Source organism: Paracoccus ferrooxidans (assembly GCF_029909815.1).
GTDB classification, from domain to species: domain Bacteria; phylum Pseudomonadota; class Alphaproteobacteria; order Rhodobacterales; family Rhodobacteraceae; genus Paracoccus; species Paracoccus versutus.
The window spans coordinates 2,077,597-2,132,908 of the sequence record NZ_CP038198.1 but is presented as its reverse complement, the minus strand read 5'-3'; the positions used below and the strand labels follow the sequence as shown (position 1 = coordinate 2,132,908).

The window sequence follows — 55,312 nt, the reverse complement described above, 5'->3', positions numbered from 1 at the left end:
GCTGCGGCTGGTTCGACGCGGTGCTGGTGCGCCAGACCTGCGCCATTTCCGGCGTGGACGGGATCGCGCTGACCAAGCTCGACGTGCTGGACGGGTTCCAGACGCTCAAGATCTGCACCGGCTATCAGGTGGACGGCCAGCATTACGACCACCTGCCCACCGCCGCCTCGCTACAGGCCAGGGCGACCCCCGTCTACGAGGAGATGGAGGGCTGGCAGGAATCGACGCAGGGCGCGCGCAGCTGGGCCGACCTGCCCGCCAATGCGATCAAATACGTCCGCCGCATCGAAGAGCTGATCCAGTGCCCCGTCGCGCTGCTCTCGACCTCGCCCGAGCGCGACGATACCATCCTCGTGACCGACCCCTTCGCGGACTGACCCGGAGAGGACATGGACCTCAAGACGCGCAAACGCTGGTCGCTGGTGATCCTGCTGGTCGGGCTGCCGCTCTATATCGTGGTGGCGGTGAGCCTGGTGAACTGGATGGACCGCACCTGGGGCCGCCAGCCGATCCTGGTCGAGCTTGCGGTCTATGTCGCCCTGGGCATCCTCTGGGCCCTGCCCTTCCGCAAGGTCTTCACCGGCATCGGCAAGGGCGAATGAGGCTCAGCAGCGCCCGCCCGGTCACGCTGATCGGCGGGGCGCCGGTCGGCCGCGCCGACCTCGACCTGGCGCTGCGGCTCGCGCCGGTGGTGGCCGCCGCCGACAGCGGCGCCGATACCGCGCTCAGCCACGGGCTGATGCCGGCGGCAGTCTGGGGCGATTTCGACAGCATCTCGGCCCGCGCCCGGTCCGAGATCCCCCTGGCGAACCAGCACCCCATCGCCGAACAGGACAGCACCGATTTCGAGAAATGCCTGTCCAACCTCGACGTGCCCTTCGTCGTCGCGCTCGGCTTCTCTGGCGCGCGCCACGACCATTTCCTGTCGGCCCTCGGCGTTATCGCCCGACGCATCGGCCCGCCCTGCCTGCTGGTCGCCGGCGAGGACGTGATCACGCTCGCGCCCCCGCGCCTCGCGCTGGACCTCGCGCCCGGCACGCGGGTCTCGCTCTTCGCGATGGCCCCGGCCAGCGGCCGCTCCTCCGGGCTCAAATGGCCCCTCGACGGGCTCGCCTTCGCCCCCACCGGCCTCAGCGGCACCTCGAACGAGGCCACGGGCCCGGTCACGCTGGAATGCGAGGGCCCGATGCTGCTGATCCTGCCGCGCTCGGAACTGCCGACGCTCGCGCGCGCGCTCTGACGGCTTTCACCGTTTCCCAAATACCCGTTCACAGGCGCTAGGCGGGTGCTTCTCTGTTCCCCAAATACTCCTGCGACCGCGCCGTGAACGCCCCCGGATCCGCGGGTCCATGGCCTCGCGCAACCCGTCGCCGACAGGGGCCACCGCGCATCTGGGCCGCTTCGTCAAGACCAACAGCCGCCGGCAGGTCTTCAAGAACCCGCAGCACCCCCATAGCCGGCGGCTGATCGCGGCCCATCCCCTCGCCGATCCATCCCGCCGGACACCTGCCGCCGCCCCGGTCCATCGCGAGATGGAGCCATCTGGTGCCGGCCGGGCCGGCAACGCCTGGTTGAACGCCCTGTTGCGGGATTGTCACAAGCCGGCACAAGCCCTTGCCGGCCGCCGACTCTGCTTGATCGCCGGCCCTCGCGGCGGGAATAGCGGGCATATCAGCCAGCCATGCGCCAGTCAGCACCCGAACCCTATCGGATGGCTTGCCATGACACATCGACCCCTGATCCCCTTCGCCGCGCATGCGCGGCTGACGACGGCGCTTTCCGCCGGCATCCTGGCGCTTCTGGCCAGCCCGGCCATGGCGCAAGAGACCGAGGAAGGCACCGCCGGCACCGTCACCCTGGACGAGGTGACGATCACCGCCGCCCCCGGCACCCAGACCGAGGGCACCGAAAGCTGGACCACGGAATGGATGCGCTCGGCCACCGGCCTGGTGCTGAGCCAGAAGGAGACGCCGCAATCCACCAGCGTCATCACCGACGCGCAGATGAAGGACCGCAACATCACCACCGTCGCCGAGACGATGGACGCGGCGACCGGCATCACCGTGCAGGCGTTCGAAAGCGACCGCATCAACTACTATTCGCGCGGCTTCAATGTCGATGCCTATCAATATGACGGCGTGCCCATCCCGCGCGATGGTATCTGGCAGTTCGGCGACAACAATGCCGACATGGCGCTTTACGACCATGTCGAAATAGTGCGCGGCGCCACCGGGCTGATGCAGGGCGCGGGCGAGCCGGGCGCCGCGATCAACTTCATCCGCAAGCGCCCGACCGAGGCGTTCCAGAACCAGGCCGCCGTCTCGCTGGCCCATCCCAAGGGCGCGCGGGTTGAATCGGACGTGTCCGGGCCGCTGAACGAATTGGGCACGGTGCGCGGCCGGCTGGTCAGCGTGATAGACAGCCGCGACGGTTCGCTCGACCGCTACCACAAGGACAAATATGTCCTGTTCGGCGCGCTGGACGTCGATCTGGGCGACGACACCACCCTCAGCACCGGCATCAGCTACCAGAAGACCGAGGCCGACAACGTGACCTGGGGCGGATTGCAGCCCTTCTATGCCGATGGCGGTCTGATCGACTGGCCATGGGGGTCCAGCACCGGGCAGGACTGGAGCTATGTCGATACCGAGCGGACCGAGATCTTCGGCTCGCTGGAGCATGTGTTCCAGAACGGCTGGACCGGCCGGGTGGTCCTGACCCATGTCAAGAACGACATGGATTCGACGCTGGCCTGGATTCACCTGGGCCGGGATGCAGAGGGCAACTATGTCTTCCCGCCCGACCGCGAAACCGGCGACGGGCTGGAAGGCTACGGCACCCGCTATGCCGGCGGCTACAAGCAGACCAACCTGAATGCGGTGCTGAACGGCGATTTCCGGGCCTTCGGACGCGAACATCAGTTCGTGCTGGGCGCCATGGCCTCAAAAGGCGAAGGCCATTATTACGGTTATGGAACGGGCGAGGATTTCCCGGTCAACATCTACAGGCTGGACGGCCGCTATCCTGCGCCCACGCTGCTGAGCGAGCCGGACTACTTCTCGGACAGCGAGGCCCGGCAATATGCCGTCTACGGCACCGGCCAGTTCAGCGTGACCGACCGGTTCAAGGTGATCGCCGGGGCGCGGGTGAACTGGTGGGACGGGCAAGAGGGCGCAGGCGGCCCGCCCACGGCCAGCTACAAGTTCTCGGGCGAGGTAACGCCCTATCTGGGCTTCACCTATGACATTAACCCGACCTACACCGCCTATGGCAGCGTCACCAGCATCTACCAGCCGCAACTGGCGCAGGATGCCGACCGCCAGTATCTGCCGCCGACCTATGGCTGGAATTATGAACTGGGCGTCAAGGGCGACCTGATGAATGGCGCGCTTTACGCCTCGGCCGCGATCTTCCAGACCGACCAGAAGGATGTGGCCAGATACGTCACCTGGATTCCCGACGAAAACCGCAGCGTCTACGAAAGCATCGACGGCACCACCACCCGCGGCTTCGAGCTTGAGGCGGCGGGGGCGATCAACGACCGCTGGAACGTCTCGGCCGGCTATACCTTCCGCACCTCGAAGGACAAGGACGGCAACCGCTTCGCCGCCGACCAGCCCAAGCATACGCTGAAGCTGGCGACCGACTATCGGCTGGCGGGCATGTTCGACGACAAGCTGACGGTGGGCGGGGCGATGCGCTGGCAAAGCGGCACCGACAGCATGGATTTCGACACGGATGTCAACGTCAACGTGCATCAGGGTTCCTATGCCGTCTTCGACCTGAACGCCTCTTACCAGGTGACGGACAGGACCGAGCTGACGCTCAGCGTGAACAACATCCTCAACGAGAAATACTATGCCACGACCGGCTTCTACGACACCGTGGTCTATGGCGACGAACGCAGCGCCGAGCTGACGCTGCGGGCGAAGTTCTGAACGGGGCGGCCGGCTCTCCGGCCGTCACCCCCCGGATATGGCCGTCATGGCGAAAACCCCGGCAGGTGCCGGGGTTTTTTTTCGTTTCCTCCCCGGCGCGCGCGGGGCGCGGGCGCCCGCACGGCCTTGCGGCGCTTGGCGAAAGGCGTAACCTGCGGGCCGAAGGAGATCGTCCATGCCCGTCAAGAACCGCTTTGCCGAATTGCTGCCCGAGATCACCGCCTGGCGCCGCGACTTTCACCAGAACCCCGAACTCGACTACCAGGTCCACCGCACCGCCGGCCGCGTGGCCGAGCTGCTGCGCAGCTTCGGCCTGGACGAGGTCGCCGAGGGCGTCGGCCGCACCGGCGTGGTCGGCGTCATCCGGGGCCGCAGCAATGCCAGCGGCCGGGTGATCGGGCTGCGCGCCGACATGGACGCGCTGCCGATCAACGAGCAGACCGGGGCGGAATACGCCTCGAAGACGCCGGGGGTCATGCATGCCTGCGGCCATGACGGCCATACCGCCATGCTGCTGGGCGCGGCGAAATACCTGGCCGAGACGCGCAATTTCGACGGCACCGCCGTGGTGATCTTCCAGCCCGCCGAAGAGGGGGGCGCGGGCGGCCTCGCCATGGTCCGGGACGGGCTGGTCGAGCGCTGGGGCATCCAGGAATTCTACGGCATGCACAACATGCCCGGCTATCCGGTGGGCAGCTTCGCCATCCGCGAGGGCGCGATGATGGCGGCCGCCGACCAGTTCGACATCGTCATCACCGGCAAGGGCGGCCATGCCGCCAAGCCGCATGAGGCGGTCGACACCATGCTGGTCGCGGCGCAGGTCATCGTCTCGCTGCAGTCCGTCGTCGCGCGCAATGTCGATCCGCTGAAGAGCGGCGTCGTCTCGGTCTGCGTGGTCCAGAGCGATTCGACCGCGCATAACGTCATCCCGCAGGTGGTGAAGCTGAAGGGAACCGCCCGCAGCCTGGCGCCAGAGGTGCGCGACCAGTTGGAGGAGGGCATCAGGCGCGTCGCCACCCATACCGCCGCCGCCTTCGGCGCCATGGCCGAGGTCACCTATGAGCGCGGCTATCCGGTGACGATGAACCATCCCGAAGCGACGGGTTTCGCGGCCGAGGTCGCACGGCGGGTGGCGGGCGCGGTGGACATGGAAATGGAGCCGCTGATGGCCGGCGAGGATTTCAGCTACATGCTGAACGAACGCCCCGGCGCCTATATCTTCGTCGGCAACGGCGACACGGCGATGGTGCATCACCCGGCCTATGATTTCGACGACAATGCGATCCCGGCCGGGTCGAGCTGGTATGCCGGGATGATCGAGGCGCGGATGCCGCTGCCGGCGTGACCGTCGCGCCGGGGGTTTCACACCCCCGGACCCCCGTGGGATACTTGAGCACGAAAGAAGCAGGGGGCCGTGAGGCCCCCTTGCCGTTTCAGAAGTGGATGGCGCGGCCATAGGCCGAGAGCGTGGCCTCGTGCAGCATCTCCGACAGCGTCGGGTGCGGGAAGACCGTCTCCATCAACTCGGCCTCGGTGGTTTCCAGCGTGCGGCCGACGACATAGCCCTGGATCAGCTCGGTCACTTCCGCGCCGACCATGTGGGCGCCCAGCAACTCGCCGGTCTTGGCGTCGAAGACGGTCTTGATCAGGCCCTCGGGCTCGCCCAGAGCGATGGCCTTGCCATTGCCGATGAAGGGGAAGCGGCCGACCTTGACCTCATGGCCCGCGGCCTTGGCCTTTTCCTCGGTCAGGCCGACCGAGGCCACCTGCGGGTTGCAATAGGTGCAGCCGGGGATCGAGTTCGGCTTGATCGGATGCGGGTGCCCGCCGGCGATGAGTTCCGCCACCATCACGCCTTCGTGGCTGGCCTTGTGGGCGAGCCAGGGCGCGCCGGCCACGTCGCCGATGGCATAGAGCCCCTCGACGCCGGTGCGGCAATATTCGTCGGTGACGACATGGGTGCGGTCGATCTTGGCGCCCAGTTTTTCAAGGCCGAGGTTTTCCACGTTGCCGACGATGCCGACGGCCGAGATCACCGTGTCGAATTCATGCGTCTCGGTCTTGCCGCCGGTCTCGATATGGGCGGTGACCTTGCCCTTTGCGCGGTCGAGCTTCTTGACCGCCGCCTTTTCCAGGATCTTCATGCCCTGCTTGACGAATTGCTTCTTCGCCAGGGCCGAGATTTCCGCATCCTCGACCGGCAGCACGCGGTCCATGACCTCGACCACGGTGGTGTCGGCGCCCAGCGTATTGAAGAAGCTGGCGAATTCGATGCCGATGGCGCCCGAGCCGATGACCAGCAGCTTTTTCGGCATGCGCGGCGGCTGCAGGGCGTGCTTGTAGTTCCAGACCAGGTCGCCGTCGGGTTCCAGCCCCGGCAGTTCGCGGGCGCGGGCGCCGGTGGCCAGCACGATGGATTTCGCGGTCACTTCCTCGGCGCCCTTGTCGGTCTTGACGCTGATCTTGCCGGGGGCGATCAGGCTGGCCTCGCCCATGATGACGGTGACCTTGTTCTTTTTCAGCAGGTGGCCGACGCCGCCGGCGAGCTGCTTGGCCACGCCGCGCGAACGCTGCACCACGGCACTGAGGTCATAGCCGATCTTGTCGGCGGAAAGGCCGAATTCCTTGGCGCGGTGCATGAGGTGAAAGACCTCGGCCGAGCGCAACAGCGCCTTGGTCGGGATGCAGCCCCAGTTCAGGCAGATGCCGCCCAGATGCTCGCGCTCGATACAGGCCACCTTGAGGCCCAGTTGCGCGCCGCGGATGGCGCAGACATAGCCGCCAGGGCCGGAACCGATCACCACCATGTCGAAGCTTTGCGCCATGGGAATCCCCCTCTCAGAAAAGATAGTTCAGCGTTAAACCAATTTTCAGACGTCAGCAAGCGACAGCTTGCCCGCGACCAGCGCGCCATAGCCGCCGGCCTCCATGACGCGGATTTCCGCCGGGGTGGGCACGCGGTTCAGCGCCGCGTTGCGCCAGGGGAAGCGGCCGAATTTCGCGATGGTGTCGCGGTGCAGCTCGGCATGGCGCAGGTTCTCGCCCGGCATGAACTCGGCGAACAGGGCCACCGCGCGTTCCTGGTCGGCCGGATCCTCGGAATGTTCGAAAGGCAGGTAGACGAACTGCCGGGCAGGCGGTTCGATGCGCAGGTGCAGGCCGCTGTCGACCGCCTCGCGGGCCAGGCTGCGGGCCAGGGGATCGGTGGCGAAGGCGCGGGCGTCCTCGCGGAACATGTTGCGGGGGAACTGGTCGGTCAGGATCAGCCCGGCCAGCATCCCCTCGGGCATGGCGGCCCAGCCGGGCACCAGGTCGGCGGCGCGTTCCCAGGCCGGCTGGAAGCGCCGGCGGACGGTTTCGTCCAGCGCGTCCGAGCGCTCATACCAGCCCTTCTCGCCGACCTCCTCGAGCCAGAAGCGGTTGATCTCCTCGGGTGTCGCGGTGTCGGTCATGGCCTTGCCCTCCGTTTTGACCGATGGTCGCAGAGCCGGGGGCGGGTCGCAAGCCGTTCAGGCGGGTTTGTCGCCGTCGTCGGAACTGGCGGTTTCCAGCGCCGCCTCGACCGCGACGGGGGTGGCCGAGGGGGCGATGACGGCGAAGCTCTGGTCCAGGACCGGGGTCGGGCGGCGGGTGCGGCGCCAGCCGGCATAGAAGGCCAGCGTCGCCAGGAGCAGGCCGATATAGACCCAGAACCCATCCGGGCCCAGGAGCGACATCAGCCAGCCGGTGATCAGCGGCCCGGCCATGGCGCCGACGCCGTTGATGAACAGCAGGCCCGCCGATGCGGCGGCCATGTCGCTTTGGTCCAGGAAGTCGTTGGTATAGGCCAGAAGCAGCGAATAGACCGGATTGGCCACGCCGCCGATCAGCGCTGCGGCCAGCAGCAGGCCCCAGATCCCCGGTTGCAGCGTCACCGTGGCCAGGCTGACCACCGCGCCCAGCACCGACAGGCCCAGCACGATGAAGCGCCGGTCGCCGTGGTCCGAAAGCCAGCCGATCGGATATTGCAGCAAGAGCCCGCCGGCATAGATCGCCGCCACGAAGGCCGAGATCTCGCGCACCGAGAGCCCCTTGGTCGAGCCCCAGACCGAGGCCATGCCGAAGAGCGCCGAGAACACCCCGCCCATCAGGAAGATGCCGATGCAGCCCAGCGGCGAGGCGCGGAACAGGCTGCCGAAGCTCATCCGCTTCAGCGTCGAGAATTGCGGCGCGGGCTGGGTCGAAAGCAGGATCGGCAGGAAGGAGAAGCTGACCAGCACCGAGGGGATCACGAACAGCAGGTAGCCCGCCGGGTCGGCCGTGTTCATTAGGAACTGCGCCGTGATGATGCCCAGCATCTGCATGATCATATAGGCCGACATGGCCTGGCCGCGGTTCTCGTTGGTGGTGCCGGCGTTCAGCCAGCTTTCCGCGGTGATGTAGACCCCCGAGAAGCAGAAGCCGATCAGCAGCCGCATCAGCGCCCAGGCGATCCAGTGCGGCGCCGCGGCATAGAGGATCAGCACCGACGAGATCAGCGAGCCGAGCGCGGCGAAGACCCGGACATGGCCGACCTTGCGGATCAGTTCGGGCACCACGCGCGAACCCAGCAGGAAGCCGCCGAAATAGGCGGCCATCACCACCGACATCTGGGTGGTCGAGATGTTCTCGATCTTGCCGCGGATGCCCAGCAGCGTGCCCTGCATCCCGTTCCCGACCATCAAGAGCAGGATGCCCAGAAGCAGCGGCCAGGTGGTGCGCAGGACGGTCAGCATCACGGATCCTTCGGAATCAGCAGGGAGGCGTCGCCATAGCTGAAGAAGCGATAGCCCGATTCCACCGCGTGATGATAGATGCCGCGGATGCGGTCCTGGCCCATCAGGGCGCTGACCAGCATCAGCAGCGTCGATTTCGGCAAGTGGAAATTGGTCATCAGCGCATCCGTCACGCGAAAGCGATAGCCGGGATAGATGAAGATTTCGGTAACGCCCTGGAACGGATGCACGATTCCGTCCTGGTCGGCGGCCGATTCGATCAGCCGCAGCGCCGTGGTGCCGACCGGGATCACCCGCCCGCCCTGGGCGCGGGTGGCGTTGATCGCGGCGGCCGCCTCGGGCGTGACCTCGCCCCATTCGCCGTGCATCTTGTGCGTCGTCACGTCCTCGACCTTGACCGGCAGGAAGGTGCCGGCGCCGACATGCAGGGTGACATGGGCGAAGCGCACGCCGCGCGCCGCCAGCTGACCAAGCAGGGCGTCGTCGAAATGCAGGCTGGCGGTCGGCGCGGCAACGGCGCCCGAGCGCCGCGCCCAGACGGTCTGGTAATCCTGGCGGTCGGCATCGTCCGGGGCGCGCAGCGCGGCGATATAGGGCGGCAGCGGCATGGCGCCGACCTGGGCCAGCGCGGCGTCGAACGCCGCGCCCGTCGCGTCGAAGCGCAGGGTCAGCTCGCCTTCGGAAATCCCGGCCACCTCGGCCGACAGCGCCTCGCCAAAACGGATCACCTCGCCGGGCTTCAGCTTGCGCAGCGGCTTGGCCAGCGCCTTCCAGCCATCGGCCGCGGGCTCCAGCAGCGTGACCTCGACCTTCGCCACCGCCTCGCCCTGCGGGGTCGGGCGCGCGCGGGTTCCGGTCAGCCGCGCCGGGATGACCTTGGTGTCGTTCAGCACCAGCAGGTCGCCCGGCCCCAGCAGGTCGGCAAGGTCGCGCACGTGCAGGTCGCGAATCGAATCGCCCTGGGCCAGCAGCAGCCGCGCGGCGGTGCGCGGCCGCGCCGGGCGGGTCGCGATCAGCCCCTCGGGCAGGTGAAAGTCGAAATCGTCCAGCTTCATGGGCTTAGGTTCTGTCCGGGCCGCCGAGGGGCGTCAAGGCAGGCGGTCATCACAAAGTGAAAAACTCGGGCTTTACTTATCCGAGGGAATGAGTAAGTTTTGGCCAACCGAGGTGAGTAAATGATCGTCTGCCACTGCACCCAGATTTCCGACCACGACATCAAGGCCGCGATTGACTGGATGCGTGCCGCCGACCCCGAGACGATCATCACCCCTGGCAAGATCTACCACGCACTCGGCAAGCGGGCCGATTGCGGGGGCTGTATGCCATTGTTTCTGGACACCATGCGCGGATGCGATAATCTGGCTGTGCCCCCGATCCTGCGGGGGCTGAAAGCCAACCGCACAGGGGTAAGCCATGAAGGGCGACGCAAAGGTCATCGAGTATCTCAACGCAGCGCTACGGTCTGAACTCACCGCGGTCAGCCAGTACTGGTTGCATTATCGCCTGCAAGAGGACTGGGGTTACGGCAAGATCGCCGACAAGTCCCGCGGCGAATCCATCGAGGAAATGCATCATGCGGACCGCCTGATCCAGCGAATCATCTTCCTGGAAGGCCATCCGAACCTGCAAAAGCTGGATCCCCTGCGGATCGGCCAGAACCTCAAGGAAACGCTGGAATCCGACCTGGCGGCCGAATACGACGCCCGCACGCTTTACATCGAGGCGCGGGAATATTGCGACAAGGTCGGGGATTACGTCAGCAAGAACCTGTTCGATTCGCTGCTGACCGACGAAGAGGGGCATATCGACTTCCTCGAAACCCAGCTGGGCCTCTACGAAGAGATCGGCGCGCAGAACTACGGCCAACTCAACGCCAAATCCGCCGACGAGGCGGAATAGAGCCCTGGACCGGGGGGTCTTTGCAGCCCCCTTCGATCCCGGCTCAGCCCAGCCAATCGGCGGCCAGCCCCGGCAGGTCGTCGAAATGCGCCAGCATCGCCTCGGGCGCCAGCCGGCGCAGCGCCTCGCCCTCGGGGCCGAAGGCGACCAGGGCCACCCGCACGCCGGCGGCGGCGGCGGTCCTGCGGTCGGTCTCGGTGTCGCCGACCAGGAAGGATTGCGCCACCATGCCGCCCGCGGCCTCGACCGCTGCGGCATAGGGTCGCGGGTCGGGCTTGCGCACCGGCAGCGTGTCGGCGCCGATCATCGCGGCAAAGCGGTCGCGGATGCCCAGTTCGCGCAGCAATGTCTCGGCCAGGGCCTCGGGCTTGTTGGTGCAGACCGCAAGCCGGTGGCCGGCCGCGGCCAGCCGGTCCAGCGCCGCCTCGGCGCCGGGGTAAAGTCGGGTATGGATGGCGATCGCCTCGCCGTAATGGGCCAGCAGGCGCGGATAATCCTCGTCCTCGGCGCCGGGCGGCAGCAGCCTGTCGCCGGGCAGGCGGCCATAGCCGGCGCGCAGCATGGCCCGGCCGCCGTGGAAGGCGATCAGCGCATCCTCGACCGGGTCCAGCAGCGCGCCCAGGCCGCGCGCCGCAAAGCAGGCATTGGCCGCCGCGATCAGGTCGCCCGAGGTATCGGCCAGCGTGCCGTCCAGATCGAAGACCACCGTTCCCGCCATGCTGTAACCTTCCGTCAAGATGTTTGATCTGCCGGGGTCTTTCCCGGCTGCCGCCCTCTAGGTAGAACGCCCGGCAAGGATAAGGAACAGGCAAGAGGGCAGAGATGACCGAGAAACCCGTCGCGCTGATCGTGCTGGCCGCCGGACAGGGCAGCCGCATGCAGTCGGACCTGCCCAAGGTGCTGCACCGGCTGGGCGGCCTGCCGCTGGTCGCCCATGCGCTTGCCGCCGGCCGGACGCTGGAACCCGAGGCGGTGGTCGTCGTCGCCGGCCATGGCGCCGAGGCGGTGGCCAAGGCCGTGGCCAAGCTCGACCCCGAGGCGCAGATCGCCCTGCAGCAGGAACAGCTGGGCACCGCCCATGCCGTCAGCCAGGCCCTGCCGGCGCTGGAGGGCTTCGAGGGCCGGGTGATCGTGCTTTACGGCGACACCCCCTTCATCGGGCAGGAAACGCTGGCAAGCCTTGCCGCCCATCCCGCCGATGTGGTGGTGCTGGGCTTCGAGGCTGCCGACCCCGGCCGCTACGGCCGCCTCGTCACCGGCCCCGAGGGGCTGGAGCGGATCGTCGAATACAAGGATGCCGACGAGGCGACGCGGGCGATCCGCCTGGTCAATTCCGGCGTGCTGGCGGCGGATGCGGCCTTGCTGCGCGAATTCCTGCCCCGGATCGGCAACCGCAATGCGGCGGGCGAATATTACCTGACCGACATCCCCGGACTGGCCCGCGCCGCCGGCCACCGGGTCGAGGTCGTGACCTGCGACGAAGCCGAGACGCTGGGCATCAACACCCGCGCCGAACTGGCGCAGGCCGAGGCCGCCTTCCAGGCCCGCGCCCGCGCCCAGGCGCTGGAGGACGGCGTGACGCTGAGCGACCCCGCGACGGTCTGGTTCGCGCTGGACACCTGCATCGGCCGCGACGCGGTGATCGGGCAGAACGTGGTCTTCGGCCCCGGCGTGACCGTGGAAAGCGGCGCCGAGATCCTGCCCTTCTGCCACCTGGAGGGCTGCCATGTCAGCGCCGGCGCCACGGTCGGCCCCTTTGCCCGGCTGCGCCCCGGCGCGGAACTGGGCGGCGACGTGCATGTCGGCAATTTCGTCGAGATCAAGAATTCGGTGCTGGACGAAGGCGTCAAGGTCGGCCACCTGACCTATCTGGGCGATGCCCATGTCGGCGAGGCGACGAATATCGGCGCCGGCACCGTGACTTGCAATTACGACGGCGTCGGCAAGCATCGGACCGAGATCGGCGCCCATGCCTTCATCGGCTCGGACACCATGCTGGTGGCTCCGGTCCGGGTGGGGGCGCGGGCGATGACCGGCTCGGGCTCGGTCATCACCCAGGACGTGCCGGACGACGCGCTGGCGCTGGGACGCGCCAAGCAGGTGGTGAAGCCGGGCCTCGCCACGCGGCTGATGCAGGCCTTGCGCCAGAAAAAGGGGAACTGACATGTGCGGCATCATCGGAATCCTGGGCGATCACGAGGTTTCGCCCCAACTGGTCGAGGCGCTGAAACGGCTGGAATACCGCGGCTATGACAGCGCCGGCGTGGCGACCGTGGACGCCTCGGGGCGGCTGGACCGCCGCCGCGCCGTAGGCAAGCTGGTGAACCTGTCCGACCGGCTGGTGCATGAGCCGCTGACCGGGCATGCCGGCATCGGCCATACCCGCTGGGCCACCCATGGCGCCGCGACCGAGGCCAACGCCCATCCCCATCGCCGCGGCCCGGTCGCCGTGGTCCATAACGGCATCATCGAGAACTTCCGCGAGCTGCGCGACGAGGTCACGCGGCTGGGGATGCAGCCGGAATCGCAGACCGATACCGAGACCGTGGCGCTGCTGACCGCCTGGCACATGGACCAGGGCCTTGCGCCCGTCGAGGCGGCGCGGGCCACGCTGGCGCGCCTGCACGGCGCCTTTGCGCTGGCCTTCCTGTTCGAGGGCGAGCCCGACCTGATGATCGCCGCCCGCAAGGGCAGCCCGCTGGCAGTGGGCCATGGCACGGGCGAGATGTTCCTTGGCTCGGACGCGGTGGCGCTGGCGCCCTTCACCGACCGCATCACCTATCTGGAAGACGGCGACCACGCCATCATCCGCCGCGCGGGGGCCGAGATCTTCGACGCCGAAGGCCGCCCCGCCAATCGCGAGATCCAGCAGATCGACGTGGGCGCGACCCAGATCGACAAGGCCGGCTACCGGCATTTCATGGCCAAGGAGATCGCCGAGCAGCCGGTGGTGCTGGGCGACGCGCTGAACCACTACATCAAGGGTGACCGGATCGTGCTGCCCGAGGCGCTGGATTTCCGCGACGTGGACCGGCTGGTGCTGGTCGGCTGCGGCACCGCCTTCTATGCCGCCCATGTCGCCCGCTACTGGTTCGAGGGGCTGGCCGGCCTGCCCTGCGACCTCGACGTGGCCTCCGAGTTCCGCTATCGTGAGCCGCCGCTTTCGCCGAAAAGCTGGGCGCTCTTCGTCAGCCAGTCGGGCGAGACGGCGGACACCCTGGCCGCGCTGCATTACGCCCGCGACAAGGTGGCGCGCACGGTGGGGGTGGTGAACGTGGGCACCTCGGCCATCGCGCGCGATGCCGACATCGCCCTGCCGACGCTGGCCGGGATCGAGGTCGGCGTCGCCTCGTCCAAGGCCTTCACCTGCCAGCTTGCGGTGCTGGCGGTGCTGGCCTTGAAGGCGGCGCGGGATCGCGGCCGCATCTCGGAGGCCGAGCTGGCCGCGCATCTGGCGGACCTGCGCGCGCTGCCGGGGCTGCTGAACCAGGCGCTGGCGGTCAGCGACGAATGCCGCCGCCTGGCCGGCTGGCTCAGCGAGGCGCAGGACGTGCTGTATCTGGGCCGCGGCGCGCTTTACCCGGTGGCGCTGGAGGGGGCGCTGAAGCTCAAGGAACTCAGCTATATCCATGCCGAGGGCTATGCCTCGGGCGAGCTGAAGCACGGCCCGATCGCGCTGGTCGACCGCAACGTGCCGGTGGTGGTGCTGGCACCGCGCGACGCCCTGTTCGAAAAGACCGTCTCGAACATGCAGGAGGTGATGGCGCGCCACGGGCAGGTGCTGCTGATCTCGGATGCCGAGGGGCTGGAGACCGGCGGCCATGGCATGCGGGCCGGGCTGGCGATGCCCGCGGGCGGCGGGCTGTTCCAGCCCATCCTTTACGCGGTGCCGATGCAATATCTGGCCTATCATACCGCGGTGGCGAAGGGCACCGACGTAGATCAGCCCCGCAACCTGGCGAAATCGGTGACGGTGGAATAGGGCGGGTCGGCAGTCGGGGCATATGGGAAGTTACTTTTAGGTCAGGACCCATTGATCTGTCATAGCCAGAAGATGACGGTTGCAGCGAGGGCGATGGCTGAGAGAAATACCTTTGGAGATCCGTCGTATCGGATGGCGACCCTGCGCCAGTCTTTCAGGCGACCGAACATGATCTTGATGCGGTTGCGGCGTTTGTAGCGCGTAACCGATGCAAAGCTCCCCGAAATGCACCTTTCCCGAAAGTTTTTTTTGGCAGGCATCTTAAGCGGGAGCGCGTGATACGCCCCGGCAGGAGAACCGATTCGGCACGAGAGGTAGCTGCCCGGTGTGTTGTGCGGCACCCCAGGCGCGCGTACGGCGGTTTTCCTGCATGGCGGGCCGGGCGGCAGGGGCAATCCCGATCAGAGGCGCTTCTTCGATCCCGCGCGTTACGACCTGCTCCTGTTCGATGAGCGGGGCTGCCGCACATGTCGCCCCATCGCTTCCAGCGATTGTAGAGCCTTTCGGGAACTTACGCGGCCCCACTGGGGTCACCGTTTCCCTCAAGTCGGCGGTCCGTATTCCTTCGGTGCGTTCCGCCAACATAATCCATTGTGATTGATGAATATTATGCCGCTGACAACACTTGGGTCATCCACACATGGCCTGCCATGGCTCTTTGGAAAGAACGGCCGTAGCCGCGCCATCTGCGCATCCGTCAGCCAGAAAAGATTGCTCATCGATGAGTCTCCTTAACGAGGCTGAATCACGAGAAAACGGCAAAATCAATGGGTCCTGACCCTAGCGGCAACGCATCCGCGGGGATCGCCGCAGATAGCGCGAAAATGCGCAGCTCTTTCGAGAATACGGCCGTTGCCGGCAATACGCCGGGTTTCTATCAACTCGCGCAGATGGACGCCGCAGCCGATGCAAAAAGCACCCCTCAACGCCGCGGAGGCCAGCAAGTTCGCCTCGCGGCCAGTAGTGCGTGGCATGTGCGAGGCTGCTCGCCCTGCCCGACCAGCTGGCACAGATGAACGCTGGGAACATTCTCGTTGGCAGGCCAAGGCCAGGACCGGTGTGCCATGGCCCATGCCCTCCGAGCGCCCGAAAGGGCATGCGTCACCTGGCGGCAACGTGAGGGCCCAGAGGGCACGACGGGATCTCATGAAAGAGATCCCCGGACGCTGTGCCACGGGTGACGCCCAAGCCGTATGCTTCCGACCCTGCCGTTCGGCATCGGCCTGGCGCTTGCCGACTTTGCGCCCCCCGGTGCTGCGCAGGGGATCTCCTGCATGCCAATCGAGAAGATCGAAACCCGCGGCGCGAAATGCCTGCCTGCGTCCAGCATCAGACAGGCGGGCACCCTTTAAAGGGTAGCTGCCACGGCTTGGCGGAGTTCAACGGCACCCTATAGGGTCGTGACCGAACTCCATATCGAGGCTCTATCAAGGCGGGGGCTGATCACATCGCGCGTCTATCTGCCCGCATAGGACCGACGCAGCGGCATGTTGCAACTAGCCGCGGTCGAAGGCGGGATCGAAGCCGCGGGGTTTCGCAACTGTCAGGGCGTGAAGATGGCGCTGAGCGTCCTCACGCCGTGCGAATGCATCGGCAACCCCTGGAGGTCGGACCCACATGGATTCATCGGTGATCCGATCCACCAAATGCGGTGACTAAACCGGCTAAGCCGGGTTTTCCTCGATGATGACAAGATCGCGCTCGGCCGCCTCTCGGGCGTGGTCCAGCGCCGCCTGATACTCGGCCGAACGATAGCAGGCCACCGCATCCTCGACGCTGGGAAAGCGCGCCACCACGTTCCGGGCACGGTCCTTGCCTTCAAGCTGCACATAGCGCGAGCCGCGGGCAAGAAAGACCCCGCCATGCGCGGCAATCGCCGGACCCGCCAGCCGGGCATACTCGCCATAGGCCTCGGGGTCGGTCACGTTGACATGGGCGATCCACAGTGCGGTCATGCTTTCTCTCCGATCAGGGTTTCGACGGCGGCGATCGCGCTGTCGGCAGCGGCAAGGCTGGGCGCCCCGCCCTGGGCGCGGTCGGGCCGGCCGCCGCCGCCCTTGCCGCCAAGCGCAGCCGTCGCGGCCTGCACCAGTTCGACGGCGTTGATCCGGCCGGTCAGGTCAGGGGTCACGCCGGCCGCCACCGTCGCCTTGCCGTCCGCCTCGGCCAGCACCACCACTGCGCCCGAACCAAGCCGCGACTTCATCTCGTCGACCAACGGGCCAAGCTCCTTGCCGCTTACCCCCTCGACGCGGCGGGCGATCAGCTTGACGCCGTTGATCTCGCGCGGCTTGTCCTCGGAGCCGCCGCCCATGGCCAGTTGGCGCTTGAGCTGCGCAACCTCGTTGGCCAGCGCCTTGCGCTCATCAGCCAGGGCGCGAACCTTGTTCACCACGTCGCCGGTCTGCGCCTTGAGGATGCCGGCGATTTCATTGAGTTCGCCATCCACGCGGCGCAACTCGTCCATCGCCGCCTGGCCGGTCAGCGCCTCGATGCGACGGATGCCGGCGGCGGATGCGGTTTCCGAGGTCAGCGCGAACATGCCGATGTCGCCGGTGCGCGCGACATGCGTGCCGCCGCAAAGCTCCAGCGAATAGGTCTGGCCGCCGGTGCCCTTGCCCGAGCCCGGCAGATCACCCATCGAGACCACGCGCACCTCGTCGCCATATTTCTCGCCGAACAGCGCCTGTGCCCCCAGGGCGCGGGCGTCGTCCGGGGTCATGATCCGGGTCTCGACCGGGCTGTTCTGGCGGATGAAGTCGTTCACTTCGCGCTCGACCCGCACCAGTTCCTCGGGCGTCATCGCCTTGGCATGGCTGAAGTCGAAACGCAGCCGGTCGGGCGCGTTCAGGCTGCCGCGCTGCGCGACATGTTCGCCCAGGGCGCGGCGCAGCGCCTCGTGCAGCAGATGCGTGGCCGAGTGGTTGGCGCGAATGGCGCTGCGGCGGTCGTGGTCGACGGAAAGCTGCGCGCCCTGGCCGCGCTGGATCGTGCCCAGCGTCACCTCGGCGATATGGATGAAGACGCCGCCGGTCTTTTTCGTGTCGGTCACGCGCGCGGCGCCGGTCTCGGTCTTGATCAGCCCGGTATCGCCGACCTGGCCGCCGGATTCGGCATAGAAGGGCGTCTGGTTCACCACGATCTGCACCGCCTGGCCCTCGCCCGCCTCCTCGACGGCGGCACCGTCCTGCACCAGTGCCAGGATCTGGCCTTCGCTGATCTCGGTGTCATAGCCCAGGAACTCGGTCGCGCCATGTTCTTCGGCGATGTCGAACCAGATCGTGGCGTCCTTGGTCTCGCCCGAGCCGGCCCAGGCGGCGCGGGCCTTGGCCTTCTGCTCGGCCATCGCCGAATCGAAGCCGGCCGTGTCGACCGCGCGGCCCTTTTCGCGCAACGCGTCCTGGGTCAGGTCCAGCGGGAAGCCATAGGTATCGTAAAGCTTGAAGGCCGCCTCGCCCGGCAGGTTCGCCCCCTCGGGCAGCTTCGCCAACTCGTCGTCCAGCAGCCGCAAGCCGCGGTCCAGCGTCTGCTTGAAGCGGGTCTCCTCCAGCTTCAGCGTCTCCTCGATCAGCGCCTGCGCGCGGCCAAGCTCTGGATAGGCGGCGCCCATCTCGCGCACCAGCGCCGGGACCAGGCGGTGCATCACCGGATCCTTGGCGCCCAGCATATGGGCGTGACGCATGGCGCGGCGCATGATGCGGCGCAGCACATAGCCGCGCCCCTCGTTCGAGGGCATGACCCCGTCGGCGATCAGGAAGCTGGTCGAGCGCAGATGGTCGGCGATGACGCGGTGATGCACCTTGCCGGGGCCATCCGGGTCGGCGCTGGTCGCATGCGCACTGGCCTCGATCAGGCTGCGCATCAGATCGGTGTCGTAATTGTCATGCTTGCCCTGCAAGAGCGCACCGATCCGCTCCAGCCCCATGCCGGTGTCGATGGACTGCATGTCCAGCGCCCGCATCGAGCCGTCCTCGAACTGCTCGTTCTGCATGAAGACGAGGTTCCAGATCTCGATGAAGCGGTCGCCGTCTTCCTCGGCCGAGCCGGGCGGGCCGCCCCAGATCTGCTCGCCATGGTCATAGAAGATCTCGGTGCAGGGGCCGCAGGGGCCGGTCGGGCCCATCTGCCAGAAATTGTCGCTGGTGGGGATGCGGATGATGCGGTCGTCGGAAAGCCCCGCGACCTTCTTCCAGATGTCCGCCGCCTCGTCATCGGTGTGATAGACCGTGACCAGCAGCTTGTCCCTGGGAATGCCGAAATCCTTGGTCAGCAACTCCCAGGCAAAGGGAATCGCGCCTTCCTTGAAATAATCGCCGAAGCTGAAATTCCCCAGCATCTCGAAGAAGGTATGGTGGCGCGCGGTATAGCCGACATTGTCGAGGTCGTTGTGCTTGCCGCCGGCGCGCACGCATTTCTGCGCGGTGGTGGCGCGCTTGTAGTCGCGGGTCTCGACCCCGGTGAACAGGTTCTTGAACTGCACCATGCCCGAGTTGGTGAACATCAGGGTCGGGTCGTTTCGCGGCACCAGGGGACTCGACTCGACGACCCTGTGGCCGTTGCGTTCGAAATAGTTCAGAAAGGTCGAGCGGATGTCATTCAAGCTGGGCATATCAGGCCTTCATCGCAAAGCGGTCTTTCCGGCCAGAACCGGTGTGCCGCCCGGTCTAGCCCCAGCCATGGCGGCTGTCCAGCAATCCTGCATGGCCTGGCGCCGACGGCAGTTTCTTCCTTGTGCAAATATCCTGGGGGAACGCTTCCTGCGCCCCATCCAGGGGCGCAGGAAGCGTGGGGGCAAAGCCCCCGTGCCTCGTCTCGGACACCGACCCGATCGGGGGGTCAGTCTTCGGCCATCACCTCGTCGCCGTCATCCTTGACGCCGAAGTCCAGCCCATGGCTGGCGCGGATCTTGTCCTCGATCGCATAGGCCATGTCGGGATGGTCGCGCAGGAACTGCTTGGCATTTTCACGACCCTGGCCGATGCGCTCGTCGCCATAAGAATACCAGGATCCCGATTTCTCGACCACGCCGGCCTTGACGCCCAGGTCGATCAACTCGCCAACCTTCGAGATGCCCTCGCCATACATGATGTCGAATTCGACCTCGCGGAAGGGGGGCGCGACCTTGTTCTTCACCACCTTGACCCGGGTGGCATTGCCGGTCACCTCGTCCCGGTCCTTGATCGAGCCCGTGCGGCGGATGTCCAGGCGCACCGAGGCATAGAACTTCAGCGCATTGCCGCCGGTGGTCGTCTCGGGGCTACCGAACATCACCCCGATCTTCATGCGAATCTGGTTGATGAAGATCACCATGCAGTTCGACCGCCCGATGCTGGCGGTCAGCTTGCGCATCGCCTGGCTCATCAGCCGGGCCTGGCTGCCCATCTGCATGTCGCCCATGTCGCCCTCGATCTCGGATTTCGGCGTCAGCGCCGCCACCGAATCGACCACGACCAGGCTGACCGCGCCCGAGCGCACCAGCGTATCGACGATCTCCAGCGCCTGCTCGCCCGTGTCGGGCTGGCTGATCAGCAGCTCGTCCAGGTTGACGCCCAGCCTTTTGGCGTATTGTGGGTCCAGCGCGTGTTCGGCATCGACGAAGGCGCAGACGCCGCCCTTCTTCTGCTCCTCGGCCACGACATGCAGCGTCAGCGTGGTCTTGCCCGAGCTTTCCGGCCCGAAGATCTCGATGATCCGGCCCTTGGGCAGGCCGCCGATCCCCAGCGCGATGTCGAGCCCCAGCGAGCCGGTCGAAGTGGCCTCAATCTCGGCCACCGGGTTGTCGGCGCCCAGCTTCATGATCGAGCCCTTGCCGAACTGCCGTTCGATCTGGGCCAGCGCGCTGTCCAGCGCCTTCTGCTTGTCTGCGGATCGCTTGTCGTTCATGTCGAAAAGTGTTGCCCCTGCCATGCGGTCCTCATGCTTATTTCACACCCCGCCATCCGGGGCAATCAGCGCCCGCCCGCCCTTTTGTTCACGGGATGTTCCTATTTGCGCATCATTGCGCGGAAATGCAAGTCCTGCTTCGCGAATCGGAAGATCTCTCTTCTTCCTGGGCCAGGATGCCGCAAAAGGATTAAGAAACGGTTTACACTCCCAGGGCGAATGGCTATCCCGCGCCATGCCGCAATGGCTGAAAGTTTGCAGGAAATGCTGATATTCTGGGAAAGACGGCTGGTTTTCCTGGCCACGCCGAAAGCAGGATCCACCGCGGTCGAGACCGCGCTCGAGCCCCTCGCCAATGTCGCCGTCCAGCGCCCGGCCGAGCTGAAGCACGCCGATCTGCGCACCTATCGCCGCCATATCGAGCCCTGGCTGCATTCCGTCACCGGCGAGAAATTCACCACCATCGCCCTGATGCGCGAACCGATCGGATGGCTGCGCAGCTGGTATCGCTTTCGCCTGCGCGACGACGGCGAAGACCCGAACCATGCCATGATCGGCCTCAACTTCGCGGATTTCGCGCAGGCCTATGCCGATCCCGCGGGCCCCGACATCGCCCGCGTCGGCGCCCAGGCGGATTTCCTGACCGCGGAAGCGGATCGCATCGATCGCATCTTTCGCTACGAGGATATGGAGGCCTTCACCCATTTCCTCGAGGATCGGCTGGATTGCGCGATCAGCCTGCCCCGCGTCAACGTGCCTCCGGCGGTCGATGTCAGCCTGAATGCCCAGCAGGAATCCCTGCTGCGCAAGGTCATGGCGCGGGATTTCGCGCTTTACGATACGCTTTGATCCACCCGCACCCGAGGGGGTCTAGCCACCGCCCTCCAATTGTCGCGCCACCAGCGCGGTCAGGTCCGAAAGCGAGAACGGCTTTGCTAGGAAGGCCGCACCCGGCACCGGTGGCCGTCCCTCGGAAAAGATGTCCTCGGCATAGCCCGACATGAAGATGACCTTCGTGCCGGGCCGGTCGCGCAGCGCGGTGCGCACCCAGGCCGGCCCGTCCATGCCGGGCATCACCACGTCGGTCACGAAGACGTCGACTACAAGCCGCCGGTCGGCCAGCAGCGACAAGGCATCTTCGGCACAGGCGGCCTCGAGCACGTCAAAGCCCTGCAACTTGAGCGCCCGGCTGGCAAAGGCCCGCACCGGCGCCTCGTCCTCGACCAGCAGGACCGTCGCCTCGACGTCGCGGCGCGCGCGAATCGGCCCGGAGGGGGCCGGGGCCTGCACCTCTTCGGGGTTGCCGCGGTCATGGGCCGGGAAGAACAGGGAAAAGCAGCTGCCCTCGCCCGGCGTGCTGTCGCAGAAGATATAGCCGCCGGTCTGCTTCACGATGCCATAGGCGGTGGACAGGCCAAGCCCCGTCCCCTCGCCGGTGCGCTTGGTGGTGAAGAAGGGCTCGAAGATCTTGGCCAGGTCGTCGGCGGCGATGCCGCAGCCCTGGTCGCAGACCTGGACGCGGACATAGTCCCCGGCCGGCAGGGTGGCGCGGCCGAATTCGGTCCTGGCCTCCAGCCGGAGATTGTCGGTGCAGATGGCGATATCGCCGCCCTCGGGCATGGCATCGCGGGCATTCACCACCAGGTTCATGATCACCTGCTCCAGCTGGCGGCGGTCGGCATGGATCATCCGCAGGGCCGGATCATGGTCGAAGGTCAGCACGATCCGCTCGCCCACCAGCCGGTTGAGCAGATGCGTCAGCTCCGAAAGCGTGTCGCGCAGGTCCATGATCTGCGGCTTGAGCGTCTGCTTGCGCGAAAACGCCAGCAACTGCCGGACCAGCGCCGCCGCCCGGTTGGCGTTCTGGCTGATCTGGTCCAGGTCGGCATAATCGGGATCGGCCTTGTCGTGGCGCAGCATCAGCAGGTCGCAATGCCCGGTGATCGCGGTCAACAGGTTGTTGAAATCATGGGCAATGCCGCCGGCAAGCTGGCCGATGGCCTGCATCTTCTGGCTTTGCACGAATTGCGCCTCGAGCGTCTTGAGCGCGCTGGCATCGGAAAGCACGGCGGTCACATGTTCGTCCCGGCCGCGGGTCAGCGACAGCTGCACGAAACGGTCCGGGCCCTCGGCCCTGACATGCAGCACCTCGCTGCCGCCGACCGTGCGGCCGGCGCTGACATCCGAGATCCAGCCCGCCAGTTCCCGCCCCAGTCCGTCCAGCAGCGTCGCCAGGTTCTGGCCCAGCACCGGCCCGCCCAGTAAGGCGCAGGCGGCGGCATTGGCGCGAACGATATTGGCGGTCGGATCGAGGATCAGCAGCGAGACGGGAAGCAGGTCGAAATCGTCCGCATCCGCCCGCGGCGGCGGGGCGGGGGGCGGTGCCGGGCGCTCGGGCGCGGCCGCCTGCCACAGCTGGATGGCCGAGCCGGCCCGCCGCGTCACCAGATATTCGCCGGCATCGCCCAGATCAGCGCGCACCTTGCCACTGCGCGCCAGCCCAAGGCCAAGGTCGCTCCAAAGCGTCTTCGGATCGGCATGGCGCCGGCCCAGCGCATCCTGCACATGCCGGCCGACCAGGTCGCCGATCCTGTCCAGCCCCACCTGGTTCTGCACCAGGACCAGGCCGTCAGGCCCGACGGCAAAGGCCGGCAGGTCATGGTCCAGGACGGCCGGCAGCACCTGGTTCAGGTCACGCCGCACCGCCAGCCCGCGCCAGAGATGGCGGACCGAGAGCGCGCCCCCCAGCAGATACCAGGCGGTCACGGCCGCCCCCACCGCCAGGAAGGTCGCGCCCCCCGCGGCATGCTGGGGCTGCAAGGCCAGCCAAAGCGCCCCGACCACCGCAGGCAGCGTCAGGAAAGGCAGCAGGATTTGCGCCGCACGCAGGGATTCCGCCCGTTCCGAATTCATCCAGCCCCTCGCAACCCGCATTTTTCCGCTGCATAGCGCATGCGTGTTAACAGAGGGTTAACGGCGGCGCATCAGCGCCAGATAAAAGCCGTCCGAGGCCGAAAGCGGGGAAAAATGCCGCGCCAGGATCTGCTCGAACCGGGGATCGCGCGCCAGGAAGCCCTGCACCTGCTCGTCGTTTTCAACGGCCAGGACCGAGCAGGTCATATAGGCCAGGTGCCCGCCTTCGGCGACGAAGCCCGCCGCCTGCTCCAGGATCAGGGCCTGCCGGCTTGCAAGCCGATCCAGATCGTCGCGGGTCAGGCGCCATTTGGCATCCGGGCTGCGCCGCCAGGTTCCGCTGCCCGAACAGGGCACGTCCGCGACGACCGTGTCGAAGCGGCCCGCCACCTGGCCGGGCGCCGCCAGACGGATGCGCACCCCCGCCCGTTCGGCGCGCGCGGGCAGGTCGGCCATGCGCGCCGCGTCGATGTCATGCGCGACGACCGGGCTTGCGCCCCGCGCCGCCAGCGCCAGCGCCTTGCCGCCGCCGCCGGCGCAGAAATCCAGCAGGCCGCCCCGCGCCGGCAGGGCCGCGCAGGCCATCTGCGGCGACAGATCCTGCAACTCGACCAGCCCTTCGCGATAGGCGCGGCTGGCGGCCAGGCGCCGGGCGCCCTCGGTGATGCGCAGCGCCGTCGGCAGGTCGGGATGGGGCACGGCCGCGATGCCCTCCCCGGCCAGCGCGGCGACGGCTCGGGCGGGATCGGCGCGGCGCAGGTTGACCCGCAGCCAGACCGGCGCACGCTCGCGCATGGCCAGCGCCACGGGCTCGGCATCCGGGCCAAGCGCCTTGCGCCACAGCGGCAGCAGCCAGTCGGGCAGGTCCAGTGCCTCGTCCGGCGTGGGCGCGTGCCCCGCCACCCGCTCGGCATCCGAAAGCAGCGGCGGCCCGTGGCCTTCGCCGGTGAAAAGCGCGTCCGGGTCCAGCCCCTCGTCGCGGCACATGCCAAGCAGCAGCCCGCGCCCGGACAGCGCCCCGCCCAGGGCGGCGCGCGACCGCAGCCGGCGCAGGGCGTCGAAGACCAGATCCCGCACCGCGGCGCGGTCGCCCGAGCCGGCAAAGCGGCTGGCGCGCGCCCAGCGGATCAGCGCCGCTTCGGCGGCCTGCCCGTCAAGGATGCGGTCGAGGATGGCGATGGCCGCGGCGGCACGGGCGGCGGGCGTCATGTCAGGCAGCGTCCCAGGCGCGGCAGGTGGCGGATGGGGTCCAGAAAAGGTGCCGGCGAGGCTTTGTCAATCCCGCCGGGCCACCGCCCCCGGCTGCCAGAGCAAGGCGCCTTCGTCATCGGCCCCGGCCAGGCGGATCGCGATCATCGGCCCACCCCCCGCCGCCAGGGGCGAACGTCCCGCGGCCAGCACCGCCAACGAGCCGGGCCGCCCCGTCACATCGCTGCCAAGGGGCGCGCCAAGCAGCATCACCCGCTCGCGCACCCGGCTGCGACGGGCGGTGCCGATCGCGGCGAAGCTGTTATAGGTCTCGGGCGAATCCGCCATGCCCGAAAATCCCCGTTCGCGCAGCATCTGAAGCAGCGTGTCGAAACGGGCCAGGTAGCGCTGCGCATGGACCGGGGTGCGGGAATGGAACGCCCCCGCCGCCTGCCGCCAATCGCCCGTCTCGTCATGCAGCTGGCGCAGGAAGCGGGCGGCATAGCGGGCGTTTTCCAGCGGATCGAACATCTGCGCCACCGACGAGAAATGCGCGCCGTGCCAGCGATAGTTCAGCTGGAAGCAGCCGATGTCGAGATTGGTGCGCCCCTGCGCCAGACGATCCTGGGCAAAGGCGACGGCGCTGGCGGGATCGTCGAACCAGGTGCCCTCGCCCTCGGCATTGGCGCTCCAGGCCCAGGGGCGCACCAGCCCGTCCAGGCGGCGCCCGGTCTCGGTCAGCGTCAGCGCGCCCAGGATGTCGGCGGGAACCCCGCTCTCCGCCGCGGCCTGCTGCGCGGCCCATTCGCACACCTCGGCCGAGGGCAGCGCCAGCGCGCGGATGGGCGCCAGGACCAGCGCCAGAACATATAGAATTGCAACAAGACGGAACATGAAACGGCCACAGACAAGGACTCTCTGGCCGTCTCTAGCGCGGGGCGGTTAAGATTCGGTAAGCGGGGCCCTTGGCCGGCCCCGCCGCAGGCCGGATCAGCCCAGCCGGTAGTTCGGGCTTTCGCGGGTGATCTGCACGTCGTGGACGTGGCTTTCCTTCAACCCGGCGCCGGTGATGCGCACGAACTGGCAGCCGCCGCGCATCTCGGCCACGGTGGCGTTGCCGGTATAGCCCATGGCGGCGCGCAGGCCGCCGACCAGCTGATGGATCACCGCGGCGGCCGAACCCTTGTAGGGCACCTGCCCCTCGATCCCCTCGGGCACCAGCTTGTCGCTGGCCGCGTCCTTCTGGAAATAGCGGTCGGCCGAGCCGCGGGCCATGGCGCCCAGCGAGCCCATGCCGCGATAGGACTTGAAGCTGCGGCCCTGGTACAGGATCACCTCGCCGGGGCTTTCGTCGGTGCCGGCGATGGCCGAGCCGACCATGGCGCAGGACGCCCCCGCCGCGATGGCCTTGGCGAAATCGCCCGAGAACTTGATGCCGCCATCCGCGATCACCGGCACCTCGCCCGCGCCGCGCGCCGCATCCATGATGGCCGTCAGCTGCGGCACGCCCACGCCCGCGACGATGCGCGTGGTGCAGATCGAGCCCGGCCCGATGCCGACCTTGATCGCATCCGCCCCGGCATCGACCAGCGCCCGCGCGGCATCGGCCGTCGCCACGTTGCCGGCGATGACCTGCACCGCGTTCGAATGCGCCTTGATGCGGGAAACGGCGCGCGCCACGCCTTCGGAATGGCCATGCGCGGTGTCGATCACCACCAGGTCCACCCCGGCCTCGACCAGCGCCAGGCTGCGCTCATAGCCCTCGTCGCCGACGGTCGAGGCGGCGGCGACGCGCAGCCGGCCCAGCTCGTCCTTGCAGGCCAGGGGGTTCAGCACCGATTTCTCGGTATCCTTCAGCGTCAGCAGGCCGGTCAGCTTGCCTTCGGCATTGGTGATCAGCAGCTTCTCGATGCGGCGGGCCTTCATCAGGTCGATGGCCTCGGCTCGGTCGGCCGGCTCGCGCAGGATGGCGAGGTTGCCCGAGGTCATCACCGCCCGCACGGGCATGTCGTCGCTGTTGGCAAAGCGCATGTCGCGGTTGGTGATGATGCCGACCACGCGCCCGGCCGCGTCCACCACCGGAAAGCCGGTGACGTTGTAGCGCTCCTGCAGGGCCTTGGCATCGGCGATGGTCTGGTCGGGGGTCAGGGTGATCGGGTCGTAGACGATGCCCGATTCGAAACGCTTCACCCGGCGGACCTCGTCGGCCTGCTGCTCGGCGGTCAGGTTGCGGTGGATCACGCCGATGCCGCCGGCCTGGGCCATGGCGATGGCCATGCGGCTTTCGGTGACGGTATCCATGGCGCTGGACAGCAGCGGGATGTTCATGCGGATCTGCTTGGTGACATAGGTCGTCACGTCGGCGGTCGAGGGCATCACCGAGGACGCCGCAGGAACGAGGAGAACATCGTCGAAGGTCAAAGCCTCACGAATCTGCATGGGAGCATCCTTGTCAGGGGTTCGTTTGGCAGTTTCCCATTTCACGCGTCGGCGGGAATGTCCAGACCGTCAGGCGATGGCCGCGTTGGTTTTCATGGCCAGCCCGCCGCTGGCCCAGGCGCGCCAGACCCGGAACAGGATCGGCAGCACCACCAGGCTTGCCGTCACCAGCAGGATCTGCGCCGGCAGCGCCCAGCCCGGCGCAAGGCCCGAGACCGCGGTCCACAGCCCCGCCGTCGCCGCCAGCGGGAAGGTGAAGGCGCCCCAGAGCGGCGAGAACCCCGCCTCGACCAGCCAGCGCAGGCGCAGGGCGGCCAGGACCAGCGCCGCGGCCGCCGCCCAGGCCAGCCCCAGCGCCACCTGCTGCCAGCCAAGCGCGGCGGCGACATTGCCCAGCATGGCGATGGGGGCCAGGTGGATCATCAGCAGCGGGCGCAAGGGCGCCGGCAGCCGCTCGGTCAGGGCCTGATACAGGCTGGCGGCCCAGACGAAGCCCGCCATGGCCGCCATCGGCCACCACAGCGCCTGGGCCAGCGCCGTCCAGCCGAAGCCGGCGGCCGCCTGCGCGGCGACGATGGGCCCGACGAAGGTCAGCTGCCAGACCGGCGTCACCCGCCCCTGCCCCGGCGTGCGGGCCATGACCGGGATCGCCACCGCCCAGAAGGCCAGATGCGCCGCCATGCCGGCGACCAGCACCCCCTGGGCCAGGGCCGGCGCAAAGGGGGCAAGCAGCTGCGCCGCGACATAGATGCCGACCAGCGCCGCCGCGATGCCGGCGCGGCCGGGCAGGACGCGCAATTCCTCGACCAGCACGGCGGGGCGGCGAAGCAGCTTGCTGCCATAGGCCAGGACCGCAAAGCCCCAGGCCGCGACGACCATGCCCACCATCATCCCCGAAAGCCCCGGCGGCAGGCCGAAGCGCGCCGTCGCCGCGCGCCAGGCCAGGGCAAGCCCCAGCGCGCCCAGCAGCGGCGGAAAGATGGCGGGCGGAACCCGGCGCCAGAGGCCGGGCGGGTTGAGCCGGGGTGGGGCAAAGCGCATGACGGACCTCCTTGATCCTTCATGTCATAGCGTTGCCGGCAGGCCACGCCAGAGCGGCCGGATGCGTCAGAACGCCGCGTTACCGGGCGCCGGCGATTGACGCAAGCGGGCAGGCTGCCGCAGGTTGAACCAAGGGGTTCGTCACGAACCTGGCTAGGGAGGAAAACCATGAAAAGGATCGTCACCGGCATCGGCGCCCTGCTGGCAAGCGCCGCGCCCGTTCTGGCCGGCGGGATCGAGCGCGCGCCGCAATCGCTGGCACCGCTGTTCGAGCAGGGAAACTACGCCGAACTGAGCTTCGGCGGGGTGAACCCGGACGTGCAGGGCACGGATGCCGCGGGCTTCGGGACGGGTGACGTGGCGCAGGGCTACGGCTTCTTCGGTCTCGCCTACAAGCACCAGTTCACCGACAACCTGTCCGGCGCGATCATCGTCGAGCAGCCCTTCGGCGCGGATGTGCGCTATCCCATGCTCGCCGCTCCATCGCCGTTGATGGATGTGCTGGACGGCACGGCGGTCGAGGTCAATTCGACCACCTACACCGCGCTGCTGCGCTACAAGTTCGACAACAACTTTTCGGTGCATGGCGGCATTCGCGGTTCGCACGCCGACGGTAAGGTTCGGCTGCGCGGCACGGGATATGGCGGCGCCCCGCCGGCAGGCGTAAGCGGATATGATCTCGACCTGGACGGCGCCTGGGGCATGGGCTGGGTCGCGGGGGTGGCTTATGAGATGCCAGAGATCGCCGCGCGGGTCTCGCTGACCTACAATTCGCCGATCACCCACGACTTCAAGATGCACGAGGGGTTCAGCGGCACCGAAATCGCGGCCGACGATTATGAAGTGAAGACTCCGCGCAGCTGGACGCTGGAGGGCCAGACGGGAATTGCTGCCGACACGTTGCTCTTCGGCTCGATCCGCTGGGTGAAGTGGTCCGAGTTCAAGGTGGAGAACCTGGTTTTCCCGCGGCCCACCCCGCTGGGCGACGTGCCGCTGGTCGAGGTCGAGGACACGACCACCTACACGATCGGGGTCGGCCGCAAGTTCACCGAGAACTGGTCGGGGTCGATCTCGTTCCTGTATGAGCCGAGCGAAGGCGACACCGTGTCGCCGTTGGCCCCGGTCAACGGCCGCAAGGGCGTGACGCTGGCGGCGGTCTATACCATGGACAACATCAAGATCACCACCGGCATCAACTATACCAAGCTGGGCGACGCAACCCTTGGCGTCGGGCCCAGCGGCAACAAGCGCGAGGTCGCCAGGATGGATGACGGCGACGCCTGGGGCATCGGAGTCCGCATCGGCTATTCCTTCTGAAGATTGGCGAAAGCTTGAAGGCCCCGGCTCGCGCCGGGGCCATTTTCACAGCTTCTTCGTTGCTTAAATACCCATGGAACATCGCCGGCGGGCGCCGTCGCATGAGTATTTGCAGAACAGAGAAGATCGAGGAGAAGATCAGCCGCGCAAGGCCTGGACCAAGGCGGTGAAATGCTCGCCGCGCTTTTCAAAATTCGGGTATTGGTCGAAGCTGGCGGCGGCGGGGGCAAGCAGGACGGTCTCGCCCGGCTGGGCCTCGGCCGCGGCGCGGGCGACGGCCTGCTCCATGGTCTCGGCGATCTCATGCGGGGTCTGGCCGATCTGGAGCGCGAAGTCGCGCGCGGAATGGCCGATCAGATAGGCCTTGGTGACATTGCCGAGGAAGGGGGCCAGCGCCTCGATGCCGCCGTCCTTGCCCATGCCGCCGGCGATCCAGCGGATGCGCGGGAAGGCGGCCAGCGCCTTGGCGGCGGCATCGACATTGGTGGCCTTGCTGTCGTTGACCCAGGCCACGCCGCCGATCTCGGCCACGGTCTGGCTGCGATGCGGCAGGCCCTGGAAGCTGTGGAAGGCGCGCTCGATCTCGCGCGGGGCGATGCCGACGGCGCGGGTCGCGGCATAGGCGGCGCAGGCGTTCTGGTGGTTGTGCTCGCCCGGCAGCCCCTTGACCTCGCGCAGGTCGATCGAACCGGCCTGGCGGCCCTTGCGGTATTCCGAAAGGAAGCCCTTGCGGGCAAAGACCGACCAGCCGAAATGGTCGAGCTTCTGCCCCGAGGAGATGCGGATCACCCGGTCGTCCGAAGGGGCCATGGCAAGCTGGCCGGCAAGATAGCAGCCCTCGGGCTCGTCGACGCCGATCACGGCGCGGTCCGGCCCGCCCTCGGCGAAAAGCCGGCGCTTGGCGGCGAAATAGCCGCCCAGGCCGCCGTGGCGGTCGAGATGGTCGGGCGAAAGATTGGTGAAGACGGCGACATCCGGGGTCAGGGCGCGGGCCAGGTCGGTCTGGTAGCTGGAGAGTTCCAGCACCACCACCTCGCCGTCATGGGCGGGTTCCAGCGACAGCACGCCGGTGCCGATATTGCCGCCGATCTGGGTCGGGCGGCCGGCTTCCTTCAGGATATGGTGGATCAGCGCGGTGGTGGTGGATTTGCCGTTCGAGCCAGTCACGGCGATCACCCGCGGGGTGGTGTCGAACCGTTCCCATTCCGCCGTGGCGAAGCTGCGGAAGAACAGGCCGACGTCGTTGTCGACCGGCACGCCGAGCGCATAGGCCCTGGCGATGACCGGGTGCGGCTTGGGGTAGAGATGCGGGATGCCGGGGCTGGTGATCAGCGCCGAGATGCCGTCCCAGTTGGCGTCGCGGGTCAGGTCGAGGACGATCATGCCGCCGGCCGCCGCCTGTTCGCGGGTGTCCAGCCCGTCGTCCCAGACCACGACCCGAGCGCCGCCCGCGGCGAGCGCGGCGGCGGTGGCGCGGCCCGAGCGGCCGAGGCCGAGCACGGCGATGGTCTGGTTCTGGACGCCCTGGACCGGGATCATGCTGTTTCCTTCGCTGTTGCAGGCCGGGGGCGCTTCGCCCCCCGGACCCCCCGAGAGTATTTGCAAAACGGAGAAAGCCTGTCAGCGCAGCTTCAGGGTGGCAAGCCCGATCAGCGCCAGGATCAGCGCGATGATCCAGAAACGGATCACGATCTGCGCCTCGCCCCAGCCCTTCTTTTCGAAATGGTGGTGGATCGGGGCCATCAGGAACACCCGCTTACCGGTGCGCTTGAAATAGAGCACCTGGATGATGACTGACAGCGCCTCGACAACGAAAAGCCCGCCGACGATGGCCAGGACGATCTCGTGCTTGGTGACGACCGCGATGGCGCCCAGGGCACCGCCGAGCGCGAGGCTGCCGGTATCGCCCATGAAGACGGCGGCGGGGGGCGCGTTATACCACAGGAAGCCCAGGCCGCCGCCGATCAGCGCCGCGACGAAGACCGCAAGCTCCCCGGTGCCGGGCACGAAATGCACGCCGAGGTAATTGGCGAAATTCGCGTTGCCGACCATATAGGCGATCACCGCGAAGCTGCCGGCCGCGATCATCACCGGCATGATCGCCAGCCCGTCGAGCCCGTCGGTCAGGTTCACCGCATTGGCCGCGCCCAGGATCACCAGCACGGCGAAGGGCACGTAGAGCAGGCCCAGGTTGATCAGCGCATCCTTGAAGAAGGGCAGCGCCAGCTCGCCGCTGAGCGCCGCCGGGTGCAGCCATGCCGCCGCGGCGCCGGCGGCGGCGGCGATGCAGAGCCCGATCAGCAGCCGCACCTTGCCCGAGAGCCCCGCGTGATGCTGCTTCGTGACCTTGGCATAGTCGTCGGCAAAGCCGATGGCGGCGAAGCCCAGCGTGACCAAAAGCACGATCCAGACATAGCCGTTGTCGAGCCGCGCCCAGAGCAGCGTGCCGATGCTGAGCGCTGCGAGGATCAGCAGCCCGCCCATGGTCGGGGTGCCGGCCTTGGAGAAATGGTTCTGCGGCCCGTCGTCGCGGATCGGCTGGCCCTTTTTCTGCTTGCGGCGCAGCAGGTCGATCAGCGGCCGGCCGAAGAAGAAGCCGAAGAGCAGCGCGGTGAAGAAGGCGCCCCCGGCCCGGAAGGTGATATATCGGAAAAGGTTGAAGAAATCCCCGCCGTCGGAGAGGTTCGTGAGCCAATAGAGCATTACGCTGTCCTTTCGCCAGGGGGCGTGCTTTGGCGCGTCCGCCGCAGCGCGTCAACCACCGTCGAGACCCTGGAGGACTTCGAACCCTTCACGAGCACGATATCGCCGGGCGCGACCAGTTCGGCCACGCTCTCGGCCAGTTCTGCGGCGGTTTCGGCATGGCGCCCGCGGCGGGCCTGGGGCAGCGCCTCGTGCAGGGCGCGCATGCGCGGGCCGGCGGTATGGACCAGGTCGACGGCCGGCATCGCGGGATCGGCGGCCATGCCGGCATGGAGCGCGATCTCGTCCGGGCCGAGTTCCAGCATGTCGCCCAGGATCGCCACCCGGCGCCCGCCGGTCAGCCGCGCCAGCGTCGCAAGCCCGGCCGAAAGCGAGGTGGGGTTGGAGTTATAGGCATCGTCGATCAGCCGGATGCCGCCCAGATCCTCGACCGCGCCGCGGCCCAGCGGCGGGCGCCAGTCGGAAAGGCGCGCCGCCGCCTGGGCCACGTCGGCCCCCGCGGCCGACAGCGCCGCCAGCACGCCGACCGCGTTCATGACGAAATGCGTGCCCGGAGTCGCCAGGGTGAAATCCACCACATCGCCCAGCACGCGGGCGCGGACCTGGGTCGTGCCGTCCACCGTCTCGGCCTTCAGCGGCCGGGCCATGCCCTGCTGGCCGAAGCCGATGACGATGGCGCCGGCCTCGTCGGCGCAGTCGCGCAGCAATTGCGTGACCGGCAGATCCTCGGGCAGGATGGCGGTGCCGGGCTGCATGAGACCGCGAAAGATCGCGCCCTTTTCGCGGGCGATGCCCTCGATGGCGCCGAAAGCCTCCAGGTGGGCAGCGGCGACGGTGGTGATCATGGCCACATGCGGGCGGGCGAGGCGGGCCAGCGGCTCGATCTCGCCGGGATGGTTCATGCCGATCTCGATGATGGCGAAATCGGTGTCCTGGGGCATGCGCGCCAGCGTCAGCGGCACGCCCCAATGGTTGTTGTAGCTGGCCTCGGCCGCGTGGATGCTGCCCTGCCCGGCAAGCGCGATGCGCGCCATCTCCTTGGTCGAGGTCTTGCCGACCGAGCCGGTGATGGCGATGACCTTGCCGCCCATCCGGGCGCGGCCGGCGCGGCCAAGCGCCTCCAGCGCCTGCAGGACGTCGGGGACGACCAGCAGCGGCGCATCCGGGGCCACGCCCTCGGGGATGCGGCTGACCAGCGCGGCGCCGGCGCCCTTTTCCAGGGCCTGGGCGACGAAGTCGTGGCCGTCGCGGGCGGCCTGCAGGGCCACGAACAGGTCGCCCGGCCGGATGGTGCGGGTGTCGATGGAGACGCCGCCGACGGCAAAGTCACGGGTGGCGCGGCCGCCGGTCGCGGCGGCGGCATCCTGCGAGGTCCACAGCGTCATATCTTGCCATCCAGCGCCGCGACGGCCACCGAGGCCTGCTCGGCATCGTCGAAGGGGTAAACGTCGTTGCCGATGATCTGGCCGGTCTCGTGGCCCTTGCCGGCGATCAGCAGCGCGTCGCCCGGCTGCAAGGCATCGACGGCGCGCAGGATCGCCTCGGCGCGGTCGCCGACCTCGATGGCCTCGGGGCCGGCGCCGGCCAGCACTTCGGCGCGGATCGCGGCCGGGTCTTCGCTGCGCGGGTTGTCGTCGGTCACATAGACCAGGTCGGCGAATTGCCGCGCCGCCTCGCCCATCAGCGGGCGCTTGAGCCGGTCGCGGTCGCCGCCGGCGCCAAAGACCACGACGATGCGGCCCATGACATGCGGGCGCAGGCTTTGCAGGGCCGAGGCCAGCGCGCCCGGCTTGTGGCTGTAGTCGACGAAGACCGCAGCACCGTTTTCCCGCATCGCCGCCAGTTCCATGCGGCCGCGCACGGTGGTCAGCCCCGGCAGGGTCTCGATCACGCGGGGCGCCTCGTCGCCGGCGGCAATGGCCAGGCCGGCGGCGGCCAGCACGTTTTCCGCCTGGAAGCCGCCGATCAGCGCCAACCGCACCAGATGCGCCTGGCCATGCAGGCTGAAGCGCAAATCCTGCCCGGTCGCGTCATAGCGCTGGCCCAGGATGCGCAGGTCGGCCGCCGCATCCTTGCCGATGGTCGTCAGATCGAGGCCGCGTTCGCGCGCGATCCCCGCCATCTGCCGGCCGCGCGGGTCGTCGATATTGACGACCGCCCCGCCGCCCTCGTCCAGCAGATGATCGAAAAGCAGCGCCTTGGCGGCAAAATATTCGTCGAAGTTCTTGTGATAATCCAGGTGGTCCTGGCTGAAATTGGTGAAGGCGCCGGCCTTCAGCCGCACCCCGTCCAGCCGGCGCTGGTCGAGCCCGTGCGAGCTGGCCTCCATCGCCGCATGGGTGACGCCCGCGGCCGCCGCCTCGGCCAGCACCCGGTGCAGGGTGATCGGCTCGGGCGTGGTATGGGCCAGCTTGGCCTGGTAGTCGCCCTGCACGCCCATGGTGCCCAGGCTGATCGCCTTGTGGCCCAACGCCTGCCAGATCTGCCGGGTGAAGGTGGCGACCGAGGTCTTGCCCGAGGTGCCGGTGACGGCGACCATCGTCTCGGGCTGGGCGGCGAACCACAGAGCGCTCGCGCCCGCCAGCGCGGCGCGGGGATCTTCGGCCACCACCAGCGCGGCATCGGCGCCGGCCAGCACCTCGGCGGCGATCTCGGCGCCCTTGCGGTCGGTCAGGATCGCGGCCGCGCCCTGGCGCAGCGCATATTGGATGAACTCGCCCCCATGCGCGGCCGAACCCGGCAGCGCCGCGAACAGATGGCCGGGCCTGACCTGCCGCGAATCCACGGCAAGGCCCGTTATCTCGGGGTCGCGCCCCTTGTCCCCCCTCAGCCCCAGAAGGGACAGCCGCATCGCCCGCTCGGTCACGAAGCCTCCGCTCATCAGTTCGAGACGAGCTTTAGCCCATCGGGCAAAGGCCGTTCAACCATCGGCAATTGCGATTCGGTGGCCGGGCGCAGGCCCAAGAGCGGTGCGACGCGGCGGATCACCTCGGCCGCCACCGGCGCCGAGGTCGCGCCCGCGGTGCGGCTTTCGCCGCCGGGGCCGATGGTCGAGGGCTCGTCCAGCGACAGCACCAGCACATATTGCGGATCGCTGGCCGGGAAGACCGAGGCGAAGGTCGAGACCACCTTGTTGCCGTAATAGCCCCCCGTCGGGCGCGGCTTGTCGGCGGTGCCGGTCTTGCCCGCGACCTCGTAGCCCTCGACATTGGCGCTGCGGCCGCTGCCGCGGACCACCACCTGGCGCAGCATCTGCACGGCGATCTGCGCGGCCTCGGGCGACAGCACCTGCTCGCCGCCGCGCGGGCGGCGGTCGTGGATCAGCGTCGGCATCACCCGCTTGCCGCCGTTCGCGACCGTCGCATAGGCCGCGGCCAGATGCAGCGGGCTGGCCGCCAGCCCGTGCCCGAAGGCCACGGTGGCCGAGGTCACGGCGGGCCAGCGTTTGGGCACCAGCGGCTTGCCGGTCGGCGCCTCGCTCATCTCGATCGGCGTCGGCTCGAAGAAACCCAGCTTCTGCAGGAAATCCCTCTGCCGCTCGGCGCCCAGCAGCTGGGCCACCCGGACGGTGCCGACGTTCGACGACTTCACGATGATGTCCGTCACCGAAAGCGTGCCGTAATTGTGGCCCCGGAACTCGTTGATCAGGTATTTGCCGATCTTCATCGGCGCCTTGGCGTTGATCATCGTGGCCGGGCTGACCAGCTTGAGGTCGATGGCCTGCGCCACCGGGAAGATCTTGAAGGTCGAGCCCAATTCATACTGCCCCTGCACCGCGCGGTTGAACAGCGGGCTGTCCGAGGGATCTCCCTTGAGCAGCGGCCGCGGCCGGTCGTTGGGGTCGAAATCGGGCAGGCTGGCCATGGCCAGGATCTCGCCGGTCTTGACCTCCATCAGGATGCCGGTGGCGCCCTTGGCGTTCATGACCTTCATGCCGTTGCCCAGCACCTCCTCCATGGCGGCCTGGACGGTCAGGTCCAGCGAAAGCGCCAGCGGCGCGCCGTCATTGGCCGGATCGCGCAGCCAGTGGTCGAAGGCCTTTTCGACACCGGCGACGCCGACGACCTCGGCGCTGGCCACGTCCTCCTTGCCGAAGGTGGCGCCGCCCAGGATATGCGCGGCGATATGGCCGTTCGGGTAAAGCCGCATCTCGCGCGGGCCGAACAGCAGCCCCGGCTCGCCGATGTCATGCACGGCCTGCATCTGTTCGGGGCTGATCTTCTTCTTGATCCAGACGAAGGTGCGCTTGCCGGTAAAGTCCTTTTGCAGCCGCTCTATCTCCAGGTCCGGGAAGATGCGGACCAGTTCGCGCGCCGCGCGCTCGGGCTCGACCATCTGCTGGGGATGGGCGTAAAGCGAATGGGTCAGCAGGTTGGTGGCCAGCACCCGCCCCTGCCGGTCGGTGATGTCGGCGCGCTGCGAGATGATTTGCGCGCCGGTGGTCTGCACCCGCGGCTCGCTGGGCTGGCTGGCGGCCAGCACGCCCATCTTGGCGCCCACGGTGCCAAAGGCCAGCGCAAAGGCGCAGGACATGAAGAACAGCCGGGTCCGGGCGCTGCCGCGCGCCCTTTCCTGGATCGCGGCATGCCTTTGGGCGCGGTTCTCGGCCTCGATGGCATCGGGGTTCTCGCCTGTTTCGCGGGCGCGAAGGATGCGGGCCAGCGGGCGCAGCGGGGTGCGGATCATGGCGTGCTCTCCTGTGGTCTGCGGGGCGGGAAGCCGGCGGGACGTTCGACCGGCAGATCGGCATCGACAGCGGAACCGGGGGCGGGCTCGGGCGACCGGGGCACCGGGAAGGCCACCTGCCCCACGTCCACGAACTGGTCGGAACCGAAGGGCACCAGCTTCAGCCGCTCGAAATTCAGATCGACCAGCTGGCGCAGGCGCTCGGGGCGGTTCAGATAGGCCCATTCGGCGCGCAGAACGCCCAGATCCTCGCGCAGGCGGCCGATCTGGCGCTGGATGTCGCTCATCTCGCTGATGGCGGCCTGGGTGCGGTAATTCTCGCGATAAGCCCAGAAGGCCAGGCCCATCACCGAAAGCGCGGTCAGAAGGTAAAGCACCGAACGCATCACGCCCCCCTTTCCGACAGCAGCGGCAGGCCCAGCCCCGCCGGATCGACCCGGCCGGCCGGCGCCGCGGTGCGGATGCCGACCCGCAACAACGCCGAGCGGGCGCGCGGATTCGCCGCCAGCTCGGCCTCGTCCGCGCCGATGGCGCGGCGGAAGGGCAGCGTGAAGGCCGGCTCCTCGCGCGCGGCCTCGGGCGCATAGCGGCTGCCGCCGCCGGCGCTGTTCGAGCGCGCCTGCATGAACCGCTTGACGATCCGGTCCTCGAGCGAATGGAAGCTGACCACGGCCAGCTTGCCGCCCGGCCGCAGCGCCCGTTCGGCCGCCGCAAGCCCGGCGACCAGCTGGCCGAATTCGTCGTTCACCCAGATGCGGATCGCCTGGAAGGCGCGGGTCGAGGGATGGCTCTGCCCCGGCTTCGCGCGCGGCAGGCAGCCGGCGACGATGTCGGAAAGCTGGCCGGTGCGGCTCAGCGGCCGGGCGGCGACGATGGCCTTGGCGATGCGGCGCGACGCGCGTTCCTCGCCGTAGAGATAGAGCACGTCGGCGATGACCGATTCGGGGGCGCTGTTCAACAGGTCGGCCGCCGTCGGCCCCTCGCCGCCCATGCGCATGTCCAAGGGCCCGTCGCGCAAAAAGGAAAAGCCGCGCTCGGGCTGGTCAAGCTGCATCGAGCTGACGCCAAGGTCCAGCACCACGCCGTCGACCGGCCCACCGGCCAGCCTGTCGAGGTCCGAGAACGTGCCCTGGACCAGCCGCAGCCGGTCGCCATATTCGCCCGCCCAGGCCTCGGCCATGCGAAAGACCGCCGGGTCGCGGTCGATGCCGATCACCCGGTCGGCGCCCTGCTCCAGCAGGCCGCGGGCATAGCCGCCGGCGCCGAAGGTGCCGTCGACCCAGGTGCCCGTCACAGGCTGAACGGCCCGCAACAGCGGGCCAAGCAGGACGGGGATATGCGGAGCCTCGACCATGCCCTAGCCCTCGTCCTTCGCCGCGGCGGGGGCCAGCAGCGACAGCGGATCGGCGCCCGGCTCCAGTTCCGGCACGCGGGCTTCCAGCGCGCGCTCTTCCTCGGCATAGGCCTCGGGGGTCCAGACCTTCAGGCTGTCGCCGGCCGAGATGAAGAAGGCGCTGTCGGTCAGGCCGATCTTCTCGCGCAGCTTCTGCGGCAGGACCAGGCGGCCGTCGCCGTCGATCTCGGCCTCGTCGGCATGGCCCTGATAGATGTTTTCCAGAAGGTTGCGGGCGGCCGAGCCGCGCGGCATGCGGGCGATGCCGTCCTCGATCTCTTCCATCGCCTCGATGGTGAAAAGCTGCAGCCAGTTCCAGTCGCGGGTGCCGTAGACGATGACCAGCTGCGCGCGCTTGCCGGCCTGCCAGTCGGGATCGGAGGCTTCAAAGACCCGGCGGAACTTGGCCGGGATGGAAACGCGACCCTTCGCGTCCACCTTGACCTCTTCCGACCCTCTGAAACGGCGTGCCAACGGCGCGCCCTCCTTTCACTGTCCCGACCTTTCCGGTTTGCCCGAAAAGGAAAGGCGGACCGGGCTGCTGCCACTGCCCGATCCGCCGCCCTCGTTCCCATCTCTGGGCCCCGTAGTTTCGGGGATCGCGCCCTGCGTTTCGCGCCACCTGGGGGAGGTGCTGCTCGCGCGCCGCAGAGGTCATTCGGAAACGGGTTGCCTGTATGAAAGCTGCTTGTCGCCTTTTGGGGTCTTGGCGCCCCTCGAGCCCGTTCCGTGAGCCAAGGGATGCCATGGGAATTCATGGGACGCAATGGATTTGTTTGGTCGGAACCTGGGCGCAGGCGGGCTATTGCCGGCGAACGCGGCGCGAACAAATTCACACCGGCGCGATCACAGGGGAAGGTATCGGATGCAGGGATAGAACAGCCACTAGATGTAGTATGTAGCGCCGATGTGGCAAATAAATCCCACCATTTCCCAGAATCGTCCCACGCGACCGGGTGGAGGGGCGATTCTTCCGTCGAAAAAGGGGAAAGCTTGCCGATTCGACCGGCCTTCACGGGCAATCACGCCGCGGTGATTCGGAATCCAGGGGCCCGTTGCCATGATTTCCCAGACCCGTTTCCCGTGTTTTCCCGGCCGGGTGCGAAAGGCCGGGTCAGGCCATGCCGCCGGCGATCAGCCGCTCGGCCAGCCGGACGAAGGATTGCGCCACCGGCCCGTCGCCGGCCGCGATCGGCGTGCCGGCATCGCCCGCAAGCCGCAGGTCCAGGTTCAACGGGATCTCGCCCAGGAAGGGCAGGTCCAGCGCCGCGGCCTCGGCGGCGACGCCGCCATGGCCGAACAGATGCGCCTCGTGGCCGCAATTGGGGCAGATATAGGTGGACATGTTCTCGACCAGCCCCAGCACCGGGGTCTTGAGCTTGTCGAACATGTCGATGGCGCGGCGGGCGTCGATCAGCGCCACGTCCTGCGGGGTCGAGACGATGATCGCCCCGCTGACCTGCGCCTTCTGGCACAGCGACAGCTGCACGTCGCCCGTGCCGGGTGGCAGGTCGACCAGCAGCACGTCCAGCTCGCCCCATTTCACCTGGTTCAGCATCTGTTGCAGCGCGCCCATCAGCATCGGGCCGCGCCAGACCACCGCCTCGCCTTCCTTCATCATCAGGCCCAGCGACATGACGGTGACGCCATGGGCGTGCAGCGGCTCGATCATCTGGCCGTCGCTGGTGGGGCGCTGCCCGGTCAGGCCCAGCATGCGCGGCTGCGAGGGACCGTATATGTCGGCGTCCAGCAAGCCGACCCGCCGCCCCTTGCGCGCCAGCGCCACTGCCAGGTTCGAGGTCAGCGTCGATTTCCCGACCCCGCCCTTGCCCGAGCCGATGGCCAGGATCCGCGCCACGCCGCTGACCGGCGCGGGGCCGGCCTGGGGCGTGGGGTGGCGGCCGATCTTCAGGCTGGGCGGCGCCTCGCCGCCCGAACGGGCCGCGACCTGCGGGGCACCGCCGCGCGGCGCGGTCGGGGCGGTGGTGACGATCTGCACCTTCTCCACCCCCGGCAGAGCGGACAGCCGGCGCTGCGCCTCGGCCTCGACCGGGACCAGCGCGCGGGCAGAGGCCGCATCGGCCGCCTCGATGACGAATCGCACCGCGCCCGATTCGACGTTGAGCGCGCGCACCAGATCGGCCGAAACCAGGTTGCCGCCCCCCGGAACCGCGATCTGGGCAAGTTCCTGAAGCACACGTTCCCGTGAGATGGTCATGGCTACCCCCGCATCAAAGCGCCCGCAGCATCGCAATTCACGCGGGGATGGGCAAGCCGGGCTTGCGGGCTGATACCGCTAACCCCCTGTGACCCCGCGTAAAATACGACCGATCTGCTAGGGAAACTTGATCCAGCTTGTAAAAAGGCTGAAAAATTCACGGATTATTAACGCTTTGTAACAGTGTCCCAGAAACAGCCATGTAGATTCTGCATAGCAGCATCTCGCCCGCGGCCATTGTGCAGATGCAGAAAAGGGACCATGTTCGTCTCAACAGCGCGACAGGGAAAACCGACCGCGCCATCCGCAAGACGAAAGAGTGAATGAAATGGCTGTTCTCGATCTGATCCATGGCGGTATGCACCGCAACGACATCGCCGGCAACGGCGCGATCGCGAAATTCGTGGCCAATGTCCGTGACCATATGGCCCGCCGGGCGGTCTATCGCCAGACCCTGCGCGAACTGGGCGACCTGTCCAACCGCGAACTGGCCGACCTGGGCCTGAACCGCGGCAACATCCGCGGCGTGGCTTACGAAGCCGCCTGGGGCACGAAGTAAGCGAATAGAACACCCGACCCACTCCTCCTCCCTTGGGTCCGGGTTCAGGCGGCATCCTCCCTCCTCCTCCCTGAGGATGCCGCCGCTCAGATACGGTGAAGCCCCTCCTCCTCCCTGGGCTTCACGGTTCCGGCGGCTCCCCCTCCTCCTCCCTGGGGATGCCGCCACCCTATACGGCGAGACCCCTCCTCCTCCCTGGGTCTCGCGGTCCGGCGGCAGCCTCTTTCCTCCTCCCGGAGGCGCCGCCAAACCGACACGGCGAAGCCCCTCCTCCTCCCTGGGCTTCCCGTTCTGCGCGGCGCCCTCCCCTCCTCCTCCCTGGAGGGCGCCGCCAAAACACCGCCGCAAGGCGGAACGGAATGCGACGGTCCTCTCCTCCTCCCTGGGACTGTCAGCTAGCGGTAATGGCCTCCTCCTCCCTGCCATTGCCGCACCCCATACGCGGCCCCTCCTCCTCCCTGGGCCAGCGTTGCGCGGCGGTGCCCCCTCCTCCTCCCTGGGCACCGCCGCTTTTCATTTCCGGGCCATCGGGTTAATTGCGGGACATGTTGTCCTATCAGCACGCCTATCACGCCGGGAACCTGGCCGACCTGCACAAGCACGCGCTGCTGGCTTGGGTGCTGGCCTATCTGACCGCCAAGCCGAAGCCACTGAGTTATCTGGAAACCCATGCCGGGCGCGGCCTCTACGACCTGTCGGCGCCCGAGGCGGAAAAGACCGGCGAGGCGGCCGCCGGCATCACCCGCGCGCTTTCCGAAAACTGGCTGCCCACGGATCACCCGCTGCGCCTTGCGCTGGAGGCGGTGCGCGCCCGCCATGGCGCGACCGCCTATCCCGGCTCGCCGCTGATCGCGCGGCATTTCCTGCGCCCTGGCGACGTGGCGCATCTGGCCGAGCTGCACCCGGCCGAGCACCAGGCGCTGGCCGAGGTCGCAGGCTTTGCGCATCTGCACCGGCAGGACGGGTTCCAGATGGCGCAGGCGATCTGCCCGCCCACGCCGCGGCGCGGATTGCTGCTGATCGACCCCAGCTATGAGGTCAAGGCCGATTACGACGCCATCCCGCGCCATGTCGCCAAGCTGGCGCGCAAGTGGAACGTCGGCGTGATCGCGCTGTGGTATCCGATCCTGGCAGACGGCCGCCATGCGCCCATGGTCGAGGCGCTGCGCCGCAACCATCCCGAGGCGCTGGTCTCGGAGGTGCGATTCCCGCCGGCGCGGCCCGGCCATGGCATGGTCGGCTCGGGCATGGTGGTGCTGAATGCGCCCTATGGGCTGGAGACCGAGGCCCGGCGAATCGAGGCGCTTTTCTAGGACCGCTTGTTTACGATCGTTGCGGGGGGACTTCGCGTCCCCCGTCCGCCGCTGCCGCGGCGGCCTCCCCCTGCGGGATATTTGGGCACGAAAGAAACCCGCGATAAGCCAGCGCCGCGGCCAGCCGGCGGTCGGTTTCATCCTCGGGGCCATCGGCCCAGGGGCGGAAGCGCAGGCGGAAGGCGGCGAGGCGCGCCGGATCCTCGGGATAACCGATGCGGGCCAGGCTGTCGGCCAGCGGCAGGTCGGGGCCCGTTCCCTCGGGCCAGACCGCAAGCCCCTGCAGGGCCAGCCGGCGCCAGTCGAAACGCGGGCCGGGGTCGATCTTGCGCCCCGGCGCCATGTCGGAATGGGCGATCACGCCCTGGGGCGGGATGGACCAGCGTGCCATGATGGCGCCGAGCAGCGCCTCAAGCGCCGCCATCTGCGGCTCGGGGAAGGGCCGGTCGCCGGGATTGACCAGTTCGATGCCGATGCTGCGCGAATTCACGTCCTCGCGCCCTTGCCACGCACCGGCGCCCGCGTGCCAGGCGCGGCGGTCCTCGGGCACCAGCGCCTCGATCGTCCCGTCCTCATGGACCAGCCAATGCGCGCTGACCTCGGCACCGGGATCGCAGAGCCGGGCCCGGGCCGAGGGGCCGTCCGCCATGCCGGTGTAATGGATCACGACCAGCGACGGCTGTTGCCCGCGCCGGTCGCCGTGATTGGGCGAAGGGCTCAAAGCCCGGATTGGCGCAGCGGGCGCGGATCCCAGCCGCAGGCGAAACCATCGCCGTCCGGGTCGAGCCCGCGCGGGTCGATCACCGGCCCGCCCGCCGCGAGGAAGGCGCTTTGCGCCACATCCGCGCTGGCATAGCTGCGGCAGGCCCGCGCCGCCGCCGATTCGGAACTGCCGCTGCGCTGGTATTTCCGCGTGCCCGGCGCCTGGGTTTCCTGCTGCGCATAACGCACCAGCGAGGGAGTCGCGGCCTGCGTCGCCGCCGGTGCCCCGGCCGGGGGCGCTGCTGCGGCGGGGGCAGGCGCGGCTGCCTGGGCCCGCGGCTTTGCCGCCGTGCCGGCGATCTGGGCTGCGGTGGGCGCCTGCGCCGGCAGGGCGATCGGGATCACCTTGGGCACCGGGCCCTTGCCATGCAGCGCGACCTCGCGCGCTTGCAGGTATTCCGCATAGGGCGAACCATTGTGCATGGCGCTGTAATTCGGGTTCCAGCCCGTATTCTCGCCGCAGCCGGCCAGGGCAAGAACGGGGCCAAGCAGGGCCAGGATCGCCAGGTTCCGCATCATTCTCTCCGGTTTGAGGCCGCTCACCACCAGCGCGAGGGTTTCGCCGCAAATCCTGCCGCAGATTCGAGGCTCTGCGCAAGGTTCAAGAGCCCGCCTTCGTCCCATGGCCGGCCAATCAGCTGCATTCCCAGCGGCAGGCCCTGCCGGTCCAGCCCCACCGGCACCGAAATCCCCGGCAGCCCGGCCAGGTTCACCGTGACGGTAAAGACGTCGTTGAGATACATCTCGACCGGATCCTTGCCCGACATTTCGCCCAGGCCAAAGGCGGCGCTGGGGGTGGCCGGCGTCAGGATCGCGTCGATGCCATCGGCAAAGACCTGGTCGAAGTCGCGCTTGATCAGCGCGCGGACCTTGCGGGCGCGGTTGTAATAGGCGTCGTAGAAGCCCGCCGACAGCACATAGGTGCCGATCATCACCCGGCGCTGCACCTCGGGGCCGAAGCCCTCGGCGCGGGTCTTTTCATACATCTCGACCACGCCGTCGCCGGCGCCCAGCCTGGCGCGGCGGCCATAGCGCACCCCGTCATAGCGCGCGAGGTTCGACGACGCCTCGGCCGGCGCGATCACGTAATAGGCCGGCAGCGCGTATTTCGTATGCGGCAGGGTGATGTCCACCACCTCGGCACCGGCGTCGCGCAGCATCTCGGCCGCCTTGTGCCAGAGCGCGTCGATCTCGTCCGACATGCCCTCCATGCGGTATTCGCGCGGAATGCCGATGCGACGGCCGCGGATGTCGCCGGTCAGCGCGGCCTCGTAATCCGGCACCGGGCGTTCGGCGCTGGTCGAATCCTTGGCATCGACCGAGGCCATGGCGCCCAGCATGATCGCGGCGTCGCGGACCGACTTGGTCATCGGCCCGGCCTGGTCCAGCGAGCTGGCAAAGGCGATCACCCCCCAGCGGCTGACCCGGCCATAGGTCGGCTTCAGCCCCACGGTGCCGGTAAAGGCCGCCGGCTGGCGGATCGAGCCGCCGGTATCGGTGCCGGTCGCGGCCAGGCACAGGTCCGCCGCCACCGCCGCCGCCGAGCCGCCCGAGGAGCCGCCGGGCGTCAGCTGCCGGTCGTCCACTTTCCACGGGTTGACCACCGGGCCATAGCAGGCGCTTTCGTTGGACGAGCCCATGGCGAATTCGTCCATGCTGAGCTTGCCCAGCATGACCGCGCCCGCATCCCACAGGTTCTGCGTCACCGTCGATTCATATTGCGGCAGGAAGCCTTCCAGGATCCGGCTCGCGGCCTGGGACGGCACGTCGCGGGTGCAGAACAGATCCTTGATGCCCAGCGGGATGCCGCACATGGCGGGCGCGTCGCCCGCGGCGATGCGCTTGTCGGCGGCCGCCGCCATTTCGCGGGCCTTTTCCGGGGTCTTGTGAGAATAGGCGTTCAGCGCGCCGGCGGCGTCGATGGCGCCGAGGCAGGCCTCGGTCAGCTCGGTGCTGGTGAAATCGCCCTTGCGCAGCCCGTCCCGGGCCTGGGCGATGGTCAGTTTGTTCAGGTCGCTCATTCCACCACCTTCGGCACGGCAAAGAAGCCCTCGCGCGCATCGGGCGCGTTCTTCAGGATCAGATCCTGCATCTCGCCATCGGTGACGACGTCCTGGCGGCGCTTGAGGCGCATCGGCTCGACCCCGGTCATCGGCTCGACGCCCTCGACATCGACTTCGTTCAGCTGTTCCATGAAATGCAGGATGCCGTTCAGCTCCTGCGCCAGCGCGGGCAGGTCGGCGTCCTTGACCGCAATCCGCGCCAGATGCGCGACCTTGCGGGCTTCGTCCTCGGTGATCGCCATGGGAGGCTCCTTTCGCTTGCGCCGGGTTTTACCGGGGCGGCCGGGGCGGGGCAAGCACCCGCGCAGGCGGAACCTTGCGGCGGAACTTTACGGGCGCCGCCCGGCTTGGCAGGATGCGGCAGCGCAAGAAAAGGAGCCCTTCCATGAAACTGACCTGGCTTGGCCATTCCGGCTTCCGGCTGGAGATCGAACAGGCGGTGATCCTGATCGACCCCTGGCTTTCGGGCAATCCGATGTTCCCCGAGGACAGCCGCGACGAGGCCATCGCCGGCGCCACCCATATCCTGGTGACGCATGGCCACGGCGATCATACCGGCGACACCGTCTCGATCGCCAAGGAGCTGGGGATTCCCGCCGTCGGCATCTACGACATGGTCTCGACCTGGATGAAGCACGAGGGCATCGAGGGCATCGGCTTCAACAAGGGCGGCACGGTCGATCTGGGCGGGGCCAGGGTGACGATGGTGAATGCCAGCCATTCCTCGTCCTTCGAGGGCGCCGAGGGGCCGGTCTATGCCGGCCACGAGTCGGGGTTCATGATCGCGGGCGAGGGCCATGTGATCTATGTTTCGGGCGATACCGACATCATGGCCGACATGGCGTGGATGGGCGAATATCACCGGCCCGACATCGGCATCCTCTGCGCCGGCGGGCATTTCACCATGGACATGGACCGGGCGGCCTGGGCGGCGCGGAAGTATTTCGACTTCAAGACCGTGATCCCCTGCCATTACAAGACCTTCCCGCTGCTGGCGCAGGATGCCGAGGTGCTGAAGGCCGGCCTGCCGGGCGTGCAGGTGATCGAGCCCGAGGTGATGCTGCCGATCTCGCTTTAGGGCCAGCGATAGACGCTCGGCCCCGGCTCTGCCCGTCCCGCGGGCCGGGCCGGCGCGAAGATCTCGACCAGCAGCGGATGGCAGGCGGCGGCGTCGCTGGAATGCGCGCTGCCGCAATCGCCGCCCGGACAGGCCGAAAGCCCGCCGATCAGGTCGATCTCGGCAAAGAACTCGATATGGTCGCCGGGGCGCACCGGGCTTGCCTTCATGAAATATTCCCCGGTGTCGCGGGTGAAGCCCGTGCACATGAAGACGTTCAGCACGTCATGCACCAGGGGCTCGGCCGCCTCGCGCGACAGGCCCATCTCGGCCATCAGCGCGTTGACCAGGTTGGAATGGCAGCAATGATGATAGTCCTGCCCGCTCAGCAGGCGATGGGTATAGGGGTCGCAGCGCGTGCCGATCACGTCATGGACCGAGCCGCCGTATTCGTCGATGCCATACCATTCCAGCGTATCCTCGGTCACGGTGGCCATCGGGCGCAGATGCGGAAAGCTGGACCACATGCGATGGCCGCGCGTCAGATGGGTGCCGTGCAGCGCGCGGGTCTTGCCGGAATAGAACCGTTCGCGCGGATCGGCGGCGGACCACAGGTTCAGGTCGCCGACCTGCGGCCCCTCGACGCTGGTGATGCGAAAGAAATGCCCGGCCGGCACGTGAAAGCAACGCGCCTCGCGCGGGGGCACCAGGCATTCCCCGGATTTGCGCGCCGTCAGGCGAACGGCCTGCAAGCCGGGCAGGTCCGGATCGGGAAGGGTATGGTTCGGATAGCAGATGACCGGGCGAATGGCCCGGCGCTCGGCGGCATCTTCGGGAATGGTTCGGATCATGGCGCGATGCTATGCGCGCGTCCCCGGCATCGCAAGGCTTGCGCACACCTTGCACAGCGCGCCTGCCGTCCCTGCCGCATGGGTGTTTGGGAAACGGTGAAAGGCTGGCCGCTTCACCGTTTCCCAAATACCCGAAAAACAAGAGCGCGGCCGGGAAGCCGCGCTGGAAGGCCCGCGCGTGCGGACAAGGTGGCCGCGCTTCAGGCGGCCTGGCGAATGTCGGCTTCCATCGGCATCGGATCGAAGCTGAAATAGCCGTACATCTGCTCCAGCACGGCCAGGGCCGCGCGGTCTGCCGACTTGGCCGGCTTCAGCACGGCCAGGTTGGCGCTGGGTTTTTGGGTCTCGGCAAGGGTTTTCATCCGAAGGTCTCCGGGTCGAAGTGATGCTCTTCCCCGCCGAAAAAGATAATGCCGCGCCGCAGAAAAATCTACCTCTGCGACGCGGCGTCAAACGGTATATCACGGCATACCGGCCATGACGGCCGTGCAAATCAAACGATACGGTCCACCATCATGTGCTTGATCGAGGCGATGGCCTTGGCCGGGTTCAGCCCCTTGGGACAGGTATTGGTGCAGTTCATGATCGTATGGCAGCGATACAGCTTGAACGGGTCTTCCAGCGCATCCAGGCGTTCGCCCGTGGCCTCGTCGCGCGAATCGATGATCCAGCGATAGGCGTGCAGCAGGGCCGCCGGGCCCAGGTAGCGGTCGCCGTTCCACCAATAGCTCGGGCAGGCGGTCGAGCAGCTGGCGCACATCACGCATTCGTAAAGCCCGTCCAGCTTCTTGCGATCCTCGATCGACTGGCGCCATTCCTTGTCGGGGGTCGGCGTCTCGGTGATGAGATAGGGGTTCACCGAGGCGTGCTGGGCATAGAAATGCGTCAGGTCGGGGATCAGATCCTTGACCACCGGCATGTGCGGCAGCGGATAGATGTTCACGTCGCCCTTGATCTCGTCCATGCCGTAGATGCAGGCAAGATGGTTGCCGCCGTCGATGTTCATCGCGCAGGAGCCGCAGATCCCCTCGCGGCAGGAGCGGCGGAAGGTCAGCGTCGGGTCGATCTCGTTCTTGATCTTGATCAGCGCGTCCAGCACCATCGGCCCGCATTTATCCATGTCGACGAAATAGGTGTCGATGCGCGGGTTCTCGCCGGTATCGGGATCCCAGCGGTAGATGTTGAAGCGGCGGACGTTCGTCGCGCCTTCGGGTTTCGGCCAGGTCTTGCCGACCCGCATGCGGCTGTTCTTGGGAAGGGTAAGTTGGACCATTGGGTAACTCCTGGTGGTCAGACCGTCGTCTTGCGACTAGGCCGTCATGCGGTGGCTTGGGCAGAGGGCGTCAATGCACCCTCCAGCCCGGCTGTTCGTAAAGCGGCCGCGTGGGCTTCTGCCCCGAGCGGCGCTGGACGCATTGGTCGAAGACCTGGGACGGATCGCGCCCCAGGATCTGGTCCGAGGACAGGTCGACGCTGACGAAGCCGCCGCGATAGCCGTGCGAGCCGACGCCGATGCCGACCTGGGTGCGCGGCGCGCGGGCGTCGAGCGCCTGGACCATGCAGACGCGCTCGGCCTCTGCGACCGGGATCTGCACCGGCGCGGGCGCGCAGGCCGCCAGCCCCAGCAGCGCCGGGGCAAGGCGCAGGCCAAGCGCGCCGCGCCCGGCCATCAGGCGGCCTGCTTGGCCGCCGCCGCGGCGCTGGCGATGCATTGCGTGGTGGACGGACGGCCGACGATGGCGGCCACCGCATCTCCCGCCCCGGCCGCGCCGGCAGCGGCGATGCTGGACAGTTCCGCCGTGGTGGCGTTCTGCATCACGCAATCGGTATAGGGCGCGACATTGGCGCCGGGCAGGCGCCGGGCCATCTCGCGGTTGACGATGACGCGGGCCGAGGACCGCATCGCCGCATCCGGCGCGGGGGCCGCGACCGGCGGCAGCGGCGCCGGCGCCATGCCGGGGTTCTGGACCACGCAGCCCGAAAGGGTCAGCGCGGCGGCGGTCAGGGCCATGGGCAGGATCAGGGGAAGACGCATCAATAAACCCTCGCTTTGGGTGCGATCTTTTTCAGGTCGATCCCGCCCTCGTCCTGGGTAGTCAGGGGTTCAAGATGAACGGGCCGATAGGCCAGTTTAACATCGTTGCCTTCGACCCAGGCAAGCGAGTGCTTGCGCCAGTTGGCATCATCCCGCTCGGGGTAGTCTTCATGGGCATGGGCGCCGCGGCTTTCCTTGCGCGCCTCGGCGCCGACGATGGTCGCCAGCGCGTTGGGCATCAGGTTGGTCAGCTCCAGCGTCTCCATCAGGTCGCTGTTCCAGATCAGGCTGCGGTCGGTGACCTTCAGGTCGTCCATCTTGGCCGCGATCGCCTGCATCTTCTCGACGCCCTCGGCCAGGGTCTTGTCGGTGCGGAACACCGCGGCATCGGCCTGCATGGTGCGCTGCATCTCAAGCCGCAGCTCGGCCGTCGGCACCGAGCCGTTGGCGTTGCGGATGCGGTCGAAGCGGTCCAGCGCCTTGTCCACCTGTTCCTTGTTGGTGGTGGGGATCGCCGCCTTGCGGTCGATCACCTGCCCGGCGCGGATCGCGGCGGCGCGGCCAAAGACCACCAGGTCGATCAGCGAGTTCGATCCCAGCCGGTTCGCGCCATGGACCGAGGCGCAGCCGGCCTCGCCCACCGCCATCAGGCCGGGGAAGACCCGGTCCGGGCTTTCGGCGGTCGGGTCCAGCACCTCGCCCCAGTAGTTGGTGGGGATGCCGCCCATGTTGTAATGCACCGTCGGCAGGATCGGGATCGGCTCGCGCGTCACGTCCACGCCGGCGAAGATCTTGGCGGATTCCGAGATGCCCGGCAGCCGCTCGGCCAGGCTTTCCGGCGGCAGGTGCATCAGGTTCAGGAACATGTGATCCTTGTGCGGGCCGACGCCGCGGCCCTCGCGGATCTCGATGGTGATGCAGCGCGAGACCACGTCGCGGCTGGCCAGATCCTTGTAGGTCGGCGCGTAACGCTCCATGAAGCGCTCGCCCTCGCTGTTGGTCAGGTAGCCGCCCTCGCCGCGCGCGCCCTCGGTGATCAGGCAGCCCGAGCCGTAGATGCCGGTCGGGTGGAACTGCACGAATTCCATGTCCTGAAGCGGCAGGCCCGCCCGGGCCACCATGCCGCCGCCGTCGCCGGTGCAGGTATGGGCCGAGGTGGCGCTGAAATAGGCGCGGCCATAGCCGCCGGTCGCCAGCACCACCATCTTGGCGTTGAAGACGTGGATCGAGCCGTCATCCAGCTTCCAGCACACCACGCCGGTGCAGGCGCCGTCGGTGATGATCAGGTCCAGCGCGAAATATTCGATGAAGAACTCGGCATTTTCTTTCAGCGACCGGCCATAGAGCGTGTGCAGGATGGCATGGCCGGTGCGGTCGGCGGCGGCGCAGGTGCGCTGCACCGGCGGGCCTTCGCCGAATTCGGTGGTGTGGCCGCCGAAGGGGCGCTGGTAGATCTTGCCCTCCTCGGTCCGGCTGAAGGGCACGCCGTAGTGCTCCAGCTCGTAGACCGCCTTGGGGGCCTCGCGCGCCAGGTATTCCATGGCGTCGGTGTCGCCCAGCCAGTCCGAGCCCTTGACGGTGTCATACATGTGCCACTGCCAGTTGTCCGGGCCCATGTTCGACAGGCTGGCGGCGATGCCGCCCTGGGCCGCGACCGTGTGCGAGCGGGTCGGAAAGACCTTGGTCACGCAGGCGGTGCGCAGGCCCTGTTCGGCCATGCCCAGCGTCGCGCGCAGGCCCGCGCCACCGGCACCGACGACCACGACATCATATTCGTGCGTTTCGTATTTGTAAGCAGCCATGGCGGAACCTCAGAGGACGACGATCGCGCCAAGGCCCATCCGGGCCAGCGCATAGACGGCCGCGGCGATGACCGCCCAGCCGAAGATCACGGAAAAGATGATGGCGGCCTTGCGCACGCCACCCTGGAAATAGTCGTCGATCATGATCCGCGTGCCCTTGATGAAGTGGACCATGCCCACGATCACGAACAGAGCGGTGATGAGCGCCGGGAAGGGCCGGCCGAAATAGGCCAGCAGCTGTTCCTGCGACAGGCCGATGGCGCGGGCGACCACGATCATGAACAGCGGCGTCAGCACGGTCAGCGCGACGGCCGAGACGGTCATGGCCCAGTGGTGCTGGGTGCCCTCGTGCGCCGAGCCCAGGCCTTCGGCAGCTTTGCGGGGGGTGATGTAACGCATGATCCTGCCCTTTCCTCAGAACGCGAAGAAGATGATCAGCGTCAGCACGGCCAGGACGACCGAACCCGCGATCAGCGCCTGGCTGGATTTGCGCGCTTCCTCGATCTCCAGCCCGTAGCCCGCGTCATAGGCCAGGTGGCGCAGCCCGGCGAGCAGGTGATACCACAGCGACCACATCGAGCCGGTCAGGATGATGAAGCCCAGCCAGGACCGCATCACCCAGTCCGCGCAGGCGAAGGCGCCCGGCGAGGTGACGGCGGCGACCAGCCACCAGGTGATCAGCACGATCCCGGCGACCAGCGCGTGCCCGGTGATGCGGGTCATGATCGAGGTGATTGCGGCGATGGGCAGGCGATAGACCTGCAAATGCGGTGACAATGGCCGGTTGCCCCGGTTGACGTCAGCCATGATGCGCTCTCCTGCGTTCAGGCCCCGCACGCGACGGCTGGCGGCGAGGGCTGGCCGAAATTGGGTTTGCTTTTAGCCACCTTGTCGCATCTGTCACGGGTGGATGCCAGACGTAAGGCGGATATGCGACAGATTTTCCGTTTTTGTGATCACGCAAACGCCAGCTGTGATCACGGGCAGGCTTCGACCCTTTCGAATGATTGCGGTATCAGGACGGACTCGCCGGATTTCCCCGGATAACCGAGGGATTCGGTCATGTTCAGCCCCGGCGCGGCCGCGAGTCGCGGGCCGGCCGCGCCGGGGCGCAGGGCGGTCATTTCGGCATCAGGGCCCAGTAGTCCAGGTCCAGCAGCACCTGCGGGGCATATTTTCCATCCTCGCCGCGCAGGGCGTGATCACCGGCCGCGCCCTTGTGCGCCACCAGCCGCAGCCGGATCGCGCCGACGCCCGGCGCATGGGTGTCGGCCTTGTCCAGCACCTCGGACCAGGCGCGGATGGTGTCGCCGGCAAAGCAGGGATTGGCATGGGCCCCGCCGTTCAGCGCCACGATCATCTGCGCATTGGCCAGCCCGTTGAAGCTGAGCGCGCGGGCCATGCTGATGACATGGCCGCCATAGATCAGCCGCTTGCCGTCCTCGCGGAAGGTGGCGTCGAAATGCACCTTGGCGGTGTTCTGCCACAGCCGGGTGGCCAGCATATGCTCGGCCTCCTCGATGGTGACGCCGTCCACATGGTCGATGACCTCGCCGACCTCATAGTCGCCCCAGCGGTGCGGCTCGCCGGCCAGGCCGAAGTCGTATTGCAGGAAATCCAGCCCCTCGGGCAGCACCAGATCGGAGGGCGCGACCGATTTCGCCAGTTCCGGCACCACCGGCTCGGGCGCCGGCGCCGCGTCGTCGCCCTTGCGCACCATGACCCAGCGCACATAGTCCAGCACCACCTCGTCCATCTGGTTCAGGCCGCGGGTGCGGACCCAGACCACGCCGGACTTGCCGTTGGAGTTCTCCTTGAGCCCGATCACCTCGGATTCGGAGCGCAGCGTGTCGCCCGGCCAGACCGGCTTCAGCCAGCGGCCCTCGGCATAGCCCAGGTTCGCCACCGCGTTCAGGCTGATGTCGGGGACCGACTTGCCGAAGACGATGTGAAAGGCGATCAGGTCGTCCAGCGGGCTGCCGTCCAGACCCGAGGCGGCCGCGAACTCGTCCGAGGAATAAAGCGCGTGCCGCGCCGGGTAGAGCGCATGGTAAAGCGCGCGCTCGCCCTCGGCCACGGTGCGGGGGACGGCGTGGCGGATCACCTGGCCGACGCGGTAATCCTCGAAGAAGCGGCCCGGATTGGTCTTGCTCATGGTGGTTTCCTATTGCTGGCCCAGTTTCATGTCCGGGTGATAATCCGCCTCGATCTGCTTGGTGACGGCCTGGGCGCAGCGCATCACGCCGCGCGCCGCGTCGAAGGCATAGGCGGGGTCGCCATGCAGCTCCCAGCCCTTCGACAACGCCTCGCTGACCTTGTGGCAGAAGGCCGAGGTGTCGTCCTCGGTCAGCAGGCGATAGATCTTGGGCATGTCAGCCTCCAAAGGGGTTATAGCCCAGCCAGGCGTGGACCAGCGCCACGACCCCGAACAGGACCACGGTGCCGACCGCGGCCATCGCCTCCTTGCGGACCGGGAACGGCCCGGCGGGCGGGGTCCAGCCCGGCTGCGCGCGGTTGATCACGGCCATCTCGACCAGCGACCAGAGCAGCAGCCCGCCGAACAGCACGAAACTGGGCAGGTCGCCATTGGGCAGCAGATGCGCAAGGGCCCAGAGCGCAAAGCCGGTCAGCTGCGGGTGACGGATATGGCGGGCCAGGCGGGTCTTCATGCCGGCGACGGCAAAAAGATAGAAGCCCAGCAGCACCAGCAGGTTGTTGACGCCCTTCAGCGGTGCGGTCGCGCCCCACCAATGGGGACCGTCCGCCATGCGATAGCCGATCACCATCAGCACCACCGAGACCGCCAGCGCCCCCGCCACGCCGCCCCGGCCCAGCCGGTCGCGCGGCCCCGATGCCAGCCGCTTGAGAAGATGCGCCGCCCACCAAAGCGCCACGCCAAGGATCAGGATCAACATCTGGCTTTGTCCTTTCGCTGGATGTAAATGGCGCTTACTTTGCCATCACCCTGCCAGCGCGGCAATCGCCGCGGCCTTGGCCAAAGTGACGCGGGCGGTCTCGACATGCAGGTTCTCGACGATCCTGCCGTCCACCACCGCGACGCCCTTGCCCTGGGCCTGCGCCTCGTCGAAGGCCTCGATCTGGCGGCGGGCCAGATCGACCTCGGCTTCCGACGGCGCAAAGACCTCGTTGGCAATGGCCAGCTGCGCCGGGTGGATCAGGGTCTTGCCGTCAAAGCCCATGTCGCGGCCCTGCTCGCATTCGGCGCGCAACCCCTCTTCGTCCTTGAAGGCGTTGAACACGCCGTCCACGATGACCCGGCCATGCGCCCGCGCGGCCAGCAGGCACAGGCCCAGCCCCGCCATCATCGGCAGCCGGTCGGCGCGAAAGCGGCTGTTCAGCTCCTTGGCCAGATCGTTGGTGCCCATCACCATGCCCTGCAGGCGCGGATGGGCGGCGATCTCGGCGGCGTTCAGCATGCCCTCGGCCGTCTCCATCATCGCCCAGAGCGGCGTGTCGGGCACCAGCGCCGCCACCCGGTCCAGGTCGGCGCCGCGGCTGACCTTGGGCACCAGCACCGCATCGGCGCCCGAGGCAAAGGCGCGGGCGTCGCCCTCGCCCCATTCGGTGTCCATGCCGTTGATGCGCACGATCCGCACCCGGCCGCCGTAATCGGCCTGCAGCGCCTTGGCCAGCAAGTCCCGCGCCGCCACCTTCTCGGCGGGCGCCACCGCATCCTCGAGGTCGAAGATGATCGCATCTGCGGCCAGCGCCTGGGCCTTTTCCATGGCCCGCACATTGGCGGCCGGAATATAGAGGACGGAACGATAGGGACGGGTCATCGGGGCCTCGCGTAATAATCTTGCGCGAACCTGCCCCGAAAGGAAGCGAATCGCAAGCACCGATTTGCCGCACTGCGGCATCAGATCCCGTCCCAGATCAGCTTGGCCGAAACCAGCATCAGCGCCCAGGTGATGAAGCCATAGAAGACCTGCGCAGACATCCGCCGCACCAGCCACAGTCCCGCCAGCACGCCCAGCACGCCGGGCACCATCAGCACGGCGGCCACCGACAGGTTATGCGCCGACAGCTGGCCCAGCATGGCATAGGGAATCAGCTTCACCGCATTGCAGATGGCAAAGAAGATCGTCGTGGTGCCGGCATAGGTCATCGGCGTCATGCGCAGGGGCTGGGCATAGACCTGATAGGGTGCCGCGCCCGAATGCGACACGAAGCTGGTATAGCCCGAGATCGTGCCCCAGAAGCTGCCCGCCCCCCAGCGCGGTGGCCGGGCGCTGGCGCTGACCCGGCTGCGCAGCAGGGCGTTCAGCGCAAAGGCCAGGCCGATCACGCCGACGATCAGCCCGACCTGCGCGTCGTCGACGTGATGCGCGGTGGCCCAGCCCAGGGCGATGCCGGTGATCGCGCCCGGCACCAGCGTCCGCAGCACCCGCGCGTCGAAATCGCGGCGAAAGGCGATCAGCCCGCCGATGTCCGAGATGATATAGACCGGCAGCAGGATGCCCGCCGCCTGCACCGGCGACATGACCAGCGCCAG

53 protein-coding genes and 1 pseudogene (2 of these 54 running past the window's edge) are annotated in these 55,312 nt (G+C 67.9%); 14 read left to right on the top strand and 40 right to left on the bottom strand.

Annotated features, from left to right (window positions below; all coding sequences use genetic code 11):
• From E3U26_RS10685 to E3U26_RS10665, 5 genes are all read left to right on the top strand, one after another.
• Positions 1-377 carry the 3' portion of an adenylosuccinate synthase gene (locus E3U26_RS10685; protein ID WP_036750121.1) on the top strand. Its footprint begins 916 nt before the window's first position, so the window shows 377 of its 1,293 coding nt (coding positions 917-1,293); its start codon lies beyond the left edge, outside the window; its stop codon occupies positions 375-377.
• Positions 378-389: 12 nt separating this feature from the next.
• Positions 390-602 (top strand): DUF2842 domain-containing protein, encoded by a 213-nt coding sequence (locus E3U26_RS10680; protein WP_011746949.1) that lies wholly within the window; start codon positions 390-392, stop codon positions 600-602.
• Positions 599-1,240, top strand: coding sequence for a thiamine pyrophosphokinase (locus E3U26_RS10675; protein ID WP_499104806.1), 642 nt, complete (start codon positions 599-601; stop codon positions 1,238-1,240). The genes E3U26_RS10680 and E3U26_RS10675 overlap by 4 nt, the downstream gene beginning before the upstream one ends.
• 481 nt (positions 1,241-1,721) lie before the next feature.
• Entirely contained in the window at positions 1,722-3,938 is a 2,217-nt protein-coding gene (locus tag E3U26_RS10670) for a TonB-dependent siderophore receptor (RefSeq protein WP_499104805.1), read from the top strand.
• A gap of 175 nt (positions 3,939-4,113) precedes the next feature.
• Entirely contained in the window at positions 4,114-5,283 is a 1,170-nt protein-coding gene (locus E3U26_RS10665; RefSeq protein WP_499104804.1) for a M20 aminoacylase family protein, read from the top strand.
• Between the two features lie 88 nt (positions 5,284-5,371).
• Here the strand turns inward: E3U26_RS10665 and lpdA are convergent, their stop codons facing one another.
• From lpdA to queA, 4 genes are read right to left on the bottom strand one after another with little or no spacing between them, the layout of a single operon-like run.
• Positions 5,372-6,763 (bottom strand): dihydrolipoyl dehydrogenase, encoded by a 1,392-nt coding sequence (lpdA, locus tag E3U26_RS10660; RefSeq protein ID WP_036750134.1) that lies wholly within the window; start codon positions 6,761-6,763, stop codon positions 5,372-5,374.
• A 45-nt stretch (positions 6,764-6,808) separates the two neighbouring features.
• Entirely contained in the window at positions 6,809-7,390 is a 582-nt protein-coding gene (locus E3U26_RS10655; RefSeq protein ID WP_499104803.1) for a DUF924 family protein, read from the bottom strand.
• A 57-nt stretch (positions 7,391-7,447) separates the two neighbouring features.
• Entirely contained in the window at positions 7,448-8,692 is a 1,245-nt protein-coding gene (locus tag E3U26_RS10650; RefSeq protein ID WP_499104802.1) for an MFS transporter, read from the bottom strand.
• Complete coding sequence (gene queA / locus E3U26_RS10645; protein ID WP_072461008.1) at positions 8,692-9,747, bottom strand: tRNA preQ1(34) S-adenosylmethionine ribosyltransferase-isomerase QueA; 1,056 nt, start codon at positions 9,745-9,747, stop codon at positions 8,692-8,694. Before queA ends, E3U26_RS10650 begins: the two co-directional genes overlap by 1 nt.
• 120 nt (positions 9,748-9,867) lie before the next feature.
• Here queA and E3U26_RS10640 point away from each other — a divergent pair, with 120 nt between their 5' ends.
• Positions 9,868-10,158 (top strand): (2Fe-2S)-binding protein, encoded by a 291-nt coding sequence (locus tag E3U26_RS10640; protein ID WP_072461009.1) that lies wholly within the window; start codon positions 9,868-9,870, stop codon positions 10,156-10,158.
• Positions 10,106-10,591 (top strand): bacterioferritin, encoded by a 486-nt coding sequence (bfr, locus tag E3U26_RS10635; protein ID WP_036750146.1) that lies wholly within the window; start codon positions 10,106-10,108, stop codon positions 10,589-10,591. The genes E3U26_RS10640 and bfr overlap by 53 nt, the downstream gene beginning before the upstream one ends.
• A gap of 43 nt (positions 10,592-10,634) precedes the next feature.
• On the opposite strand, the gene E3U26_RS10630 is transcribed toward bfr, so the two are convergent.
• On the bottom strand, positions 10,635-11,309 hold the full coding sequence (locus tag E3U26_RS10630; protein ID WP_243783638.1) for an HAD-IA family hydrolase: 675 nt from the start codon (positions 11,307-11,309) through the stop codon (positions 10,635-10,637).
• Positions 11,310-11,413: 104 nt separating this feature from the next.
• On the opposite strand from E3U26_RS10630, the gene glmU reads away from it, so the two are divergent.
• Positions 11,414-12,754: a bifunctional N-acetylglucosamine-1-phosphate uridyltransferase/glucosamine-1-phosphate acetyltransferase gene (gene glmU, locus E3U26_RS10625; protein ID WP_499104800.1), complete on the top strand. Its 1,341-nt coding sequence runs from the start codon at positions 11,414-11,416 to the stop codon at positions 12,752-12,754.
• Position 12,755: 1 nt separating this feature from the next.
• On the top strand, positions 12,756-14,573 hold the full coding sequence (gene glmS, locus E3U26_RS10620) for a glutamine--fructose-6-phosphate transaminase (isomerizing) (RefSeq protein WP_243783636.1): 1,818 nt from the start codon (positions 12,756-12,758) through the stop codon (positions 14,571-14,573).
• A 59-nt stretch (positions 14,574-14,632) separates the two neighbouring features.
• Here glmS and E3U26_RS10615 read toward each other — a convergent pair.
• The 4 genes and pseudogenes from E3U26_RS10615 to recA all read right to left on the bottom strand — a co-directional run bounded on the left by E3U26_RS10615 (position 14,633) and on the right by recA (position 20,480).
• Positions 14,633-15,292: pseudogene (locus E3U26_RS10615) on the bottom strand (transposase).
• 945 nt (positions 15,293-16,237) lie between these two features.
• Complete coding sequence (locus E3U26_RS10610; RefSeq protein ID WP_243783635.1) at positions 16,238-16,528, bottom strand: DUF1330 domain-containing protein; 291 nt, start codon at positions 16,526-16,528, stop codon at positions 16,238-16,240.
• Positions 16,525-19,182 (bottom strand): alanine--tRNA ligase, encoded by a 2,658-nt coding sequence (gene alaS / locus E3U26_RS10605; RefSeq protein ID WP_499104799.1) that lies wholly within the window; start codon positions 19,180-19,182, stop codon positions 16,525-16,527. The genes E3U26_RS10610 and alaS overlap by 4 nt, the downstream gene beginning before the upstream one ends.
• A gap of 227 nt (positions 19,183-19,409) precedes the next feature.
• Entirely contained in the window at positions 19,410-20,480 is a 1,071-nt protein-coding gene (recA, locus tag E3U26_RS10600; protein ID WP_036750166.1) for a recombinase RecA, read from the bottom strand.
• Between the two features lie 240 nt (positions 20,481-20,720).
• On the opposite strand from recA, the gene E3U26_RS10595 reads away from it, so the two are divergent.
• Entirely contained in the window at positions 20,721-21,305 is a 585-nt protein-coding gene (locus tag E3U26_RS10595; RefSeq protein ID WP_036750169.1) for a hypothetical protein, read from the top strand.
• Positions 21,306-21,326: 21 nt separating this feature from the next.
• On the opposite strand, the gene E3U26_RS10590 is transcribed toward E3U26_RS10595, so the two are convergent.
• The 5 genes from E3U26_RS10590 to E3U26_RS10570 all read right to left on the bottom strand — a co-directional run bounded on the left by E3U26_RS10590 (position 21,327) and on the right by E3U26_RS10570 (position 28,037).
• Positions 21,327-23,369 (bottom strand): PAS domain-containing hybrid sensor histidine kinase/response regulator, encoded by a 2,043-nt coding sequence (locus tag E3U26_RS10590; RefSeq protein ID WP_499104797.1) that lies wholly within the window; start codon positions 23,367-23,369, stop codon positions 21,327-21,329.
• Positions 23,370-23,426: 57 nt separating this feature from the next.
• On the bottom strand, positions 23,427-24,578 hold the full coding sequence (locus E3U26_RS10585; RefSeq protein ID WP_499104796.1) for an RsmB/NOP family class I SAM-dependent RNA methyltransferase: 1,152 nt from the start codon (positions 24,576-24,578) through the stop codon (positions 23,427-23,429).
• Between the two features lie 66 nt (positions 24,579-24,644).
• On the bottom strand, positions 24,645-25,451 hold the full coding sequence (locus tag E3U26_RS10580) for a lysozyme family protein (protein WP_449044586.1): 807 nt from the start codon (positions 25,449-25,451) through the stop codon (positions 24,645-24,647).
• A gap of 96 nt (positions 25,452-25,547) precedes the next feature.
• Positions 25,548-26,996, bottom strand: coding sequence for an IMP dehydrogenase (guaB, locus tag E3U26_RS10575; protein WP_036750180.1), 1,449 nt, complete (start codon positions 26,994-26,996; stop codon positions 25,548-25,550).
• A gap of 69 nt (positions 26,997-27,065) precedes the next feature.
• Positions 27,066-28,037, bottom strand: a complete 972-nt coding sequence (locus E3U26_RS10570) for a TDT family transporter (protein ID WP_499104795.1) — start codon at positions 28,035-28,037, stop codon at positions 27,066-27,068.
• Positions 28,038-28,205: 168 nt separating this feature from the next.
• Between E3U26_RS10570 and E3U26_RS10565 the strand changes: the two genes are divergently transcribed.
• A complete protein-coding gene (locus tag E3U26_RS10565; RefSeq protein ID WP_036750186.1) occupies positions 28,206-29,354 on the top strand; it encodes an OmpP1/FadL family transporter in 1,149 nt (382 codons plus the stop codon).
• A 138-nt stretch (positions 29,355-29,492) separates the two neighbouring features.
• Here E3U26_RS10565 and murD read toward each other — a convergent pair whose 3' ends face one another.
• The 9 genes from murD to E3U26_RS10520 all read right to left on the bottom strand — a co-directional run bounded on the left by murD (position 29,493) and on the right by E3U26_RS10520 (position 40,354).
• Positions 29,493-30,893, bottom strand: coding sequence for a UDP-N-acetylmuramoyl-L-alanine--D-glutamate ligase (gene murD / locus E3U26_RS10560; protein WP_243783627.1), 1,401 nt, complete (start codon positions 30,891-30,893; stop codon positions 29,493-29,495).
• A gap of 81 nt (positions 30,894-30,974) precedes the next feature.
• Complete coding sequence (gene mraY / locus E3U26_RS10555; protein ID WP_036750191.1) at positions 30,975-32,057, bottom strand: phospho-N-acetylmuramoyl-pentapeptide-transferase; 1,083 nt, start codon at positions 32,055-32,057, stop codon at positions 30,975-30,977.
• Positions 32,057-33,442, bottom strand: coding sequence for a UDP-N-acetylmuramoyl-tripeptide--D-alanyl-D-alanine ligase (locus E3U26_RS10550; protein ID WP_499104794.1), 1,386 nt, complete (start codon positions 33,440-33,442; stop codon positions 32,057-32,059). The genes mraY and E3U26_RS10550 overlap by 1 nt, the downstream gene beginning before the upstream one ends.
• On the bottom strand, positions 33,439-34,938 hold the full coding sequence (locus E3U26_RS10545; protein WP_499104793.1) for a UDP-N-acetylmuramoyl-L-alanyl-D-glutamate--2,6-diaminopimelate ligase: 1,500 nt from the start codon (positions 34,936-34,938) through the stop codon (positions 33,439-33,441). Before E3U26_RS10545 ends, E3U26_RS10550 begins: the two co-directional genes overlap by 4 nt.
• Entirely contained in the window at positions 34,938-36,743 is a 1,806-nt protein-coding gene (locus E3U26_RS10540; protein ID WP_036750197.1) for a peptidoglycan D,D-transpeptidase FtsI family protein, read from the bottom strand. Before E3U26_RS10540 ends, E3U26_RS10545 begins: the two co-directional genes overlap by 1 nt.
• Entirely contained in the window at positions 36,740-37,129 is a 390-nt protein-coding gene (gene ftsL / locus E3U26_RS10535) for a cell division protein FtsL (RefSeq protein ID WP_499104792.1), read from the bottom strand. The genes E3U26_RS10540 and ftsL overlap by 4 nt, the downstream gene beginning before the upstream one ends.
• Complete coding sequence (rsmH, locus tag E3U26_RS10530; RefSeq protein WP_499104791.1) at positions 37,129-38,097, bottom strand: 16S rRNA (cytosine(1402)-N(4))-methyltransferase; 969 nt, start codon at positions 38,095-38,097, stop codon at positions 37,129-37,131. Before rsmH ends, ftsL begins: the two co-directional genes overlap by 1 nt.
• 3 nt (positions 38,098-38,100) lie before the next feature.
• Positions 38,101-38,610, bottom strand: coding sequence for a division/cell wall cluster transcriptional repressor MraZ (gene mraZ, locus E3U26_RS10525; protein WP_036750205.1), 510 nt, complete (start codon positions 38,608-38,610; stop codon positions 38,101-38,103).
• A gap of 640 nt (positions 38,611-39,250) precedes the next feature.
• Positions 39,251-40,354: an Mrp/NBP35 family ATP-binding protein gene (locus tag E3U26_RS10520; RefSeq protein WP_243783622.1), complete on the bottom strand. Its 1,104-nt coding sequence runs from the start codon at positions 40,352-40,354 to the stop codon at positions 39,251-39,253.
• A 328-nt stretch (positions 40,355-40,682) separates the two neighbouring features.
• On the opposite strand from E3U26_RS10520, the gene E3U26_RS10515 reads away from it, so the two are divergent.
• Both E3U26_RS10515 and E3U26_RS10510 read left to right on the top strand, forming a co-directional pair.
• The gene (locus E3U26_RS10515) at positions 40,683-40,913 is read left to right on the top strand and encodes a DUF1127 domain-containing protein (protein ID WP_499104790.1); all 231 of its coding nucleotides are present in this window, start codon (positions 40,683-40,685) and stop codon (positions 40,911-40,913) included.
• A gap of 545 nt (positions 40,914-41,458) precedes the next feature.
• Positions 41,459-42,226, top strand: a complete 768-nt coding sequence (locus E3U26_RS10510; RefSeq protein WP_072461026.1) for a 23S rRNA (adenine(2030)-N(6))-methyltransferase RlmJ — start codon at positions 41,459-41,461, stop codon at positions 42,224-42,226.
• A 10-nt stretch (positions 42,227-42,236) separates the two neighbouring features.
• Here the strand turns inward: E3U26_RS10510 and E3U26_RS10505 are convergent, their stop codons facing one another.
• From E3U26_RS10505 to gatC, 4 genes are read right to left on the bottom strand one after another with little or no spacing between them, the layout of a single operon-like run.
• Positions 42,237-42,947 (bottom strand): N-acetylmuramoyl-L-alanine amidase, encoded by a 711-nt coding sequence (locus tag E3U26_RS10505; RefSeq protein WP_499104789.1) that lies wholly within the window; start codon positions 42,945-42,947, stop codon positions 42,237-42,239.
• Entirely contained in the window at positions 42,944-43,507 is a 564-nt protein-coding gene (locus E3U26_RS10500; protein WP_499104788.1) for a hypothetical protein, read from the bottom strand. The genes E3U26_RS10505 and E3U26_RS10500 overlap by 4 nt, the downstream gene beginning before the upstream one ends.
• 20 nt (positions 43,508-43,527) lie before the next feature.
• Entirely contained in the window at positions 43,528-45,009 is a 1,482-nt protein-coding gene (gene gatA / locus E3U26_RS10495) for an Asp-tRNA(Asn)/Glu-tRNA(Gln) amidotransferase subunit GatA (RefSeq protein ID WP_036750216.1), read from the bottom strand.
• On the bottom strand, positions 45,006-45,293 hold the full coding sequence (gene gatC / locus E3U26_RS10490; RefSeq protein WP_010393062.1) for an Asp-tRNA(Asn)/Glu-tRNA(Gln) amidotransferase subunit GatC: 288 nt from the start codon (positions 45,291-45,293) through the stop codon (positions 45,006-45,008). Before gatC ends, gatA begins: the two co-directional genes overlap by 4 nt.
• Before the next feature lie 143 nt (positions 45,294-45,436).
• On the opposite strand from gatC, the gene E3U26_RS10485 reads away from it, so the two are divergent.
• Positions 45,437-46,129 (top strand): metal-dependent hydrolase, encoded by a 693-nt coding sequence (locus tag E3U26_RS10485; protein ID WP_036750220.1) that lies wholly within the window; start codon positions 45,437-45,439, stop codon positions 46,127-46,129.
• Here the strand turns inward: E3U26_RS10485 and E3U26_RS10480 are convergent.
• From E3U26_RS10480 to E3U26_RS10420, 13 genes are all read right to left on the bottom strand, one after another.
• Entirely contained in the window at positions 46,126-46,959 is an 834-nt protein-coding gene (locus E3U26_RS10480; protein ID WP_243783618.1) for an urea carboxylase-associated family protein, read from the bottom strand. The genes E3U26_RS10485 and E3U26_RS10480 overlap by 4 nt on opposite strands.
• A gap of 200 nt (positions 46,960-47,159) precedes the next feature.
• Positions 47,160-47,321 (bottom strand): hypothetical protein, encoded by a 162-nt coding sequence (locus E3U26_RS10475; RefSeq protein WP_214273281.1) that lies wholly within the window; start codon positions 47,319-47,321, stop codon positions 47,160-47,162.
• Between the two features lie 131 nt (positions 47,322-47,452).
• Entirely contained in the window at positions 47,453-48,232 is a 780-nt protein-coding gene (locus E3U26_RS10470; protein ID WP_036750226.1) for a succinate dehydrogenase iron-sulfur subunit, read from the bottom strand.
• 70 nt (positions 48,233-48,302) lie between these two features.
• A complete protein-coding gene (locus E3U26_RS10465; RefSeq protein ID WP_052095694.1) occupies positions 48,303-48,629 on the bottom strand; it encodes a hypothetical protein in 327 nt (108 codons plus the stop codon).
• Positions 48,629-48,994 carry a hypothetical protein gene (locus E3U26_RS10460; RefSeq protein WP_036750228.1) on the bottom strand — a complete coding sequence of 122 codons (366 nt, stop codon included), beginning with the start codon at positions 48,992-48,994 and terminating at the stop codon, positions 48,629-48,631. Before E3U26_RS10460 ends, E3U26_RS10465 begins: the two co-directional genes overlap by 1 nt.
• Positions 48,994-50,796, bottom strand: coding sequence for a succinate dehydrogenase flavoprotein subunit (gene sdhA / locus E3U26_RS10455; protein ID WP_114535127.1), 1,803 nt, complete (start codon positions 50,794-50,796; stop codon positions 48,994-48,996). Before sdhA ends, E3U26_RS10460 begins: the two co-directional genes overlap by 1 nt.
• A gap of 9 nt (positions 50,797-50,805) precedes the next feature.
• Positions 50,806-51,195 carry a succinate dehydrogenase, hydrophobic membrane anchor protein gene (gene sdhD, locus E3U26_RS10450; protein ID WP_036750234.1) on the bottom strand — a complete coding sequence of 130 codons (390 nt, stop codon included), beginning with the start codon at positions 51,193-51,195 and terminating at the stop codon, positions 50,806-50,808.
• A 15-nt stretch (positions 51,196-51,210) separates the two neighbouring features.
• On the bottom strand, positions 51,211-51,603 hold the full coding sequence (gene sdhC, locus E3U26_RS10445; RefSeq protein ID WP_036750387.1) for a succinate dehydrogenase, cytochrome b556 subunit: 393 nt from the start codon (positions 51,601-51,603) through the stop codon (positions 51,211-51,213).
• Between the two features lie 313 nt (positions 51,604-51,916).
• Positions 51,917-52,951: a MaoC family dehydratase gene (locus E3U26_RS10440; RefSeq protein WP_072461030.1), complete on the bottom strand. Its 1,035-nt coding sequence runs from the start codon at positions 52,949-52,951 to the stop codon at positions 51,917-51,919.
• Between the two features lie 9 nt (positions 52,952-52,960).
• On the bottom strand, positions 52,961-53,167 hold the full coding sequence (locus E3U26_RS10435) for a DUF1737 domain-containing protein (protein WP_036750239.1): 207 nt from the start codon (positions 53,165-53,167) through the stop codon (positions 52,961-52,963).
• A 1-nt stretch (position 53,168) separates the two neighbouring features.
• Positions 53,169-53,711 (bottom strand): NnrU family protein, encoded by a 543-nt coding sequence (locus tag E3U26_RS10430; protein ID WP_499104787.1) that lies wholly within the window; start codon positions 53,709-53,711, stop codon positions 53,169-53,171.
• Between the two features lie 45 nt (positions 53,712-53,756).
• The gene (locus E3U26_RS10425) at positions 53,757-54,596 is read right to left on the bottom strand and encodes an HpcH/HpaI aldolase/citrate lyase family protein (RefSeq protein ID WP_243783615.1); all 840 of its coding nucleotides are present in this window, start codon (positions 54,594-54,596) and stop codon (positions 53,757-53,759) included.
• Between the two features lie 80 nt (positions 54,597-54,676).
• On the bottom strand, positions 54,677-55,312 hold the 3' portion of the coding sequence (locus E3U26_RS10420) for a sulfite exporter TauE/SafE family protein (RefSeq protein WP_072461034.1). Its footprint extends 99 nt past the window's final position; 636 of the gene's 735 nt are visible here — the last part of the coding sequence; its start codon lies beyond the right edge, outside the window — the gene reads right to left on this strand; it ends in the stop codon at positions 54,677-54,679.

What these genes read in the sequence shown, in the direction of transcription:
- E3U26_RS10680 (WP_011746949.1), top strand. Translation starts at nt 390, where the DNA reads ATGGACCTCAAGACGCGCAAACGCTGGTCGCTGGTGATCCTGCTGGTC.
- E3U26_RS10675 (WP_499104806.1), top strand. Translation starts at nt 599, where the DNA reads ATGAGGCTCAGCAGCGCCCGCCCGGTCACGCTGATCGGCGGGGCGCCG.
- E3U26_RS10670 (WP_499104805.1), top strand. Translation starts at nt 1,722, where the DNA reads ATGACACATCGACCCCTGATCCCCTTCGCCGCGCATGCGCGGCTGACG.
- E3U26_RS10665 (WP_499104804.1), top strand. Translation starts at nt 4,114, where the DNA reads ATGCCCGTCAAGAACCGCTTTGCCGAATTGCTGCCCGAGATCACCGCC.
- lpdA (WP_036750134.1), bottom strand. Translation starts at nt 6,763, where the DNA reads ATGGCGCAAAGCTTCGACATGGTGGTGATCGGTTCCGGCCCTGGCGGC.
- E3U26_RS10655 (WP_499104803.1), bottom strand. Translation starts at nt 7,390, where the DNA reads ATGACCGACACCGCGACACCCGAGGAGATCAACCGCTTCTGGCTCGAG.
- E3U26_RS10650 (WP_499104802.1), bottom strand. Translation starts at nt 8,692, where the DNA reads ATGCTGACCGTCCTGCGCACCACCTGGCCGCTGCTTCTGGGCATCCTG.
- queA (WP_072461008.1), bottom strand. Translation starts at nt 9,747, where the DNA reads ATGAAGCTGGACGATTTCGACTTTCACCTGCCCGAGGGGCTGATCGCG.
- E3U26_RS10640 (WP_072461009.1), top strand. Translation starts at nt 9,868, where the DNA reads ATGATCGTCTGCCACTGCACCCAGATTTCCGACCACGACATCAAGGCC.
- bfr (WP_036750146.1), top strand. Translation starts at nt 10,106, where the DNA reads ATGAAGGGCGACGCAAAGGTCATCGAGTATCTCAACGCAGCGCTACGG.
- E3U26_RS10630 (WP_243783638.1), bottom strand. Translation starts at nt 11,309, where the DNA reads ATGGCGGGAACGGTGGTCTTCGATCTGGACGGCACGCTGGCCGATACC.
- glmU (WP_499104800.1), top strand. Translation starts at nt 11,414, where the DNA reads ATGACCGAGAAACCCGTCGCGCTGATCGTGCTGGCCGCCGGACAGGGC.
- glmS (WP_243783636.1), top strand. Translation starts at nt 12,756, where the DNA reads ATGTGCGGCATCATCGGAATCCTGGGCGATCACGAGGTTTCGCCCCAA.
- E3U26_RS10610 (WP_243783635.1), bottom strand. Translation starts at nt 16,528, where the DNA reads ATGACCGCACTGTGGATCGCCCATGTCAACGTGACCGACCCCGAGGCC.
- alaS (WP_499104799.1), bottom strand. Translation starts at nt 19,182, where the DNA reads ATGCCCAGCTTGAATGACATCCGCTCGACCTTTCTGAACTATTTCGAA.
- recA (WP_036750166.1), bottom strand. Translation starts at nt 20,480, where the DNA reads ATGGCAGGGGCAACACTTTTCGACATGAACGACAAGCGATCCGCAGAC.
- E3U26_RS10595 (WP_036750169.1), top strand. Translation starts at nt 20,721, where the DNA reads ATGCTGATATTCTGGGAAAGACGGCTGGTTTTCCTGGCCACGCCGAAA.
- E3U26_RS10590 (WP_499104797.1), bottom strand. Translation starts at nt 23,369, where the DNA reads ATGAATTCGGAACGGGCGGAATCCCTGCGTGCGGCGCAAATCCTGCTG.
- E3U26_RS10585 (WP_499104796.1), bottom strand. Translation starts at nt 24,578, where the DNA reads ATGACGCCCGCCGCCCGTGCCGCCGCGGCCATCGCCATCCTCGACCGC.
- E3U26_RS10580 (WP_449044586.1), bottom strand. Translation starts at nt 25,451, where the DNA reads ATGTTCCGTCTTGTTGCAATTCTATATGTTCTGGCGCTGGTCCTGGCG.
- guaB (WP_036750180.1), bottom strand. Translation starts at nt 26,996, where the DNA reads ATGCAGATTCGTGAGGCTTTGACCTTCGACGATGTTCTCCTCGTTCCT.
- E3U26_RS10570 (WP_499104795.1), bottom strand. Translation starts at nt 28,037, where the DNA reads ATGCGCTTTGCCCCACCCCGGCTCAACCCGCCCGGCCTCTGGCGCCGG.
- E3U26_RS10565 (WP_036750186.1), top strand. Translation starts at nt 28,206, where the DNA reads ATGAAAAGGATCGTCACCGGCATCGGCGCCCTGCTGGCAAGCGCCGCG.
- murD (WP_243783627.1), bottom strand. Translation starts at nt 30,893, where the DNA reads ATGATCCCGGTCCAGGGCGTCCAGAACCAGACCATCGCCGTGCTCGGC.
- mraY (WP_036750191.1), bottom strand. Translation starts at nt 32,057, where the DNA reads ATGCTCTATTGGCTCACGAACCTCTCCGACGGCGGGGATTTCTTCAAC.
- E3U26_RS10550 (WP_499104794.1), bottom strand. Translation starts at nt 33,442, where the DNA reads ATGACGCTGTGGACCTCGCAGGATGCCGCCGCCGCGACCGGCGGCCGC.
- E3U26_RS10545 (WP_499104793.1), bottom strand. Translation starts at nt 34,938, where the DNA reads ATGAGCGGAGGCTTCGTGACCGAGCGGGCGATGCGGCTGTCCCTTCTG.
- E3U26_RS10540 (WP_036750197.1), bottom strand. Translation starts at nt 36,743, where the DNA reads ATGATCCGCACCCCGCTGCGCCCGCTGGCCCGCATCCTTCGCGCCCGC.
- ftsL (WP_499104792.1), bottom strand. Translation starts at nt 37,129, where the DNA reads ATGCGTTCGGTGCTTTACCTTCTGACCGCGCTTTCGGTGATGGGCCTG.
- rsmH (WP_499104791.1), bottom strand. Translation starts at nt 38,097, where the DNA reads ATGGTCGAGGCTCCGCATATCCCCGTCCTGCTTGGCCCGCTGTTGCGG.
- E3U26_RS10520 (WP_243783622.1), bottom strand. Translation starts at nt 40,354, where the DNA reads ATGACCATCTCACGGGAACGTGTGCTTCAGGAACTTGCCCAGATCGCG.
- E3U26_RS10515 (WP_499104790.1), top strand. Translation starts at nt 40,683, where the DNA reads ATGGCTGTTCTCGATCTGATCCATGGCGGTATGCACCGCAACGACATC.
- E3U26_RS10510 (WP_072461026.1), top strand. Translation starts at nt 41,459, where the DNA reads ATGTTGTCCTATCAGCACGCCTATCACGCCGGGAACCTGGCCGACCTG.
- E3U26_RS10500 (WP_499104788.1), bottom strand. Translation starts at nt 43,507, where the DNA reads ATGATGCGGAACCTGGCGATCCTGGCCCTGCTTGGCCCCGTTCTTGCC.
- gatA (WP_036750216.1), bottom strand. Translation starts at nt 45,009, where the DNA reads ATGAGCGACCTGAACAAACTGACCATCGCCCAGGCCCGGGACGGGCTG.
- gatC (WP_010393062.1), bottom strand. Translation starts at nt 45,293, where the DNA reads ATGGCGATCACCGAGGACGAAGCCCGCAAGGTCGCGCATCTGGCGCGG.
- E3U26_RS10485 (WP_036750220.1), top strand. Translation starts at nt 45,437, where the DNA reads ATGAAACTGACCTGGCTTGGCCATTCCGGCTTCCGGCTGGAGATCGAA.
- E3U26_RS10480 (WP_243783618.1), bottom strand. Translation starts at nt 46,959, where the DNA reads ATGATCCGAACCATTCCCGAAGATGCCGCCGAGCGCCGGGCCATTCGC.
- E3U26_RS10475 (WP_214273281.1), bottom strand. Translation starts at nt 47,321, where the DNA reads ATGAAAACCCTTGCCGAGACCCAAAAACCCAGCGCCAACCTGGCCGTG.
- E3U26_RS10470 (WP_036750226.1), bottom strand. Translation starts at nt 48,232, where the DNA reads ATGGTCCAACTTACCCTTCCCAAGAACAGCCGCATGCGGGTCGGCAAG.
- E3U26_RS10465 (WP_052095694.1), bottom strand. Translation starts at nt 48,629, where the DNA reads ATGGCCGGGCGCGGCGCGCTTGGCCTGCGCCTTGCCCCGGCGCTGCTG.
- E3U26_RS10460 (WP_036750228.1), bottom strand. Translation starts at nt 48,994, where the DNA reads ATGCGTCTTCCCCTGATCCTGCCCATGGCCCTGACCGCCGCCGCGCTG.
- sdhA (WP_114535127.1), bottom strand. Translation starts at nt 50,796, where the DNA reads ATGGCTGCTTACAAATACGAAACGCACGAATATGATGTCGTGGTCGTC.
- sdhD (WP_036750234.1), bottom strand. Translation starts at nt 51,195, where the DNA reads ATGCGTTACATCACCCCCCGCAAAGCTGCCGAAGGCCTGGGCTCGGCG.
- sdhC (WP_036750387.1), bottom strand. Translation starts at nt 51,603, where the DNA reads ATGGCTGACGTCAACCGGGGCAACCGGCCATTGTCACCGCATTTGCAG.
- E3U26_RS10440 (WP_072461030.1), bottom strand. Translation starts at nt 52,951, where the DNA reads ATGAGCAAGACCAATCCGGGCCGCTTCTTCGAGGATTACCGCGTCGGC.
- E3U26_RS10435 (WP_036750239.1), bottom strand. Translation starts at nt 53,167, where the DNA reads ATGCCCAAGATCTATCGCCTGCTGACCGAGGACGACACCTCGGCCTTC.
- E3U26_RS10430 (WP_499104787.1), bottom strand. Translation starts at nt 53,711, where the DNA reads ATGTTGATCCTGATCCTTGGCGTGGCGCTTTGGTGGGCGGCGCATCTT.
- E3U26_RS10425 (WP_243783615.1), bottom strand. Translation starts at nt 54,596, where the DNA reads ATGACCCGTCCCTATCGTTCCGTCCTCTATATTCCGGCCGCCAATGTG.